The organism is Olleya sp. ITB9 (assembly GCF_001315805.1).
GTDB classification, from domain to species: Bacteria; Bacteroidota; Bacteroidia; order Flavobacteriales; family Flavobacteriaceae; genus Olleya; species Olleya sediminilitoris.
The window spans coordinates 1-57,671 of the sequence record NZ_BCBW01000014.1 but is presented as its reverse complement, the minus strand read 5'-3'; the positions used below and the strand labels follow the sequence as shown (position 1 = coordinate 57,671).

At 32.0% G+C, this 57,671-nt stretch carries 44 protein-coding genes (1 of these 44 running past the window's edge); 38 read left to right on the top strand and 6 right to left on the bottom strand.

Annotation, left to right across the window (positions count from 1 at the left end):
- The 7 genes from ITB9_RS02980 to ITB9_RS02950 all read left to right on the top strand — a co-directional run.
- Positions 1-398, top strand: partial view of a hypothetical protein gene (locus tag ITB9_RS02980; protein WP_054851083.1) — the end only. Its footprint begins 403 nt before the window's first position; the window shows 398 of its 801 coding nt (coding positions 404-801); its start codon lies beyond the left edge, outside the window; its stop codon occupies positions 396-398.
- A 269-nt stretch (positions 399-667) separates the two neighbouring features.
- The gene (locus ITB9_RS15545; RefSeq protein WP_054851082.1) at positions 668-2,824 is read left to right on the top strand and encodes an ATP-dependent endonuclease; all 2,157 of its coding nucleotides are present in this window, start codon (positions 668-670) and stop codon (positions 2,822-2,824) included.
- A 6-nt stretch (positions 2,825-2,830) separates the two neighbouring features.
- A complete protein-coding gene (locus ITB9_RS15540) occupies positions 2,831-4,699 on the top strand; it encodes an ATP-dependent helicase (protein WP_054851081.1) in 1,869 nt (622 codons plus the stop codon).
- Between the two features lie 375 nt (positions 4,700-5,074).
- Entirely contained in the window at positions 5,075-6,763 is a 1,689-nt protein-coding gene (locus ITB9_RS02965; RefSeq protein WP_054851080.1) for a tyrosinase family protein, read from the top strand.
- Positions 6,764-6,873: 110 nt separating this feature from the next.
- Complete coding sequence (locus ITB9_RS02960) at positions 6,874-8,487, top strand: hypothetical protein (RefSeq protein ID WP_148638349.1); 1,614 nt, start codon at positions 6,874-6,876, stop codon at positions 8,485-8,487.
- 24 nt (positions 8,488-8,511) lie between these two features.
- Complete coding sequence (locus tag ITB9_RS02955) at positions 8,512-8,976, top strand: hypothetical protein (RefSeq protein WP_054851078.1); 465 nt, start codon at positions 8,512-8,514, stop codon at positions 8,974-8,976.
- Positions 8,977-9,187: 211 nt separating this feature from the next.
- Positions 9,188-12,427 carry an AsmA-like C-terminal region-containing protein gene (locus ITB9_RS02950; RefSeq protein WP_054851077.1) on the top strand — a complete coding sequence of 1,080 codons (3,240 nt, stop codon included), beginning with the start codon at positions 9,188-9,190 and terminating at the stop codon, positions 12,425-12,427.
- Between the two features lie 123 nt (positions 12,428-12,550).
- Here the strand turns inward: ITB9_RS02950 and ITB9_RS02945 are convergent, their stop codons facing one another.
- Positions 12,551-13,816: a hypothetical protein gene (locus tag ITB9_RS02945; protein WP_054851076.1), complete on the bottom strand. Its 1,266-nt coding sequence runs from the start codon at positions 13,814-13,816 to the stop codon at positions 12,551-12,553.
- A gap of 524 nt (positions 13,817-14,340) precedes the next feature.
- Between ITB9_RS02945 and ITB9_RS02940 the strand changes: the two genes are divergently transcribed.
- From ITB9_RS02940 to ITB9_RS02825, 24 genes are all read left to right on the top strand, one after another.
- Positions 14,341-15,387, top strand: coding sequence for a hypothetical protein (locus tag ITB9_RS02940; RefSeq protein ID WP_054851075.1), 1,047 nt, complete (start codon positions 14,341-14,343; stop codon positions 15,385-15,387).
- A gap of 5 nt (positions 15,388-15,392) precedes the next feature.
- Positions 15,393-15,944, top strand: coding sequence for a tetratricopeptide repeat protein (locus ITB9_RS02935; protein WP_054851074.1), 552 nt, complete (start codon positions 15,393-15,395; stop codon positions 15,942-15,944).
- An 11-nt stretch (positions 15,945-15,955) separates the two neighbouring features.
- Complete coding sequence (locus tag ITB9_RS02930) at positions 15,956-17,530, top strand: OmpA family protein (RefSeq protein ID WP_054851073.1); 1,575 nt, start codon at positions 15,956-15,958, stop codon at positions 17,528-17,530.
- A gap of 2 nt (positions 17,531-17,532) precedes the next feature.
- Positions 17,533-17,982 carry a hypothetical protein gene (locus ITB9_RS02925; protein ID WP_028290010.1) on the top strand — a complete coding sequence of 150 codons (450 nt, stop codon included), beginning with the start codon at positions 17,533-17,535 and terminating at the stop codon, positions 17,980-17,982.
- Positions 17,983-18,026: 44 nt separating this feature from the next.
- Positions 18,027-18,797 (top strand): hypothetical protein, encoded by a 771-nt coding sequence (locus ITB9_RS02920; protein ID WP_148638347.1) that lies wholly within the window; start codon positions 18,027-18,029, stop codon positions 18,795-18,797.
- A gap of 56 nt (positions 18,798-18,853) precedes the next feature.
- A complete protein-coding gene (locus tag ITB9_RS02915) occupies positions 18,854-19,333 on the top strand; it encodes a hypothetical protein (protein WP_222829361.1) in 480 nt (159 codons plus the stop codon).
- 21 nt (positions 19,334-19,354) lie between these two features.
- Positions 19,355-20,455, top strand: a complete 1,101-nt coding sequence (locus ITB9_RS02910) for a hypothetical protein (protein WP_054851071.1) — start codon at positions 19,355-19,357, stop codon at positions 20,453-20,455.
- A gap of 2 nt (positions 20,456-20,457) precedes the next feature.
- Positions 20,458-21,192: a hypothetical protein gene (locus tag ITB9_RS02905; protein ID WP_054851070.1), complete on the top strand. Its 735-nt coding sequence runs from the start codon at positions 20,458-20,460 to the stop codon at positions 21,190-21,192.
- Between the two features lie 4 nt (positions 21,193-21,196).
- Entirely contained in the window at positions 21,197-22,804 is a 1,608-nt protein-coding gene (locus ITB9_RS02900; protein ID WP_054851069.1) for a PASTA domain-containing protein, read from the top strand.
- Positions 22,797-23,501 (top strand): hypothetical protein, encoded by a 705-nt coding sequence (locus ITB9_RS02895; RefSeq protein ID WP_054851068.1) that lies wholly within the window; start codon positions 22,797-22,799, stop codon positions 23,499-23,501. Before ITB9_RS02900 ends, ITB9_RS02895 begins: the two co-directional genes overlap by 8 nt.
- 828 nt (positions 23,502-24,329) lie before the next feature.
- Entirely contained in the window at positions 24,330-25,088 is a 759-nt protein-coding gene (locus ITB9_RS02890) for a hypothetical protein (RefSeq protein WP_054851067.1), read from the top strand.
- 437 nt (positions 25,089-25,525) lie between these two features.
- Positions 25,526-26,668: a DUF3696 domain-containing protein gene (locus ITB9_RS02885; protein WP_054851066.1), complete on the top strand. Its 1,143-nt coding sequence runs from the start codon at positions 25,526-25,528 to the stop codon at positions 26,666-26,668.
- Positions 26,669-27,649, top strand: coding sequence for a hypothetical protein (locus ITB9_RS02880; protein WP_054851065.1), 981 nt, complete (start codon positions 26,669-26,671; stop codon positions 27,647-27,649).
- Positions 27,650-27,660: 11 nt separating this feature from the next.
- Positions 27,661-29,292 carry a DUF262 domain-containing protein gene (locus ITB9_RS02875; RefSeq protein ID WP_054851064.1) on the top strand — a complete coding sequence of 544 codons (1,632 nt, stop codon included), beginning with the start codon at positions 27,661-27,663 and terminating at the stop codon, positions 29,290-29,292.
- Between the two features lie 325 nt (positions 29,293-29,617).
- Complete coding sequence (locus tag ITB9_RS02870; protein ID WP_148638345.1) at positions 29,618-30,178, top strand: hypothetical protein; 561 nt, start codon at positions 29,618-29,620, stop codon at positions 30,176-30,178.
- Positions 30,179-32,407 carry a hypothetical protein gene (locus ITB9_RS02865; protein ID WP_054851062.1) on the top strand — a complete coding sequence of 743 codons (2,229 nt, stop codon included), beginning with the start codon at positions 30,179-30,181 and terminating at the stop codon, positions 32,405-32,407.
- 362 nt (positions 32,408-32,769) lie between these two features.
- The gene (locus tag ITB9_RS02860; protein ID WP_148638342.1) at positions 32,770-34,347 is read left to right on the top strand and encodes a DUF6377 domain-containing protein; all 1,578 of its coding nucleotides are present in this window, start codon (positions 32,770-32,772) and stop codon (positions 34,345-34,347) included.
- Positions 34,348-34,599: 252 nt separating this feature from the next.
- Entirely contained in the window at positions 34,600-37,548 is a 2,949-nt protein-coding gene (locus tag ITB9_RS02855; protein WP_054851060.1) for a TonB-dependent receptor, read from the top strand.
- A gap of 11 nt (positions 37,549-37,559) precedes the next feature.
- Complete coding sequence (locus tag ITB9_RS02850; protein ID WP_054851059.1) at positions 37,560-39,035, top strand: RagB/SusD family nutrient uptake outer membrane protein; 1,476 nt, start codon at positions 37,560-37,562, stop codon at positions 39,033-39,035.
- 9 nt (positions 39,036-39,044) lie between these two features.
- The gene (locus ITB9_RS02845; protein ID WP_054851058.1) at positions 39,045-40,769 is read left to right on the top strand and encodes a SusE domain-containing protein; all 1,725 of its coding nucleotides are present in this window, start codon (positions 39,045-39,047) and stop codon (positions 40,767-40,769) included.
- Between the two features lie 37 nt (positions 40,770-40,806).
- Entirely contained in the window at positions 40,807-42,222 is a 1,416-nt protein-coding gene (locus ITB9_RS02840) for a glycoside hydrolase family 30 beta sandwich domain-containing protein (protein WP_261975545.1), read from the top strand.
- Positions 42,223-42,237: 15 nt separating this feature from the next.
- Positions 42,238-43,740, top strand: a complete 1,503-nt coding sequence (locus ITB9_RS02835) for a glycoside hydrolase family 30 beta sandwich domain-containing protein (protein WP_054851056.1) — start codon at positions 42,238-42,240, stop codon at positions 43,738-43,740.
- Between the two features lie 16 nt (positions 43,741-43,756).
- On the top strand, positions 43,757-44,737 hold the full coding sequence (locus ITB9_RS02830) for a T9SS type A sorting domain-containing protein (RefSeq protein WP_054851055.1): 981 nt from the start codon (positions 43,757-43,759) through the stop codon (positions 44,735-44,737).
- Positions 44,738-44,827: 90 nt separating this feature from the next.
- Positions 44,828-46,207: a sugar porter family MFS transporter gene (locus tag ITB9_RS02825; protein WP_054851054.1), complete on the top strand. Its 1,380-nt coding sequence runs from the start codon at positions 44,828-44,830 to the stop codon at positions 46,205-46,207.
- Between the two features lie 448 nt (positions 46,208-46,655).
- Here the strand turns inward: ITB9_RS02825 and ITB9_RS02820 are convergent, their stop codons facing one another.
- Both ITB9_RS02820 and ITB9_RS02815 read right to left on the bottom strand, forming a co-directional pair.
- Positions 46,656-47,894, bottom strand: a complete 1,239-nt coding sequence (locus tag ITB9_RS02820) for an FAD-dependent oxidoreductase (RefSeq protein WP_054851053.1) — start codon at positions 47,892-47,894, stop codon at positions 46,656-46,658.
- 5 nt (positions 47,895-47,899) lie between these two features.
- Positions 47,900-48,121, bottom strand: coding sequence for a hypothetical protein (locus ITB9_RS02815; protein ID WP_028290021.1), 222 nt, complete (start codon positions 48,119-48,121; stop codon positions 47,900-47,902).
- A 248-nt stretch (positions 48,122-48,369) separates the two neighbouring features.
- Between ITB9_RS02815 and ITB9_RS02810 the strand changes: the two genes are divergently transcribed.
- From ITB9_RS02810 to ITB9_RS02785, 6 genes are read left to right on the top strand one after another with little or no spacing between them, the layout of a single operon-like run.
- Positions 48,370-49,548: a glycosyltransferase family 4 protein gene (locus tag ITB9_RS02810; protein WP_054851052.1), complete on the top strand. Its 1,179-nt coding sequence runs from the start codon at positions 48,370-48,372 to the stop codon at positions 49,546-49,548.
- Positions 49,541-50,428, top strand: coding sequence for a hypothetical protein (locus tag ITB9_RS02805; RefSeq protein ID WP_054851051.1), 888 nt, complete (start codon positions 49,541-49,543; stop codon positions 50,426-50,428). Before ITB9_RS02810 ends, ITB9_RS02805 begins: the two co-directional genes overlap by 8 nt.
- Positions 50,429-50,437: 9 nt before the next feature.
- Entirely contained in the window at positions 50,438-50,851 is a 414-nt protein-coding gene (locus ITB9_RS02800) for a hypothetical protein (protein ID WP_054851050.1), read from the top strand.
- An 8-nt stretch (positions 50,852-50,859) separates the two neighbouring features.
- On the top strand, positions 50,860-51,975 hold the full coding sequence (locus ITB9_RS02795; protein ID WP_054851049.1) for a glycosyltransferase family 4 protein: 1,116 nt from the start codon (positions 50,860-50,862) through the stop codon (positions 51,973-51,975).
- A gap of 5 nt (positions 51,976-51,980) precedes the next feature.
- Positions 51,981-52,538 carry a hypothetical protein gene (locus ITB9_RS02790; RefSeq protein WP_054851048.1) on the top strand — a complete coding sequence of 186 codons (558 nt, stop codon included), beginning with the start codon at positions 51,981-51,983 and terminating at the stop codon, positions 52,536-52,538.
- Complete coding sequence (locus ITB9_RS02785) at positions 52,538-53,368, top strand: hypothetical protein (RefSeq protein WP_054851047.1); 831 nt, start codon at positions 52,538-52,540, stop codon at positions 53,366-53,368. Before ITB9_RS02790 ends, ITB9_RS02785 begins: the two co-directional genes overlap by 1 nt.
- A gap of 55 nt (positions 53,369-53,423) precedes the next feature.
- Here ITB9_RS02785 and ITB9_RS02780 read toward each other — a convergent pair whose 3' ends face one another.
- From ITB9_RS02780 to ITB9_RS02770, 3 genes are all read right to left on the bottom strand, one after another.
- Positions 53,424-53,852: a PepSY-like domain-containing protein gene (locus ITB9_RS02780; protein ID WP_036599892.1), complete on the bottom strand. Its 429-nt coding sequence runs from the start codon at positions 53,850-53,852 to the stop codon at positions 53,424-53,426.
- A 7-nt stretch (positions 53,853-53,859) separates the two neighbouring features.
- Positions 53,860-54,177, bottom strand: coding sequence for a hypothetical protein (locus tag ITB9_RS02775; RefSeq protein WP_054851046.1), 318 nt, complete (start codon positions 54,175-54,177; stop codon positions 53,860-53,862).
- A gap of 171 nt (positions 54,178-54,348) precedes the next feature.
- Positions 54,349-57,174: a pitrilysin family protein gene (locus tag ITB9_RS02770; RefSeq protein WP_054851045.1), complete on the bottom strand. Its 2,826-nt coding sequence runs from the start codon at positions 57,172-57,174 to the stop codon at positions 54,349-54,351.
- 124 nt (positions 57,175-57,298) lie between these two features.
- Here ITB9_RS02770 and hpf point away from each other — a divergent pair, with 124 nt between their 5' ends.
- Positions 57,299-57,601 carry a ribosome hibernation-promoting factor, HPF/YfiA family gene (gene hpf, locus ITB9_RS02765; RefSeq protein WP_054851044.1) on the top strand — a complete coding sequence of 101 codons (303 nt, stop codon included), beginning with the start codon at positions 57,299-57,301 and terminating at the stop codon, positions 57,599-57,601.
- Positions 57,602-57,671: the final 70 nt, after the last annotated feature.

The following is a 57,671-nucleotide window of genomic DNA, read 5'->3' as shown; positions in this document are numbered from 1 at the left end:
CCCCTACATTGGATGCTAATAGAAGTGTTGCCAGTTGGGTGGTTCCTGATTTTAATGTCTCTAATTATATGAATGCACCCGAAGGTGCGACCCATTTTAAATTTGTAATGGTTAGTACTGTTTTAAGCGATTATAGCTTTAACACCCCTTTAGGGAAGTATGAGGCCACAGATGAATTAGAAAATGAAACTAATGGCATTGCCTATAGTAACGAAATACCTATATCAGGCATGGTAGGCGCAGATACAAGTCTAAGTGTAGATTTAGGCTTTGCAGCAGCCTTACCAGCAACGGTAGCAGTTATTAATGCTGTTGGTGTTATATTTTACCAACAAATCAACAGTTTGTTATATGAACTTGCCAGTTATAATGCTATGAAAATAGCTAGTATTGGTTAGCGTCTGTAACAACAGATTTAACAACATAAGGTTTGTGGAAACCTATGTGTGAGAAAAGCAATCTTAATGTATTAAGGTTGCTTTTTTTGTATGATACTTAAACAACAATTACTTTTGTTTTAAATTAATTACGGAATACAGTAATTAACTTCTTGTTAATTTTTTATATATTTGAGAGACAGCTTTTTGAGTTATAAATTCTCCCTAAACACTATCTCAAACTAATACTGTTTTATAGTTCTTGTACTATAAGACACAACTATTTATATATGAAAATTAAAAAAATCAAAATTGAAAATTATCGACTTTTAAAACAATTTTCAATTGATTTGGAAGAAATAATGTCTTTAGTGATTGGAAAAAACAATACAGGAAAGACTTCACTACTAACAGTTATAAATAGTTTTTTAAATGGTTCCGATAAAAGCAGGTTTTCATTTGATGATTTCAATATCGATTTCAAAAATGAATTAAGAACTTTAATTGAAGAAGATATACCACAACAAGAGAATTATAAATCAGTCGGTATAAAGCTTAAGCTTTTTATCGAATATAATGAAGATGATAATTTAGCTAACCTTAGTAGAGTTATGATGGACTTAGATCCTGAAAATAAGTTTGTTGTTTTAGGTTTTGAATATCATTTAACATATGATTCATTAGAGAGAATTAAGCAAAAGTATGCTGAATTTCAAGCTAAAGAAGTTGTGAAACTTGGTGAAAACGAAGACTATAGACAAAGAGATATATTTTATTTTTTAAAGGTATATCAAGGAGATTTTTTTAAATCTAGTCGAAAATCTATAGAGTACAATAGAATTGATGAAATTGAAAATGATGATAATTTCATTGATTTAGATTCTCCAGAGAAAATATCTACTAAAGATATTATAAGCTTTAAATTTATTAGTGCTAAAAGAAGTGTTACCAATAAGGAGAATGATAAAGCATTGTCAGGTCAAACGTCAGAAATTTATAATGAAACAGAGAAAACTGATGAGCAAAATGAGAAAATAGAGCAATTTAAAGAAGAACTAATATCAACAGATTATACTCTATCAGAAATTTATGAAACTCTATTTGAAGATGTTATTGAACAAGTTCGATTATTTGGAGGTATAAAAAGTGATGATTCCACCATTAAAATAGAATCTTCGTTACAGCACAGGGAATTATTATCAGGAAATACAACAGTTATGTACAAACATAATGATACAACTTTACCTGAATATAATAACGGTTTGGGGTATATGAATTTGATTAGTATGATATTTCAAATTGAAATATTAATACAAGAATTTAAAAAGAGTAAAGATGAAAAGCCTGCTGATATAAACTTATTATTTATTGAAGAGCCTGAAGCACATACACATCCTCAAATGCAGTATGTTTTTATTAAAAATATTAAATCTTTGCTTAAAAGGGGAATTGTTCGTGAAGATGGAGATAATAGAGAGTTACAAGCAGCGATAACAACACATTCTTCACATATAGTTGCCGAAAGTGTTTTTGATGATATTAAGTATTTAAAAAAAGATGGAAAGAACAGTGTTATCTCTAAAAATCTAAAAAGTCTAGAGAAAGAGTATACTGATAATGGGGAAGAAGAAAACTATAGATTTTTAAAACAGTATTTAACTTTAAATAGGTCAGAACTATTTTTTGCAGATAAAGCAATATTAATAGAAGGTGATACTGAAAGATTGCTTTTACCTGCGATGATGAAGAAAATTGATCAAGATTGCACCACCAATCAATTATTATCTCAAAATATTTCAATTATAGAAGTTGGTGCACATTCTCAAATATTTGAAAAATTTATTGATTTTATTGATTTAAAAAAATGCCTTATTATAACCGATATCGATAGTAACTACGATGAAGTAAAACTTGAAGATGATGGAGTTACGGCTAAGAAGCACGCTAATGGTAACGATAAAATGAAAACCATAAAATGTACTCCCAGTAATCCAAATGCAAATTATACTTCTAATAACTCATTGATTTTCTTTCATAAAAAAACAAAGAATCTAAACTATTTTAAAAACCTCTCGTTTGATTGGAAAATATTGAGAAAAAACAGAAAAAAAGAATGGGTTTCAAATCGAAAAGGCAAGCTGTTATTAGCGTACCAAATTGAAGAAGATGGTTACCACGCAAGAAGTTTTGAGGATGCCTTTTTTAAAATCAACAGAGATTTTATCCTTGACAATACTTTTCCTTCTTTAACTTCTAAATGGGTTGAAAAATATCGAAATAACGAAATTGATGAATTTGTTCTAGCCGAAAAAGCTATTGAAAAGAAACCTCCATTTGCAATAGAAGTTTTATTAAATAGTAAAATGTCACCTGAAGGTAATCAGTTTATTAATTGGAATACTCCACTATATATTTCAGAAGGTTTATTGTGGCTACAAAAAAATTAAAAATCTATGGATGAATTTCAACAGATAATGAACCATATTGGAAATGGTAATAATTTCTTATTAAGTGGTGGAGCTGGTAGTGGAAAGACATATACTTTAGTTCAAGTTATTAAAAAATGTATTGAAGACTTTCCTACTTCAAAAGTTGCTTGTATGACATATACCAATGCAGCTGTGAAAGAAATTGAAGAAAGAGTAAATCATAAAAACTTAAATGTTACTACAATACACGACTTCTTATGGGATAATATAAAGCATTTTCAGAAAGAACTAAAACAAAGTCTTATTGTTTTGGCTAATGATGATTTAATTACCAGAATTAATATTTCAAGTGTTAACCCAGTTCCTAATGATTTTTTTGATGATTTAGAAAAAGGAATTCAATATAAAGAGTATTTACGTTTGCAAGAAGGTATAATATCTCACGATGAATTATTGATATTGGCTAATCACTTATTTAAAACATACCCAAAACTAAATGACATACTTAAAGATAGATTTAAGTTCATTTTTGTAGATGAATATCAAGATACTAGCAAATTGGTAATAGAGATTTTTTTAGAGCATTTTGAATTAAGTGATAAGAAAAATATCGTTGGCTTTTTTGGAGATGCAATGCAATGTATTTATGATAACACGGTTGGAAATTTAGATGAATATAAAGGAGAAAATGATAATAAAGTTCGAGAAGTTCAAAAACAACAAAATAGAAGAAACCCAAAACTAGTTATTGATTTGGCTAATAGACTAAGAACAGATGGCTTAGTGCAAACTGAATCGGATGATGTAAAAGCCCCAAATATGAATGAAGAAGGAGCTTTAAAAGATGGAAGTATTCAATTTTTATACTCTGACAATAATAATATTCAAGCGGTAAAAGAATATCTAGATTGGGATTTTAGTGATTCAAAAAATACAAAAGAACTTAATTTAACTCATAACCTCATTGCAGATAAAGCTGGAATTAGAAACTTAATGAATATCTATAATAGTGATGGTTTATTAAAATACAAAAATCGAGTTCGCAAATACATTAAAGATAATGGAATTGATGAAGATTTCTCTGCTATGACTTTTGGAGAAGTTTCAGATTTTTTAGTAGATGTAAACCCTACAAATAGTATGCAACGGTTTATTGATGATAATCCAGAATTATATAATGTCGCTAGGAATCAAAATTGGGATGTTTTCTCAAAGATATATGTAGATAAAGACCAATTACTTGATGATAAGAAACAAAGTGAAGATGATGAAAACAAAAAAGGTTCAAAAAGAGATGCTTTAATTAGACATTTGTTTAAAATAGAAACTAATATTTTTCTCTATTCTAACAAACGTTATAATGAATTTTTAAGAGCTACAGATTATAGATTTAGCATTCGAAGAATAGAGGACAAAAGAGTTTTAAAAGCAAGTATCGAATCATTAATTAATGTTGGACAAAAAACTATTGAAGAAGTAATAAATGAAGCTAATGAAAATGGTGTTTGTTTAATTGATGATAAATTAGAAAGGTTTAAAATTGATAAGGAGTATTTGTTTAACAGAGTTAAAAATGTAAAATATAAGGAGTTCCAAAAATTATTTATTTACTTAGAAGGTTTTACTCCTTTTTCAACTCAACATAAAACTAAAGGAGCGGAGTTTGATAATGTATTAGTGATTTTAGATAATGGAGGATGGAATAATTATAATTTTAAGAACCTCTTTTTAGTTGCAGGTTCAGAATCTGTACTAGAAAGAACTCAAAAACTATTTTACGTTTGTTGTACTAGATCTAAAGAAAAATTAGCTATCTATTTTAATTCTCCTAGCGAAGCTGTAATTACCAAAGCCAAAGAATGGTTTGGAGAAGAAAATGTAATTCCTATTTAATAAAAATTTATTGCATCCTTTTCTAATTGCATATACTATCATTTTATCTTGATGCAATCTTTCCTAAACTCAATTTTAAGCTTTCTTTGTTATCATTTTCAATCTCACTTTATAAAGCTATTATAATTGCTACGCCCGTAAGTTTCCGTTAATCGATTCTATCCAATGTATTAAAAACACTTATTTCTACCTAAACTAAAAATAGGGTATTTATACGCTGTTTTATATTTTACTTATACTCTACATTTGACTTAACCAACTATAAATCAAGTAATAAAATACTGATTTATTGTTGTTTACTTGGATTGTTTTTACTTGTTAAAAACAATCTATTAAAGACCGTTAACCCCTTATTTGTACTAAACTAACACTATTATGACCAAAGCAGAATTGAACAGCCCTAATTTTACTTCTATTATAGCTGAACCCGTTTGGGACCAAGAGATTGAATACTTTTTTGATGAACAGGATTATAATTGCATGATGCATGCCGATGGAGATAAGCAACAATCCAGAACCATAGACCTTAAAAGCTATACTGAGGTTAGTGCCTTGAGTGCTAAAATATATTATTATGTGTATTATAAATTTATGCCGATGGGTAAAACCAAATGGAATAACGATAAATTATTTTCTTTTAGGAATTGGCTTACTCATGGTTGTCCTAAGAATACAGAAGATTTAGAGACTTTTAAAACAAAGCAAGCTGCTATTTTAGAGGATACTAGTTTACGCCAAAGAAAAAACGTTAATACTTTAACAGCGCAAGAACAAAACACACTTATTAAAGCCTTTCAAGGCATTATGGATTTGCCTAAGGATGATCCTAATAGTTTTTATACTTTGGGAGGTCTGCATTGGTATCCTGGTGTGACTTATTGCGAGCATCATATCCATCCGTTTTTAGCTTGGCATAGAGCTTATATCCTTCAGTTTGAAAACGCTTTACGTACTATACCAGGTTGTGAGGCTGTGACGCTTCCTTATTGGGATATTTCTGACGATACTTATCCAGAGTTATTTTCTAAAGCTCCGTTTATTGCTTCAGATCCTAAAGTTTCGGGGTCGACCTCTTCTTACCAACTTCCGCAAGACTTTTTAGAGGCTTACCCATTTGAAGTTACTAATGGGTCTTTAAAAACCGATGGTAGTATTATCCGTAATTCTGCTGCCATTTACAATACCCAAAAATGGAAGTATTTTAGAGATGCTACACATGATCCGACTAATACTAACAAGATGTTTTTGGATAAAATCATACAATTACCCACATGGAATGCTTTTAATGGATTAGATAAAACAGGACAATTTGTGTCTGGATCTGAGACCTTAATGCATGCACATGATATGGTGCATGATATTAACGGAGCGACTACTGCTAACCAAGATGTAACTGGTTTTGAACCTGTGTTTTGGTTATTTCATGCCAATTGGGATCGCTTAATGTGGCGTTGGCAAAAACTACACCATACAACCAATGTTGCTGATTTTAAAAAGAATGTGCAAGCTTGTGGTGATAGTACCGATTGGATTGATGGTATTGGATTAAATAATATGGATCCGTTTACAACGTCTTTAGGGCTTACTGTAGACCAAACCATTGATTTAAATGCTATGGGTATTAATTATGTTGAGCCAGCTTTACCATTGACCGAACCTGAAGACTATATTGCAGAGGAGTTGTCTTTACAACGTGTCTCTAATAAAGGACAATCTAAATCCAATGCTTTTACGTTAAGTGAATTGTCCTATGTATCGCTTAGGGTTAAGGATGTGAATCGTTTAAAAATACCTGGTTCTTTTACAGTGTCTTTGTATTTGGATGGCGCTTTGCAGCAAACCCGTTTCTTTTTACAAGCTACTAATCCTGGTAATTGTGAAAACTGTGTGAAACAAGCCTTAGTGAGTTTTGATTTTGTATTTAAACATGAACAACTATTACAAGCAAAAGGTAAAGTAAAAGTTGAAATACAACTCTCTAATGGTCAAACGGATGGGCAACGACCTGTTATCCCGTTTCGTACTATAGGGCAGCCTACTATTAATATACGTCTGGTACATTAATCACCTGTTATTTAGAGCTTAATTATATGCCAAAGGATTAGCTATACACATGACATGATTACATCCTTTTTAAACTGAAACCTAAATCCAACCTTATAATATTATTACCTATGAAATCAACCATTTACTTAAAATCGCTTTTTACGATTACGACCCTTCGCTTATTTTGTCTATTGCTTATTGGATTGATTGTGTCCTCTTGTAATGAGGTACATTATGAAGGCATCCCTTCACCAGTTATTTTTACACCTAATTTACCTGTAGATGTTGATCCTGTATTACAAAACGAGTTAAAAGCAGCAGGTGATATTTACCAGTTAAATCAAGCTTATAACCTTTATAGTTGGCAGGCTTTAATTGCTATTAATTGGCCAATGACCGATGATGGCATCCCAAAACCTAAGTTTACAGACGCAGGATCACCTGCTTGGTTAGGATGGAAAGAAGCTTTTCAAGTATATAGGGAAGATGGACAACAACCGGCAGCTTGGGGTAGTCCAAGAATACAAACTGGTTTAGGATTAACTTCTAGTTTGCTTAAAGACAGCGATTCTAGAGTGATATTAAGTACTAGAACTCCGACACAACCAGCACATCATAATCTAGCAGATGAAACGGATCAGGCATTTGCAGGTAAATTATTTGATCAGAATGGAGAAGTTGTTGTTTATGAAGTATTAATGAATGAAGTGGAGTTTGATTACATTGTAGCAAACAAACTGTATAATTTAAACGGTCAATTAGAATTTACTAAGACCCAAACTGAAGCTAATTTCCCAAAGGGAAACTATGATAATGGCACACTTGGCGCTACAGAGATAAAACTAGCATGGCGCGTTTTTAAGTCTACTGATTTGCATCAAGACCGTTATTTAACAGATGAGGGTTATATTATTGATGAAGTTACAGGGCAACCTAAGCAAGTGCGTCTTGGTTTGATTGGTTTTCATATTAGTCAGAAAACACCAACCGGTAAGCAATGGGTATGGTCTACTTTTGAGCATATAGACAACTTGGATGAAAATGTTATTATAGGTGCCGATGGTAAGACTACCGTTATACATCCTACACTGACAGATCCTGATTGCGAAATTTGTCCTGTTAATGTTGATGCTACTAATGGCAACAGTACCTATAAGCACCAAAGTTCTGAGCATAGTGACTATTGGACAATAACAGGTGATACAAATAACTATTATGCTGCATCAGATACCATGAAAACGCAATCTAAGCGCATGGTGGATATTCCTGTTAGGGTTAGAGAAATTAATAGAAAGATGCAAGATTATTTTAAGGCACAAGGTAGTGTTTGGCAATATTACCAATTGATTGATACACAATATCCTTTGGACCAAAATGCAAAACCTGCTACAAGTACTGCAACAGCATACCATTTACCAGAAAGTGTGATTAATAAGTCGGGAGGAGTGCCAAATATAGCTTACCTGACTAATATTACTATGGAAACTTTTTTTCAGGATGGTAATCAAATTGCGGGACTTATGGAAAACTCGACGTCTGAAGGGACTGTTTTACCATTAAGCATCTTTGGAACCGAAAGTTGTATAGGTTGTCACTCTAGTGCTGGTATTGCTGTGTCCTATGACAGCACAACCTCAGCACCTAAATTTGGAGGGCAATTGTCTGGTGACTTTAGTTGGTTACTTAAAAGAGCCAACTGGGATATCTCGTTACCAAAACCAACTGTTAAAGCAGAAGAATAGTATCACCTTAAAACCGTACTTTATATGGCACCTTTAAAAACAACAACCTGCGCTTGTGGCTCTGCAACTGATTTAAAAGAAACACCTGGTCAAGGCAGTAAAAAGATTAGTGTTTTAAATGGTATATCCGTTGTGTTTTTATTCTTTTTTCCTAAATGTCCACTGTGTTGGGCAGGCTATGCGTCACTTTTTAGCTTTATAGGCTTAGAGCGTATTGATTATAATGCTAATTGGCGATTTGTTATTATTGGATTGTTATTGATTGGTAGTTTTTTAATATTGCGGAAGCATTATTTGAATAAATCATGGTTAAACCTTATGTTTTACGGTTTAGGGCTTTTTATTTTACTTCTTACATCTATAGCTAATTTAAGTGCGTCCTTTTGGCTTTATATTATTCTTTTTTTAATACTGTTAAGTAATTTTTCTAAGCAGACTAACCATAAGCTAATTAAGTTTTTTAGACTTCCTTCTTTTTTTTGGGGCTAGAGGAGGAGGAGGTGGTTTATAGCTTCTATTTGTTTTTAAATAAATGATTGACAAACTATTATGATTAGGCGTCTTATATATACAAGCTTTGGTTGTGAAGATGAATCACTACTAGAATATTTAAAATATAAGTCGTTATTTAGTGCGTATATTTATTATATTACTGACTTTTTGTATATACATTAGTACTAAATAGTCCCAATATAATAGTATGAGGTTAAAATTTTTAAACAAACGAAAGTTCTGGTTGCGGTTTATTGCTTTAATAATCTTAGTACCGTTACTATTTTTTAGTGCAGTTGTATTATATATTTATTCAGAACAAGATGAAATTATTCAAAATGAAATAGCTGTTTTGAATACTCAGCACCAAGGTTTGATTACTATTGGTGACACCCACTTATCGCTTTTTAACAACTTTCCGGATATTTCTTTTAAGGTCGATGATGTAAAGATTTATGAAACTAAAGACACTAAAGTAACTCCAATTCTTGAGGTTGCAGACATCTATACAGGTTTTAATATATGGGATATTATAAACGGAAACTATACCATTAGGTCGCTAATTATAGAAGACGGTTTTTTTGATATTGTGGTACATAAGGATGGTACTATTAATCTTCAAAATGCTTTAGACTCATTAGAAGACACAGAAACATCAACCAATGATGACTTTGCCAATATCCAACTAGAACGTATTAAATTACAAAATCTTGACATTCATAAAAAAGATGAAACTGAAAATACAGATTTAGAAACCTTTATATCTCAAGGAAAAGGAGGGTTTGAAATAAATAAGGACTTTATATCTGGACATATAGATACCGAGTTTGAAATGAATTTGATAGATAATGGTGATACCACTTATGTGCGTCATAAGCATTTTGAGCTTCATACCGATCTGACACTTAACCAAAATACAGGATTGCTAACCGTTAAACCTTCAGGTTTAAAAATGGAACACGGTGATTTTAATATTGAAGGCACTATAGATACTAAAAATGATGTAGATCTTGACCTTTCTATAAAAGGAACCAAGCCCAATTTTGATATGCTAATTGCTTTTGCACCAGAGGATGTTATTCCTGTTTTAGAACGCTACCGTAATGCCGGAAACATCTATTTTAATGCTATGGTTAAAGGTCCTACACTAAACCAACAAATGCCCTTTTTTGATGTGCGTTTTGGAGCTAGTGAGGCTTTTCTTGAAAATACAGATAAGGGTAAACGTGTTGATGATATGGGGTTTAGTGGTCATTTTACTAATGGAAAAGACCGACATTTACGTACCATGAAATTCTCTTTAACAGATATGACTGCCAAACTAGATAAAGGGACGTTTTTAGGTAATCTTGTTGTTGAAAATTTTGAAGCGCCAGAAATTAACATGCAATTAAATGTAGATTTTAATCTAGAGTTTATGGCTAGTTTTCTTAATCTTACAGACATAGACAACACGTCTGGTAATGTGTCGTTAGAAATGAATTTTCATGATATTATTGATATAGACCATCCAGAACTTGCGCTTAACACCCTTAATCAAGCTTATTTTACAGAGCTAAAAGTGAGCAATCTAAGTATCTCCTCTGCAGATCTTCCTGCACCATTACAACAACTTAATGCGCACCTTATCATGAAAGGTAAACAAGCCACGCTTGATCAATTTGATATGGTATTAGGTAACTCTGATGTATCCATCACAGGATATTTATCTGATTTTCCTGCTGTTGTACATCATACAGATACTCCTGTGGATGCACATTTAGACATTACCTCAAACCTCCTTGATATTGCAGAGCTTACACGATATTCTGTAATAGACAGTACAGGTGTAGATGAACAGATTAAAAATTTAAGTACTGGTTTTTCTTTTAAATCTTCGGCTAAAGCCTTTACAGAGTCTAAATACTTGCCAAAAGGCGAATTTTTTATAGATAGTCTTCATGCCCAACTTAAACACTATCCGCATGAATTGCATGATTTTCATGTAGATTTTCTTATTGGTGAAAAAGACCTGAACATTGTAGATTTTACAGGTTATATTGATGATTCAGACTTTCATTTTAATGGACAAGTTTATAATTATGGTTTTTGGATGCAAGACCAACTTAATGGAGATGTAGATTTAGATATAACGTTAACCTCAGATTTATTACGATTAGAAGATGTTTTTACTTATCAAGGCGAGAATTATGTCCCAAAAGAGTATCGTCATGAAGAGTTTGAAAAACTAGTCTTACATCTTAATTCTAGTATGCATTACAAGGATTCTGCATTACATTCTATAGATTTAGATCTTGATAAACTAGATACTAAAATGCATTTGCATCCTTTACGATTCCAAAATTTTAATGGTCGTTTTCATTATGAAGATGAACATCTTGTGATTGAAAAATTTAATGGTAAAATAGGACGTACAGTTTTTGGAATAGACCTTAATTATTATTTAGGAGATGATGAAGCTATCAAGAAACGTGACAACTATCTTGCTTTGCAAGCAAATTATATAGATTTTGATCAGCTTTTCAATTTTAATACTTCAGCTCCAACAGACACTACAATAACAACTACTAAAACAGATACTGAAACTGCAGATGTTAAAGTGCACGCAGACGCTTTTAATTTGTATGAATTACCCTTTACAGATATGACCTTTGATGTTAATGTTGGTCATTTTATATATCATCGTATTGATTTACAACATATTGATGCACAATTTAGAACGACACAAAACCATTATATCCATGTGGATACTTTTTCTATGAATGCAGCTGGAGGTAACTTTAAAATGTCAGGCTATTTTAATGGAAGTGATCCAAAACATATTTACATGAAACCAGATTTAGTAACAGAGCATGTTGATATAGATAAACTACTGTTTAAGTTTGAAAACTTTGGGCAAGATCATTTAGTGTCTGAAAATTTAAAAGGTACGGTGTCTTCACATATTACAGGAAACATTAGGGTGTATCCTGATTTAGTACCAGATTTGGATCAATCAGAAATTCATATGGATGTCGAGGTCTTTAATGGTAAATTACAAAATTATGACCCTATATCTATGTTATCGGATTATATGGGTGATAAAAACCTTAGAAACATAAAATTTGATACCCTTAGGAATCATCTAGATATTACTAATGGACGTATAACCATACCTAACATGACTATTGAATCTACACTTGGACATTTTGAGTTTTCCGGTACACAAGATAGTGATCATAATATTGAATATTATGTAAGAATCCCATGGAAAACAGTAAAACAAGCCGCACGTTATAAATTATTTGCTAGAAAAAATGATAACGGTAATACAGAAGACATGGAGGAGGAAGATATTATAGAACTTGATCCTAACAAAAAAGTACGCTACCTTAATATTAAATTACATGGCAGCATGGATGATTTTAAAGTATCCATGAAGAAGGCGAAAAAAACTGAAACGGAATGACTTTAAGTAATTAAATGTCGATAGAATGACAAACTATATTTGAAATCTTAATTGAGATACAAGTTATTAATACCTTCTCAGTATAATAATTATACTGAGAAGGTTTAAGCTTATTAATATATGTTATGCCTCAAATACACTTAGTAATTTGTTTTTAAGCTTTTCATCTGTTCCATTTTGTTCAAACAATATATCTAATGCTTTATTTGCTTGTGTTTTGTAATACGCTATATCTTCTTCGGGATTCTCTTTAATTAGTGTTGTAAAGGTATTACATGCTTTGTTTATCTCTCCATTTACTACGTAAGCGGTTGCTAAGTATTCCCAAGCATACAGTTGACTATATGAAGATAATTTGTTGTAGATAGACGTTAAATGCTCAGTGATTTTTAAAAACTCTGGATAATTTGGTTTATCATTTTTATAGACTAAACATAGATTTAGAGTTCCCGCCTGTGTAGGCAAGATTTGGTAACAACGTCTCCACCATTTCTCTGCATTGTCATAGTCCTTTAATCTGCCATACCATGAGCCTAAATGATTGCAAGCACTTTCATGTTCTTGAATTGCCTCTTTTATTTTTTTAGTTTTTCTTCCTTTAAAGGGTATAATATCTTCTAAATAGGGCTCTAAACTAGCTATAGCAGCTTTACTGCTTGCTTCTTTACTTCCGCCTTCATCTTCCACTCTAAATAGTATTTTTCGTGCTTTAAACAGTTCTTTACTAATATCACTTTGGCTTGGGTAATTGACTAAAGGCGTCAAACCAATTGCCTTAAAAAAGCTTATACCTGGTTCTGTAATTGCTTTATTCCAAAGGGATAGTAACAATTTTTTATTTTCGTCTGTCGTTACAAAATCTGCAATGACTTTTTCACGAATTGAAGTCTCTGGTATAACTCCTTTATACATTGGTATTGTGCTTTCCTCATTAAAATCACCAAAACATTTTAGATAAACAGAAGCGCCTTTCATAAAATAGGGTTTAAGGTCTGCGTCTGTTAACAGTTTTTGACCTACAGTTGCTAGAACAGTACAATGTTGAAACAGCTCGAAGTCCGTACTATATTGGTAGTTATTTTCCCATGCTTTATTGATAAGTGGAGGTCCCCAAAGGTCTTTAGCATTTTCTAAAACGTCACTAGGAGCGGATTCGTCTATTTTATTTTTTAGCACTTTTAACTGTGCTTTAGAATAGATACCTAGTGTGTAATCAACAACTACAAAATCATCACCATCATCATCATAATCTAAGTATTGGTTTCTTAAAAGTGCTATTTTTTTTATAGACTCTTTTTCATAATCTACTATTTTACTTACAAACAACGTTTTATATTCCTTAAAAAGTATTTGGGTCATTTCTTCAAACCATTTCATGTCTTCTTTCATCTTAGGAATTTATTAATGTTTTGGTTAATCTTTATTTAGAGTGTAAATATAATTTAAAATGCACATCCATTTTATCCCTGAAAACCGTGTGATTTAGAACTGTTTTATTTATTGTTATTCCGTTAACTAGTTAAAAGTCAAGTATAATTATAAATATACTTTCCAGTTTTTTATCTATTTAATTATCTGTTTAACATCTTACTGTTATCCATTTATTACGACTGAATTATTATATACACCCTATTACATAGCCAGTAATTTGGTCCTCTTTTATTACACCTGAATGATAGTAATAGGCACAGATATAGGGTGTGTCACTACCTATTATAAAATCACACATAAACCGCTAGAAAATAAAAAGGGTTAATTAACCTAATTAGAAAAGGTTAGACACCTAATGGTTTTTAACTAATTAAAAATGAACTTTATAATCTGTAAATCAAGATGGTTTTAGATGAAGATAAGTATCCCTTTTTGACATACTAAAACTTATAAAACAAATGATTAAAATATAACTCTATTCTATGAAAACAATCCTTATTCAATCTATTGGAACAGCTAAACCCGGAATTACTAAAATCTTAGCAGATGCATTTGAAGTCAATCATCAATTATTAACACAAATGATTTATAACGCACCTAGTGTGTTTTTACATAAAGTAGATGAAGCCACTGCTGATAAAGTAAACGGTATGCTTACTGAGTTAGGCTTAGAAGTATTGGTTCAGAACGCTGATGTTGCTATTCCTGGTCCTGCTGAAAAACTTGACTTAGCCCTTTATATAGATGATCCACTTAACATTCAGAATATAGCACAACAATTGTCTGAGTTTATGGGCATCAATAACAAAGAAGCATTTGAATTGTTAATTCAGGATCCCTCTGTAGTACTTGGAGGTGTTAGTAAAAATACCGCTATAGCACTAGAAAATAGAGTAGATGCAGAAGTTATAGTAAGTACCCCTTTAAAGGCTACTTATACTATATTAGTTAAAGACTACACACCAACTTTTATTAATGAGTTTAAGTTATTATGTCAAAACGCTGGATATACATTAGACCAGAATAAAATAACGGGACTTACCCATAAAGAGGCACAAAAGCTATGGACTAAAGTACAGGACCCTCAAAAAATAAAATTAGTTAATGAAGATTTTATACGCTATAGAATCATTCTGAATGCTTTTGATGCCAACAATGAAGCCTCTGTACAATTCTTAAAAGAACAGATAGGTATGCCTACAGAGTTAATTGGCAGACTAAACGATTATTTACCCCTTGAAATTGTTGAAAGCCTTTCTAAATGGAAGGTAGAATCCTATTTAGAATTAACAACAGCAGCTGCTTTAGACTGTGAGAGTCATGTAAATTCAGTAGATAGATACCAGTTACAAATTCAAAATATCACACAGAAAGAACAAGTAGAACAAACATTGGATCTATTTTTTAAGACTGTAGACATTAAAGATACCAAATGGCAAACTCCAGAAAAGCTAGACAGTGTGCTTAATCGTTTACTATCTAAACAATTAGAAGCCTTGGGTTGTGATGTAGAACCTATTTATAGTTAAGCCCTATGGACAATACTAATTTACATTACAATATTGCAGAACAAGGTAAAGTATTTGCCACACAAGGTAATCACAAAGAAGCCTTGAGGCATTATAAAGAAGCGTTGCGCATGTCTCAACAGATTCCTCAAGCGGATATATTCTTTCAGCATTACAGTCAATGTGCAATGGAAAGCTTGGAACAGATGAAATCCTACCTAGAGGTGATTACATTTTGTGATAAATGCATTGCCTTTATGGAGTCCAAAGAGGACTTACAAGCGCATCCTGTTTTTATGAAGTATTTAGCGTCCTTATGGGAACGTAAAGGCATACAGTATTTATACCTCAACGATAAAGAAGAAGCTATAACTGCATTTGAAAAAGCAATAGCCATCCAGAAGCCTAGTAAAATCCCTTTGGCTCAAGAACTACATAATTGGTGTAAAAGAGGCTATACTATTAGTCATCAACAAATAGAAGGCCTTAATAAAAAGCATCACTATTATATTGTTAGAAAAGACACTATAAACTCTAAAATAGCAATAGAATTACCAGAAATGATCAATCCATTATAATTAAACAACATATGTCAAACGTAACAAAAATTCAAGAAGGAGCAGCAGTACTACAACAAGTAGATGTTAGTGATATTTTCACTTCCTTAGCTATGGGTATAGCAGATGCCCAAAAGAAGTTAGATGATAATTCTATCGCTCAAATCACAAAACTAGCCAATACCACATTAGGTGATAAATCGCTATTAGAACTGGGTTTTGCACCAGCATTCTATAGTTTTACCTATGCAGATATTAGCGCTAACATTCATTTAAAAATGAAAATGAAAGACGAGTTTGCGCTATCTGTACAAGTGGACGCCACTTATAACTCTGGAAAACAAGGAAAAGACAATTATAAAAACGTTGAAAAAGAGAAAGCATTTAATTCTGAAAAGAGTAGTTTTAAATCATCACGAAAGTTTTTAATGAAAAGCAGTACCAAGAATGCTGTTGTTATAAATGACAATCATTATAAACTAGATGAAAGTATAGGTATTGTTTCTAGAATAGATGAGTTTCATTCTAAAATTATCCAGTCACAAGATGTAGAACGCTTAAACTATTCGGTATTACAACAATTTGTTACTCGCTATACACCTTCTACAGATTTTACAATACTAAAGATTACAGACTATTTAGATGTTACTGTCATTAATGACGGAACAACTGTACTTACTTTAGATACTGATCTTTCTACTACATTTTCAACTTCTGGTGGAGTCTACGGTTTTTCAGGACAGCTAATTTATGGTTCTACAGTAAGTCCTAAGGATTTAGAATTCCATTTTGGATTTGATAAACGCATCCTCAATTTTAATTATGCAGAAGGTACAATAGACAATGCAGGAAAAGACGCAGAGTTTGAGGCATTGGCTTCTATTTTAAGAGAAGATGATACTGCAAGTATTGTTATTAAAGGCTATACCGATAGTAGTGGTGCAGATGCCTACAATATAAATTTATCTAAAGACAGGTGTGAAGCCATGCGTGATTATCTAGTAGCCCAAGGTGCTAGAGCCACACAAATACAGATTGAACCGAAAGGGGAAACTTTAGCTAGAGCCAATAGTGGTCCTGATGACACTAAAAATGAGGTGTTTAGAAAAGTAAGCATCGCCATTACTTCTGGAGCAGATTATATTTATTTTAGTTCTGAGTTAAATGGAGCTACTCCTGATACTGGAGCTAATTACTTTATCACAAATTCTAATAGTAGTCTTGAAATCTCATCATCAGCAGAAGATATAAGCGACTATTGGACAGAAGAAAGACATGGTATTGACTATTACCTAGATAAAGAGACTCAGATAGAGTTTTCTGCTTATTCCAAAACAAGCGAATCCATTAATATTTCAAAAGAAGAGGAAGAAGGCTCAGTAGACGAAGTGAAAATAGCACAAAGTGAAAGCACTAGTCAATTATTATCTGATAATAGTGGTAATTCTAAATCAGATCAAACTGTTGCTTTAGGATTGAATGTTGATTTACGCATGTCTAAGCAATTTGAAATGTCTGTAGAGGGTAATTCGTCTATGTCGGCACGTATGGTTGCGTTACCACCACCAGATGGATTTTTAAAGTACGTAGACTCTCTAACTGAATAATTATGGGAGCTATAGCCACTATAACAAATTCAATAACCAATGCGCCTTTACATCAAATGATAGAGCAAATGGGTATATCTGTTGCCAATGCACAAGCTGCCTTAGATGAGAACTCTATTAAAACGCTAAAGGCACTTGCAGAAAAAGGTGTTGAGATTAATGGAGAAACTACCAATTTATTATTACTAGGATTTGTACCCACTTTTTATGCCTTTACTGAAGCTAGTTTTGAAATGAAAATGGAATTTTCTATGGCAGAATCAGAAGCTTTTTCGGTAGGTGCCAGTGTGGAAGCCGATTTTGGTATAGTAGCCGCATCAGTAAGTGCGTCCTACAGTCGTAAGTTTGATCAGTCAGCCAGTGGCTCTTCTAGTATTGCAGCTAGAATGGTGTCGCTACCACCACCAGAAAACCTATTAGAAAAGTTAAAAACTATCAAACCAGAATTATAAACACAGTCATACAATACACATAAATAACAATTAAACATTAAAAGATGAATTTACGTAACAAACCAAGAATTGGACAGGAATTACTAGATGTGCCGATGGGCAGCATGATTCAGCAAATGGCTATGGCTATAGCCGAAGGACAAATGGCATTAGATGCCAACTCTATAGACGTAGCAGAAATGATGGGAGGACTTAAAACCATTACAGATGATGAGGGTAATGTGACCTTTGAAGACAGTCGTGTCTTTTTTGGCCAACAAAAGTTTACATCTACACAAGCTGTTACCTATTTAAATAGTGGAGAAGCCTCAGTCTATGAGCAAAACAAATTAGTAGAGGACTTAAAAGTAGGCGCTTCTTCTGGAGCATTAGCAACAGAAGCTGATGGTGTTTATACCCTTACAACAGCAGGAACAGGGTCATCAGTAGAGATTAATGTGCCTAGAAGACTATCTATGATGGAGTTAGGGTTTACACCAACCTTTTATCAATTTGTAGATTCTATTATAGAAGTAAAAATAGCTATTAAGTATACCCAAGAAGGTTCTTCAACGGTTGATATTAATCGATCAACCACTAATAAAAGTAGTCGCGGTGTTGGTGGTGGAGTCGCTAAGTTTTTTGGTAGTCCTAATGCAAGTAAAAGTACTGTTAGTACCTCTCAGGTTAATGCTAGCTACTCACAAAAATACAGTTACTCTGCAGAAGGAAGTAGTCTATTGAGAACCAAACTAGTTCCTATTCCGCCACCAGCAGTGTTGGAAGAAAGAATTAGAAAGATGATGGACGAAGAATTTACAGAAACACCAGCATAGTAATCAATAGATAAATTAAATACGATCTTATGAACATAGGTAAAGAATTATTAAACGTGCCATTTCCGCAGATGATTAAAAATTTGGGAGTTGGTATTGCTGAGGCACAATATGCCTTAGACAAAGTATCTATTCGTATTGCGCAAATGATGAGTGGTCACAAGCTTAATGCAGATGGTGAAATGGAGAAAGATGACACTGCCTTAATCGTATTAAAAGAAGGAGAGTCGGGTGTAAGTTTATTAGCTTTAGGCTTTACACCCACTTTTTATCAGTTTGTGGAGTCTTATATTTCTATAAAGATGGATATGCGATTTCAAGAAGACCGAGATTTAAGTCTTTCGGCAGAAGTCAAAGGACGCTATAGTACCGGTTTTACAAATGTGTCTGCCGCAGTGAACGCTAGCTATTCTCAAAAATACCAATTTGAAGCCAGTGGAAGTTCGGAGCTTAGAACTAAGCTAGTTACTGTGCCTGTTCCGGTTATATTTGAAAGTCGTTTACAAGCCTTATTAAAAGAAGACACTGGTAGTTAATCTTTTAAATTACTATACTTTATGGCTAAAAATTGGAAAACATTATTACCCAAAGCACCAGAACAAGATTCGGCTTCAGCATTGGATTTAAAGGCATCCCTTGAAGATTTAATACAGGTTGATGAGACGCTTAAAAGCTTAATTAGCGAGCGTGAAGCTTTGGAGCAACAGATGAAAACGTTGAGTGGAGAATCTGATGTTACAGACACACCAGCTAATAGCCCTTTTGAACAGCCCATTGACTCCTTTACAACCAAAAGGAAACAAGACAAAAAGCAGTTTGAAACCAAACGCCAATTAGAAGACAAAATTGCAGCCAAAAAACTAGAGTTTAAACATTGGGAAAAGCAAAGGAACGCACTTAAATTAAAAGTTATTAATGTCAAAAAGCAAGTGGCACGCACTAAGGCTTTTAAAAAGGATTTTAAGACTGATGATTTTGAAGCCAGATGGAACAAACAACGAGAGACTTTTAAAGCTAGAGCTTATAAAAAACCAAAAGATTTGTGGTCCAAACACAGAGATACACCCAAAGCTAATTGGGCAGAACAGCGAGACCAACCCAAAGCACCCATTGTAGCTAAACTAAAAGATGGGGTAGACAGAACAACGACCAAAAAAAGTAAACCAAAACCGAAATCAAAAACAATAAAAGACCGATGGGGAGAATTAAGAGATCAACAAAAAGAGGCTAAAAAACTAAAGGCCAAGTCCGAGAAAAAATGGGATGACTTTCAAAAACAATCTTTAGTCGATTCTTTTGATGTGGTACCTAAGGAGGCTAGTGATGACTTTAAGTCCTTTGAAAACGATTTTAAAGCATTAGCACAACAAGAAAAAGACGCTTTTGAGGAGAAACAACAACAGTTAAAAGATAAACTAAAAGCCAAAGCGAAGGCGACTAAAACCTCATTAGCTAATCAGAAGAAAAAAGAGGCTAAGCAGCAAGAGGCGAAAGCCCAACGCCAACAAGACAAACAAGCCGAAGCGCAACGAGAAGAGGACAGAAGACAAAGACAGATTAAATCCAGAGAGGAGAAGAAACAAGCGCAAAAGCGAGAACAACAACGTGAAGCACGAAAAGAAGCACGTCAAAAACGTAAAAAAGACAAATACGCATAATTATGAGTCAAGCAAATAATAGCTCTTTAGCATTACATGACATTTTATTATCCATAGCAGATAGTCTTAATGTGGCACAGCATCAATTAAGAAATATGTCACCTTATGACGAATATGGACGACCAAATACTTTATACCAATTGCCTTACTTGGATTTCTCTTTAGAGGTGATTAGTGAAGTTGTAAATGAAACCGAGTCTACACCATCATCTAATGCACGCCTTGCTAATCCTGAGGTTGCACAAACTGCTGCCTTTACAAAAAGCAATGTGATGACGCAACAAAGTCATCAAGCCTTAATGTATAAATTACCAACTACAACACAAAACAAAACTAGTAACGACAGTGCTTCCAATAAAATTACCAGTACCATTTCTGGTCGATTTGTTGCTGTAATGCCCAATGAAGGTGTTCCTCAGGTCTTTATTGTGATGTCTGCTGAACAAATTTCGGCAACAGCCTACACACTAAAAGTCACGTTAACCTATGCTACTAATGAGCCCGTTGTAGGACAAAAGGTAGAGATCAATTTTGATGAAGCGACCTCATTAGCCTTAAATGATACTGCAACTAGTATCACACCACCATTATTTTCGCCATCCAAAGAAGGTTTTACCAATGGAGCAGGCGTTTATGAAACCAACATAAGCATTGCCTCAGGCGATGTCAATAAAACGATAATTTTTGTAGCCAACAGCGGAACTATTTTTACCTCTGTAGCTATTAGCAACACCTAATCTTATGCCACTCAGTAAACTAAAACACATACGCATTAATTTTTCATTATTTGATGAAAAGAATAAGCCCAAAGCCAAATTACCTATATTTATTCAGTATTATGAGGTTACAAGCAATGCCTGGATTTCTATTTATGTCGCCGATATTGTTAAAGGGGTTTTAAGTATAGAAGAAACGACCAAGTCCAGAGCCAAAGCTTTATTGTCTTTTTTTAAGATATTAAAAAACAATCAGATCCCAGAACTGCGTATTATTGCCCAGAAGGATCTTTATAAATTAGAGCAATTTCAGGTTTTAACGTCCTTATATGCTTTTCATTTTGATGAAGAACAGAGTGTCTTACATTTTGATTTTGGTACTGCTTATTTGTTACCAGAGGCTATACTAAAAGAGCAACCAGGGTTTATGGATTTTATAGTTGTTACTTCGCCATACTCGTTTGCGTACGACAACCAACTGCTTGATAAATCATTACAACAATGCATCACTAAAACTAAGACGTTAGAAGGACAGTTAGCCAAATCTAAAACGCAATTAACTGCAAAGCAAAAGCAATATACTGAGGTTAGCAATACGTTAAAAACTACGACTAAAACCCATACTGATTTAAGTCAAGCGCATACTGCTTTAGAAGCTAATTATGACCTTTTAAAAAATGACGCTAACGCCTGCCAAGAGGAAAAGGAAGCACTGCAAGCTGCATTAGACGAAGCACAACAAGCACTAGAAGTATTACATCAAGCAAATACTAAATTAAAAACACAAAATGAATCCCTTACAACTTCTTTAAATGAAGCTAAACAAGACATAGAGCGTTTAGCTTCTTTTGAAGACAAGTACCTAGCGTTACAACAAGAGTTTGACGCTTTAAACGGAAATTATACCGAGAGTCTCCAAGCGCTAGAGCATTGTGCCAAAGGGTATACTGCTTTACAAGACACCAATGCACAGCTTAAAAAAGAACACCAGAGTTGTTTAGAGCAATTAGAGATTTGTAGTGCAGAAAAAGCACAATCTGACAAGGAACGCTTGGAAGCTTATGCCACGCTAGATGCGCTAAACACCAAATACAAAACTACTGTAGAACAGTTGGGCCTAAAAAATACTGAAAATGAACAGTTGCAATTAAAAATAGACGAGTTAAGTAAGGACGTCGCTTTTGATTTACGACCTATGCCAGTAAGTGGTGTGTATACCAACATTGTTAACGAGATACAATTAGCAGACAACTTAAATACTAGTGACTATAAGCTGTCTAATATACAGTTAAAAATTAAGTCCTTGGTTAATCGTGATCAAGAGGGTGTTAATTTGCAGTTTTTAAATCATGAAACTGCCAAGGAGATTAATGGAAACTCTATTAGTGAAGTGGTTTTAGACATAGAAAGTGCACCAAGACCCGTTACTACACCAGGTACGCTACCTAATTTGCTTGGGTTTACAGAAACTGCTGTAAGACGCATTTTAAACAACTTAGGCTTACGATTAAATCCTGTTTACCAAAAACAGAGTACTGTGCCATCAGGAGAGTCTTTTAAGCAGAGTCCAGCATTAAACAGCACGATACAAAACAATCAATTAATCACTGTAATATTTAGTAAAAATGAGTAATCCAATCCAACAATTTAGTGACCTATTATCGGGACCGTTAGGCGAATTAATAGCCTCTATAGGACGAGGTGTAGGCGAAGCACAATCTGCATTAGACGAGGGCTCTTTACAGCAAACCTTAGCGCTTTACAGTCTAGACAATCCGCAAGACGCTACGACACCAGATGCTGACACTGCGGATGCTGCTAGCGTTACCGTTACTGACAACCAACGCATGTTGGAATTGATTAGAAGTATTGGTTACCAACCTACGTTTTATGTGATACCAGAAACAGAGGTAGAAGCCAAAGTGTCTTTAACTATGGATCTTTCTAATACGCAAAGTGCCCCTTTACGACAAACCTACCAGAGCAGGAATTATCGCGCTAATGTGACTCCGCTTAATGCTAACAATATTAACCAGTACAGCCTGAATGCTAATGCAGCAGCCACTTTAAAGTTTAAGATTGTTCCGGTACCACCACCAAGTGGTGTTGCAGAAAAACGTATTATGCCACAGCTTATTGGTAGAGTTTATAACGATGCTACTATAGGACTTATGGCCTCTGTAGGATTAACTTACACCTTAGATGAGGACTCGCAAACCTTATTAGACGAGAACCCAACTATATCTTTAACTATAGCCAACCAAAATATTGCTACCCAAAGCATTATTGATATTGGTACAGCCATTATACTGACCTTACAACAACAGTAATTAGATAAATATACTGCACCTTACTATGGTGTGTTTGGATTAAAGTGCCACCAATACACTTGTGATGTGTTAGTTATTGCCCGATTTTTTTTAACAATTTTCGGGCTTTTTTATATGCCACATATACATTAGCGTTATATGGTATTTTCTGTTTGTTTTTGGTGATTAGTTGCTATTAGATGCATCCTTTTTTGAGGTTATTGTAGGAGGGAAGTGGAGCGTGTACTTTTTGTTTTTTAATTATTGAGGTGCACTCTGGTGCATTACCATGAACTATCTATGGCTTTACTATGGAGTATCTATGGAGTATCCATGAAGTATCTATGGAGTAACCCTTGCTTAAAATTACAGGTATTTGCGTTTTTTAACATTTTTTAGCATTTAGAGGGGTAATAAGTTGTTTAAATTATTCGTTATTAAGGTATTGCAAGTGTGCACTGGTAGTTTTTAGGATGGTGTGTAGGGGAATGGTTGGTTTGTTTCTTGAGTTTTTATCTACAATGTTGGTTAAACATTTTTTGTATGAAGCTACTATTGTAAATAAATTAACTATTTGATAAATAGCTATTTAAATAAAAAACCTTATATTTGAAATAGTTATTTGTTATTTACAAATAATTAAACTCTCCCTTTTAAGAATAATACAATAGTAATTTTTTAAATCTACCCAATATTGGGTGTATTTTGGTTACAGTCTTTTATCTAAATTGTTGTATAATTTTAAAGCTTTTACAAATGAAAACTATTTTAATTCTGTTATTGTCTATTTCATGTTCCTTTGTTTATTCTCAGAATGATGAAGATTCTGTTTATTATTTAACTCGAACCATGAGTTTAAAAGAATATGATTTCACTACAAATACACCATCATCTAAGACAATTATAGCTCAAAAAGGCTGGCGTTTTACAATTGACCAACCAGATACTAGTGGCTATGTTATTAAATTTTTGAAATGGGATGATGAGGACAACCCTAAAAATCAGACAATTTATGCGAAAGTCACAACAACGCAAGTCATAAGTAAAAAAGGGAATACTATAAGTAAAAATGAAGAGATCATAAATTATTATCATATATCAAATAGCGATTTTAGTGATTTTACTAAGGAATTTACAGAAGAAGATCCATCACTTAGTTTTGTTACTGGAGCGATTACAGTTCCTATAAAAATTAGACCTAGTGGTGATCAAATCGATGATGAAGGAAATAAAACTAGACCTTTCGATTTTACTGGTGATATTAATATTGGGGTGTCTGTTGGGTTAAGAATAAGACTTGACAAAAAAGGTGTAGGCTTTTTAATACCCTCAGCAGGAATAAACCTAACTTCTGTAAGTATTGATGAAAATACAGTTAGAAATGACATAATAACCTCTAAAACTAATGCATCATCCCTAACTCCATTTATTGGTATTATTGGTGAGTATGACAATTTCCAAGTTGCGCTTATTACAGGCTGGGATAGATTATCTGGTAAAACAGGTGAGAATTGGATTTACCAAGGAAAACCTTGGTTTGGAGTTGGCTTAGGTTATAATATTTTTAATACGAGCAATAACAATCCTAGTAATAACAAGGATGAATAATTTTTTTATTAGGATATTGAATTCATTTTTAACTATATTACTATATGTTATAAACGATAATTAAATTACTCAATATCTATAATTAAACCATTGATGTTTTAGCCGTAATCCCCTTTAAATTAATTATTTACAACAATAGACTTAAAGACATTATATCATAAATTATGTCAAATATCACTATTAAGCTAATTATTATAAAACGTACTATGATTTATTGCGTTATCTAACTTGAACTTGGGTTAAAAACGAAAGTTTATAACATCATTTCCTTTATTTTATCTTCTAAAAATTTACTCTACAATGTTAATGGAACACTTTTTTTACGAAGCGCCGATAGGAGAGTAATAATATATTTGAGGAATGCATCACATAAATAAATTTATAATTAAAAAATAGAATCTTAATATTTTAATTTATCTTACAGTTTTATATTTAATATGATAAACAAAATTTCATTTAAAGGGTATAAATCTTTTAAAGACAAAACAGAGTTAGAGATAAAACCTATAACTGTAATCTTCGGAAAAAACAGTTCTGGTAAAAGTGCTATAGTAAAGCTTCCTACATTAATAGAGGGTTCCATTTCAGGAGAATTTGATGAACCATTTATGTACATAAATAATAAAGTAGAGTTAGGAGCTGATTATAGGGATTTATTCTATAATAGAGGTATTCAAGAACAACTAGATATTGGTTTAACAGATGGGAAAATCAAAATCGAAATTGAGATTATAAATGCTCCAGATAAACCAGTTATAACAGAATGGAGAAGTTTTAATTTAGAAAATTCAGATAATAAAAATATAATTACTACAGAAGAAATTGATAAATCTAGAGGTAATTTGTTCTCTGGTTTTTTGCCTAAAGCGATATCAATCAAACTTAGAGAAGTTTTATCTTTAAAGACAGACTATATAGGTCCTTTTAGGCTATATCCTCCAAGAGTGTTTCATTTATCTGGAAGAACAAATTTTGAGAGAATTGGTAATAAAGGAGAAAATGCATATCAAATTCTAGTTAATAATGATTCATTAGCTTCTGAAGTAAGTGATTGGTTCAAAGCAAATTTTGATGGATGGGAACTTTATGTAAATAAAGTTGAACCTTATTATGAAATTAAAATAAAAAGAGAGAATTCACAAAATGAAGGTGTTAATATTGTCGATGTAGGACAAGGAATGAGTCAAGCTTTGCCTATAATTGTTAAAGCTCATATGAAGAGCTCAGAAGAAACCTTAACAATCTTAGAGCAACCAGAATTGCACTTGCATCCAGGCGCACATGCTAATTTAGCTCAACTTTTGTTTAACTCTACACAAAATTCAGGTAACAAATATTTAGTTGAGACTCACTCTAAAAATTTTATCCTAAGGTTGAGAACTCTTGTTGCAGACAAAAAAATTGATAAGCAAAATATAAATTTATATTATGTTTATTTTGATGACGAAAAGGATTCAAGTTATTTAAAAAAAATTGAATTGAATGATTTAGGTGAAGTAGATTTTTGGCCTGATAATGTTTTCGATGAAAGTTTTGATGAAGTTAAAGCATTAATAAGAGCTCAGAATAAGTTTAAATAAATGATTGTAAAATTAGCATCGCCATTATTTTTTGATCCCAATTATTTCGAGGAAATAGACGGCTTTTTGAAATTATTTATCGAAAATAGATATGAATTATTAGTTGACAATCCAGATATAACTGAGAAAGGTTGGATTGAAGGAGTAAGACCAACATCCGCAATACAAGATTTTATAAAAGAAGCTTTAGTTAATTCTGTTAATTTAGGTAAAGAAGATGTTTTGTTAAATGAAAATAATGATATTGAAAATAAAGTGTATTCCCTAAAAGATGGAATGATTTTTCTTTCGGGTTCTGTTTTAATTTTTATGGAAAATGCAAATAACGATCAAAAATTTATAAGAGGCATTTTACAAAAAATTGAAACAGGAGAAAAAGCTTTTTCATTTTACAAAAAAAGATGGCTTGAATTTAGACATTGTGGAGGGAAAGACGATATTGTAAATCAAATAAATCAAGAATTAAGAAAGTATCGAAACGAAGAATTAGATAATTGTAATTATTTAAAAGCAATTGTTATTTGTGATAGTGATAGAAAGTACCCAAATGAAACTTTAGAACTAGATAAATTAATAAATCATTGTACTGATAATAAAATTAAATTACATGTTTTAGAAAAGAGAGAAATAGAAAATTATATTCCATTAGAAATGTTAGAAACTAATGAGAATATAGATAAAAACAAAGTTAATTCATTAAAAGAATTAACTCCTGAACAACAAGATTTTTATGATTTAGAAAAAGGTTTTAATATTGATAGTCGTAAAAAACTTCACCCTTTATTTGAAGATATTTCTAATGAAAATTACCGACATTTAATTAAAGGGTTGCATACAACTAAATTTAGAACTAAGACAGAATTACCAAAAATGTTCCTAAGTGAATTTCTAACAAAAAAGATGTTATTAGATAAATGTAAACATCAAAATACCCCTAAAGAACTTGAGAATATTATTGAGAAGATAAATGATTTATTATAACTTTGTATTGTATGAATAAAATAAATGTCCGTCCTGATAAGGATCGTTTAATAAATTTAATGAACGACATAAAAAAGGGTAAAATTGTTGTGCCTAATTTTCAGCGCGATATAGTATGGAATATAAAACAGAGATTAGAATTATTTGACAGTATTAGTAAGGGCTTTCCAATTGGCAGTTTATTATTTTGGAATCCAGAACAAGATAATTTTCAATTTAATAATAAAATAGGTCCATACACTTTAGACTTAAATACTAATAAATATTCTTATATAATAGATGGATATCAAAGAATTACAACTTTATTTAGTGCCCTAAATAATCCTCACGAGTTTTCAAATAATAAAATAGATGAAGAAATTTTAGAAGAATTTATTGTTCATTATAATTTAGAAGAACAAGAATTTTTTCATTTTAGAAAAACAAGAAATAATGAGATTGATTCATCAAGTATTCCTTTATATGTATTAGTGGATACTTTCGAGTTTTTAACCTTTACCAAACGCATTCAAGAAGACTTTGATGAAAATAAAAGTAATATATACATTAATAGAGCAAAAAAATTAGCTACATCATTGTTAGATTATGAAATAGCTTTTGTTAATATTTTAGGAGGTACAATACAAGATGCAGTTGAAATGTTTTCTAGAATTAACTCGAAAGGAAGTGATATGTCACCAATGTGGATGATAAGTGCCTTAACATATGAGGATGGTAGTGAGGGATTCAAGTTTAGTGATGAAATTGAAGATTTAAAATTAGATTTAAAGCAATTTAATTTTGAAGACCTTAAAACGGAAATATTTCTGCAATGCATTGAAAGTTCAACTGGTAAAATCTATTTTGACGTTAAAACAGAATCATTACCTAAAAGGAGTGATTTCAAAGATTTATCAAGAAATACATTTGAAAACATCTACCAAGCAGTTAATTTTTTATATCATAGAGTAAATGTACTTAGTTTAAACCTTTTACCTTATAATCTTCAACTTATTTTTATAACTGAATTTTTCAGATTAGTTGACAACCCTTCAAATGATCAACTAAATGAATTAGAGAGATGGTTTTGGCAAACAACATATTCTTCATATTTCTCAATCTATTCACTTAGTAAACAACGAAAAGCTTTTAATAAATTTAAACAATTCTGTAAGGGAGAAATTGATACACCTTTATACAAAGCAAGTAAAAATGATAAGTTTGAATCCGCAGAATTTCCAAAAAAAATATATTATGGTAGTGTTCGCTCTAAAGCTTTAGCTTTATTTATGATTAAAAATGTTCTTGATAAATCATCAATCAACGATTATGATTTTGATGAGTTTTATAGCTTTAGTAAAGAAGATAAAGATTCAGTAATGCTATTCCCTAAATTCAAAGGTTTAGAATATAGTCCAAAAATAATTGATATAAATACAAGACAAAAAAAGAATAAAGATTATTCATACATTTTAAAAGGAAATATTTCAAATTTTAATTATGAAGCCAACTTTTTAAATAATGAAATGAATTTCAATAACTTTAGCATATCCAATTTTAAAGAATTGAGATATAACTTAATTTCTAATAGTGAATCTAAATTTGTTGAAAGTCTAGGATTAACATACAATGGTACTGATAAATTTGATGTATATCTATTCTAGCGACCTCATATTTTTTTTGGGCAAAATAATAGGGGAATGAACGTAAATGTTCTAGTGAATTAGTAATATAGTTTCTAAAACGTTAAAACTACACAATGAATTTCAAATAACAGCCTGTAAATAATTAGTCACTTTTACTTACCACCTAGGCTTTCTACTTCAGTTATTTAAAAACATTTATTTTAAAACGTTTACTCTGTAATTGTTATTATGCAATGTAACGATAGGCGAGTAGTGGTGTGTGGCATGCATTTAAATAACACCTATATTTCTAAACATTACATTAGAAAAGTATTATTTTAGAGGCCATATTACATTGCTATACATGAGATTAAAAAAATACTTTCTATTATTCATAAATTTTATAAGAGATTATTTATTTAGAAAAAAGACCCTTAATTACCTATTGTGGCTATTAATAGTTGCCATTTTAGCCCAGTTACATGCTATTAATAACTATGATGCTATACAGGCTATTTTTACTGAATTACAAAAAGATTATGATAGTATTTGGTTAAAGTATTTGATACTGGTTATTGAGTTTTTTGTTGGTGATGCTAGTGTTTTTGTTTTAAGTACTTTAATTGTTTTATTTTTAATTATCTGTTACCTAAAGTATAAAGAGATTAAAGCTGTTAATGGGTTAGGCAGTAGTGAGGATTTTAAAAATGAATTATTGCATAGCCTAGTTGACACGATATCTAAGGCACAGAAAATTGATAGTGAGGCTTATATTTCGGCTATACATATTATTAATAATAAGGCGCTTAAAGCTAAATTAAAGACCTATCATAACTTTGAACGCAAGCGAGGTAATGTGCATTTATTAGAAAAATTTGTAGTAGACAGTAATTTAATTGATGATTTAAAAAAACATAGCCATTAGATGAGTTATTCTGAATTAAGTAATCCTTATGATTTTGCAAATCCTGTAACTGAAGAGAAGTTATTTGCTGGACGGTCTGACGAATTGAAAGAGATCCGTTATTATTTGAATCATGGCGCCAAAACTAATAAGCCTATCAATCTTTCGTTAATTGGTGATCGCGCAGCAGGTAAGACAAGTTTGCTTAACATGATTGAAATTGAGGCTTCTAAATTAAATTTTCTTACGGTAAGAATAGATTTAGATGAAGGGGATAAGGGGTCTCAGTTGCAATTTTTTTATAAGATATTTGATTCTATTTTTAATTCGGCTATCAACGACAATTATTTTGGAGGCGTTGGAGGTGCTATTTTTGATGAATACTTGAATCAAACTTCGGCTTATACGGTCTCTAATAATATAGAGTTTAGACCTTTTTTGTTTCCTATACAATTTGCTAAGGCTATGGAAGCCGGAAGGACAGATGTATTAACTTCTGAAAGTAATTTTAAAAGGGATTTAGAAACCATCAATAAGGAAGTTAATACCTCTATAATTCTGCTTTTTGATGAATGTAATGTGCTGTCTGAAAGTCGTGTTTTACTTGAAAAAATCAGGAATATTTTTATGAATAAAACTAACTATATGTTAGTTTTTACAGGTACTAAAGAGTTGTTTCCGGTTATAGATGACATATTTTCGCCTATAATTAGACAGTTTAAAAAAATTACTGTTGACGAATATAAGGATATTGAGGATACTGAGATTTGTGTTAGTAAACCGCTTTTAGATATTGGTATAGAACCTAGTGATATTTTTGAAAATTCGACTTTTCGTGAGTTACATAACATCTCTGAAGGGAAACCTTATGAGATCCAATTGATTTGCCATACTATGTTTAAAAAAATCCAGGAAGGGATTACCGATAGTATGACATTAAATCATTCTGTCTTGGAGGATGTTAGGTTAGAATTAGAAACGTCTCAGGATTTAGCTAAACGCCCAAAACTTTATGAGATTAAGAGTTTTAATAAAGAGACTTTACAGCACTTAAATTACTTGTCTAAATCCTTAAAACGATCGACCAGCAATGAGGTTTTAAATTTAGAATATTTAATTTATGGTAATGATAGAGTGACCAAAGACGGTTTTAAAGCATCCTATAATAAGTTTATTGACAAAGGTATTTTATTTATAAATCCTGAGGGTAAATTAGATTTTTTTGGTGATGATTTTGATAAACTGTATACAAAATATTATGCCAGAGAGGCAGGCGTGCAATTTGAGTTTAATTATTATAATTTAGAGTCTAATTACTATAGAGGTATTAGAGATTTGTTAACCCCAACCAATAGCCATTTGAGCTTAAATAGGGATAATGCCCTTGTGCATAAAACCATTGGCTATTTTCTTAATAACACAGCTACTATTGATGCTGATTTAAGTACGGTAATGACCATTTATACCATTTTATTTCAGTTTAGAAAAGATGAGATCATCCATATTGAAATGCCTTTTAATTTAAATGGTACTAACTTTTTTATACATCTATTTTTTGATGATAAGGATGAGGCTAAAAAAGTGACTGATTTTCAGAAAGAATTTGAAAAGAGGGTTAAGGACAATGGTACTAATATTTTACTTAATGACATTATTATTAATGAATTACATATACCTGATAGAGTTGAACTAGTTAAAAAAATACAAGCTTTACACTCTAAAAGCATTACGAAAGAAGTTATTAAATATCATGGTGTTAGATTTCCGATTGAGCATATTGAGTATCTTTTAGAAAAGAATGAGGAAAGCAAAGACATTGTTTTAGCACATTGTAATGCTATTTGGGAATTAGACTTTAATAGTAAAAGACAATTCTGCTCTATTGAAAATTATAATGTTGTTAATATGGGTTATATCTACATGATTAACCTACTTTTGGATAAGGCTAAATGTTGTTCGGATTTTGTAACTACTAATTTAGAGTATAATAAATTTCATTTAAGTCTTAATACATTTAATCGTTCGGTTATAGAGATTATGACAGGTAACTTAAATGCTATTCAGAAAAATATGGATCTAGTTATTACATTAGCTAAAGACTATCAGGAGAGTACTAATACGGTTGATTCTACTAGTTGTTCTTGTTTATTAATACCGTCTATAACTGATGACGGTAAGATTACTTATATAGAGGTGGAGAATCCTGAATTGATACAGACTGCTTTAGATGTTAAGGCGTATTTTAAGTAGAGTTAGGTTTAGTTTTAATTATTAGGGTATTACCTGTTTATTAATTATTGAAATATGCTAAGGCGTTATTTTGGTGGTTTGCTTAGGTGAAAGAGAAAGTTGTTACTGTAGTTTATTTAAAAAAAATATTCTAAAAGTTTCTTCTGCGATGTTAATGGAAAATTCTTTTAAATTAGGGTAGAGTAATGTGGAAAATGTGTGTTGAATGGAAACTAAAGTATATCTTCTACTTAATATTTTATAAGATATTTTTTTTATCCTTATTTTAGAAGCTAAATTAGCTGTATTATTAAAATTACTTTCTATATAATTTGAAAACTACTTTAAGCATCATATTACTACTACTTTTTCAAAATAATCTTTTGTCACAGAATCTAGATTCCATTATAAGTGTATTGGAGTCTAAGATGCGTAAACATGAATTTTATGATCTTGAAAAGAAAGAAAGGATAAAATCATTAATTGAATCAAGCAATAAAACAAACAATCTTAAAGCGCAATATAGAATTACTAACGCTATTTTTGAAGAATATCAGTTTTATAGTTTCAACCAAGCGCTTGAGTACATTGAAAAAAACATACAGATAGGAGAAAAGCTTAATGATAAGCTATTATTAGATGAAGCCAAACTTAAAATGGGATTGCTTTTGGTTAATACGGGTCGGTTTAAAGAATCTATCGATGCTTTAAGTGAAATAGATCGAAATTTGTTGCCAGAATCATTAATTAGTGATTATTTTATAGCACATAAAGAAGGGTATTCTGGTTTGGCATATAATACAGCAGTAAACAGTAATAAATTAATTTATTCAGAACTCTATACAGCATATCAAGATTCTTTATACGCAAGGTTAAAACCAAACTCAGAGGAAGCCTTAAGACTTAAAGAAAAGGAATTTAGGGATAGTCGTAATTTAGATATGGCTTTTAAGATTAATTCACAAAGGCTAGAAAAAGTAAAAATAGGTTCTAGATTGTTCTCTTTAATCACTTTTGAAAGGTCATTATTGTATGAATTGAATAACGAATCAACAAAACAAAAAGAGTATTTGATTTTATCGGCTATGTCAGACATCCAAGCTTCGGTAAAGGATAATGCATCAATGGGGACTTTAGCTAAGATACTTTTTACAGAAGGTGATATTGACAGAGCGTATCAATACATTAATTTTTCTTACAATGATGCTGAATTCTATAATTCTCGATTACGTTTAGTGGATATCGCTAATAATATGCCTTTAATAACAAAAGCCTACGAACTAAAAACTGCAAAGCAAAAGCAAAAGTTAGAATACTCTTTAGTTTTTATTAGTGTTTTAGCAGCGTTTTTACTAATAGCAATTTATATGGTTTATAAGCAAGTCAAAAAAGTATCAGAAGCCAAGGATAAACTTAAAATTGCTAATAATCAACTTCTAGTTTTTAATAAAAAGCTTAATACATCTAATGAAGAACTTAAAAACCTTTATTTAGAGCTATCAGAAGTAGATAAAATTAAGGAACATTACATAGGTAATTTTTTAAATCTTTATTCAGAATACATCACCAAATTAGATGTTTACAGAAAATTGGTAAGCAAATATGTTAATGCCAATCAAATGAATGCGTTACTTAAATTATCAAAATCTAAAAGACTAATTGATGAAGAATTAGAAATTTTTAACAACAATTTTGATAGTTCATTTTTACATATCTATCCAAATTTTTTGTCAGAAGTCAATAAGTTACTAAAACCAGACCATCAAATTGAATTAACTGATATAAAGCAATTAAATACAGAATTAAGAATCTTGGCACTTATCAAATTAGGAATTGATAATAGTTCAAGAATTGCAAAAATCTTAAGGTATTCTGTAAATACCATTTATAATTACAGAGCAGCTATTAATAAATCTGCAATTGATAAAACAAATTTTGAGAAGATGATAAAATCTATCTAAAAATTAAATAATATTATCAAAAACACCCTCTATAAATTACTGATTTCGGATATGAAACTCTGAAATCATCCAATAAAATCCACTTTTCACATTCTGTTTAAACTTTTTAAGTGCCTGATTTTTATTATTTTAATAAATATTTATGCACTATAAAATCCACTTTTACAAATTTCTGTATTGTAGTTGCTGTTATTTCAGGGTAATTTGCAAAACCATTTTATTGACATTATAATTTAATACATATAGAGGCAAATGATTTATAAAAAATTAGTTTTCATTACGGTAATTTTCATTTCATTATTGTGTACAAGTAAAAGTGTAGCACAAAATGAAGTTACCGGTATAGTAACCGAGAATGATGGATTACCTATACCTGGAGTTTCAGTGATATTAAAAGGAACTTCAATTGGTGTTAGTACAGATTTTGATGGTAAATACACGTTAAGTGAAGGTGTAAATCAAAATTCAGTTATAGTATTTAGTTATATAGGATTTAAACCACAAGAGGTTTTAGTAAAAGGACAGTCTGTTATTAATGTTGATTTGCAAGAGGATACAAATTTATTGGATGAAGTTGTAATAGTAGGTTATGGTTCTCAACTTAAAAAAGACATTACAGGATCTGTTTCTACAATAGATAGTGAATCTTTTGAAACCCGAGCTAACACTCAAGTAGGTTCTTTATTACAAGGGCAATCAGCAGGTGTCCAAGTCATATCTGGATCAGGTAAACCATCAGGTGGATTTAGTGTACGTATTAGAGGAACAAACTCAATTAACGCAAGCAGCGAACCATTATATGTGGTTGATGGTGTACCTACCACAGACACAAGAGCTATAAACCCTAGTGATATAGACACTATAACAGTTTTAAAAGATGCCTCTTCGGCTGCTATCTATGGGGCTCAAGGAGCAAATGGAGTTGTTTTGATTACTACAAAACGAGGAACAACATCAAAACCAAAAGTGAGTCTAAATATGTATACTGGAATCTCTCAAGTCTGGAATACTCTACCAGTCTTAAATGGTGAACAATATAGAGATTTAATGACAGAAATGGGATTGTCAACAGATTGGGACAGCTTTACAGCACGTACTGATTGGCAAGAAGAGATATTTCAAAATGGATTTTCTCAAAATTATCAAGCCTCAGTATCTGGTAAAACTGAAGGAACTAGTTATTTTATTTCAGGAGGTCATTTAACCCAAGAAGGAGCAGTAAGAACGTCTGAAATTGAAAGAAGTAATTTTAAAATTAATATTGATCAAGACATTAATGATTGGTTAAAAGTTGGTACCAGAATATCATATACATCTTATAAGGATGTGGATATTAATGACAATAACAACGTAAATCAAGGAGGTGTCCTTTTGGGTGCATTAACCACACCATCTATAATTGGTGTATACAATGAAGCTGGAATGTTTACTAGTAACCCGTTTCAAAATTGGGAAAACCCATTGGCTAGTACAGACGGTTTGGATAGAGAATATAATAACAACCGTTTTTTAGGAAATATTTATTTAGAAGCTAAATTTCTTGAAAATTTTAAATACAAGTTTAACTATGGGATTGATAATAATAATGGCGTATTTGATTCGTTTTTAGATCCTTTTAGAACAGGTTTTGGTGCTGCAATTGGTGGTCAAGGTATTAATAATACAGATAAAAAATCTTATTATATTGTTGAAAATACACTTAGTTATAATAATTCATTTAATAAACATACTGTTGAAGCCTTAGTGGGCTCAGTCACACAAAAGTTTACATTTGAGAACAGTTCTATTCAGACTAGAAATTTTGCTAGTGCATCCGTAACAACACCAAATGGAGGCTCTGAAATTTTTGATGCTTCTGCTTGGAAATCAGAAAGAGCGAATGCTTCCTTTTTAAGTCGAGTTAATTATAGTTTTGACGATAAATATCTGTTAACTGCTAATTTTAGAGCAGATGGATCAAGTGTTTTTGGACCTAATAAAAGATGGGGTTATTTTCCATCATTCTCTTTAGGATGGCGAGTTTCAAACGAAAAATTTATTAATAAAGACGGATTAATTAATGACCTTAAACTTAGGGCAGGTTGGGGACTTGTTGGTAACGATAATATTAACGCTTATAGTTATTTAGGTCGTGTTGGATCTGGAGCAAATTACCCTTTTGGTGGTGTCACGCAACCTGGTACATTTCCGGGATCTATTGAAAACTTAACATTAAAATGGGAAGAGTCTGAACAAACAAATATAGGTTTTGACCTTTCTATGTTAAATAACAGACTATCTGTTACAGCTGATGCCTACATAAAAAAAACTAATGACTTATTGTTAAACGCACCATTGCCAACGACTTCTGGTTTTGATAATGCAATTAGAAATATTGGAGAAATACAAAACAAAGGAATAGAATTAGCTTTAAATACGGTAAACATTAATTCTGATAACTTTTCATGGAATACTGGATTTAATATATCCTTTAATCGTAATGAAGTGGTTAGTCTTGTTGGACAAGAATTATTACAAGGTGGTATAACAGGAGGTAGAGGTGAAGCTAGTCTAGTAAGAGAAGGCGAACCTTTGGGTACTTTATATGGTTATATTTTTGGTGGTGTTGATCCTGCATCTGGTAACGCTTATTATATTGATAATGAGGGTAACTCCACCTTCAATCCTACACCAGAAGACCGTACAATTATTGGTGATGCTAACCCAGATTTTTACTATGGTGTAACTAATACTTTAAATTATAAAGGCTTTGGTTTATTTGTTTTTCTTCAAGGATCTCAGGGTAACGACATGTTAAATGTCACACGAATTGAAACCGAAGGTATGATTGATCCTAAAAATCAATCTACTGCAGTTTTAGATCGTTGGAGACAACCAGGAGATATTACAGATATACCAAGAGCTAGTTTTGGTAATAGTGATAATTCTAGGGTCTCAACACGTTTTATCGAGGACGCTTCATATTTAAGATTTAAAACCATAACCTTAAGTTACGATTTACCTAAAAATCTAATTGACAAGCTAGGCATAACTGCCCTAAAAATTTACGGTACAGGAGAAAACATTTTTACAATAACAGATTATTCTGGTTTTGACCCAGAGGTTAATGCTTTTGGTGGAAGTAATACAGTACAAGGTATAGACTTTGGAACCTATCCTCAAACAAGAAACTTAATTTTTGGTATAAACGCAACATTTTAATTATTACAGTTATGAAACTATTTAAAATATTAACTTTAGGATTACTTCTAACAACAATGGTTGGTTGTGAAGACTTTTTAGACCTTCAACCTATTTCAGAGGAAACTAGTGGTAATGCCTATGAAACAGCAAGCCAAATAGAGGCAGCATTAGTAGGCGCTTATGAGTCCTTTCAATCATCAGAATATTATGTTTGGGATTATTTATTGTTTCAAGATGTACGTTCGGATAATTGTTATGCAGGTGGAGACAATCCAGAGGTTTTTCAAATAGATAATATTACAATTCCTGCTACACATTCTAGAATATTTACACATTGGTCTAATCTATACAATGCAATCTCAAAAGCTAATTTAGTAATTGAGCGTGTTAGTAATATTTCTGACCCTTTACTTACTGAAGCACGCAAAAACCAAATAAAAGGTGAAGCCATTTTTTTACGTGCTTACCATTATTTTACCTTAGTTAAATTATGGGGAGGCGTTCCATTAATTACTAATACAATAACATCAACAGATGCAGATGCTGTTAATATCCCAAGAGCAACACAAGAAACCGTTTATGCACAAATAATAGCAGATTTAGAGCTAGCAGCAACCTTATTACCTGAAATCTACAGTAATGATGCTAGTATAAATAAAGCTAGAGCGACATCTGGTGCAGCTCATGCTTTAGCAGCTAAAGCATATGCACAACAACCTAATCCAGATTATAATGCTGTTTTATCACACATACAAGCTGTAGAGACTAGTAGCGCTAACTATCAATTAATAGCATATAACGATTTGTTTAGTGGTAATAACTATAATAACGCAGAATCAATAATTGAGGTGCAATATCTTGGAGGTAATGAAGGTAATTATGGACCACAATTATTATTACCACCATCTGTAAGTGGTGATTCCTGGAGAAAATTTGTTACACCATCTGTAGACCTAATTAATGCTTTTGATAGTGAAGGTGATATTGTTAGAAAAAATGCTTCTATTTTATTTGAGTCAGTCCAATGGGTTGACGAATTTTGGGGGAATACACAAGGATCTGTAATTCCATTTAGTTATAAATGGAAAAATGCTAATGGTTTTGCAAGTTCTGATAATACCTATCTAATTCGTTATGGTGATATTGTTTTACTTAAAGCTGAAGCCTTGAATGAAATCAATCAACTTCAAGCTGCAATAACAGAAGTAAATAGAATAAGATCTAGAGCTGAATTACCTGATTTAACTAATGCACAAAGTAACTCTCAACAAGTTTTAAGAGAAACTATACTTAAAGAAAGACGATTAGAATTATTTCAAGAAGGTCAACGTTGGGATGATCTTGCTAGGTATAATGCTTTAATTTCAACAATGAATAATTTGGTAGAAATTGACTTAAGAACTGGTAATCAGGTAGATTACAACATGACTGATGCTAAAAAATTATTACCAATTCCGCAACAAGAATTAGATAGAAACCCAGCTCTAACACAAAACCCACTTTAATAATTAGCTATGAAAACAAAAAACATATGTATTGTAATATTTAGCATACTACTTAGTTTTACATATTATTCCTGTGAAACTGATGGAAACTTACAACCTGAGGGAGAATGGGACCTAAGTGCTCCTGTAGTTTTAACACCAACATCTGAACAAAGTATTATTCTAAATCAAGACACACCTTCTGAATCTGTTACTTTTAGTTGGGAAGCAGCAGAGTCATCATTAGGTTACGCTGTTACCTATAAGGTAATGTTATTACAAGAAGGTACAGTGGATTTTTCTGAACCAATTTTTATTTCAGAATCCTCAAATAACGGAATCAACACTTCATTATCCATTAGTTATGAAGCATTAGATCAGGCTTTAGCTTTTTCAGGTTTTCCTGCTAACGAAAACGCATCATTAACCTTAGCTGTGCAAGCCAGTAGTTTAAGTAAAACTAGTACAGCATTTACTAATATTAACTTGAAGCGTTTTGAAAACCAAACACTACCACAAAACTTGTATATTTCAGGTACAGCAACCGAGAATAATAACGATTTATCTCAAGCAATTGCATTAAAGCGTTTAACAAATAGTGATGGAGCTTTAACTAATATTTATGAGGTTTACACCAGTTTAATTGCTGGAGAAAGCTATAAATTTTATAGTGAGCGCTCACTTCCTGCTTTACAATTTGGTGGTAGTGAAGGTAATATAGTTCCATTTGGTGAAGCGATAGTAGCTAGCACTTCTGGACAATTTAGAATAAAAGTAGATCTTGACACAAACACTTACGAGTTGTTACAAATTAATTTTTGGAGTATGGTTGGTACACCTATTTCTGGTGGTTGGGGAGGAGACCAACCATTGGAATATCAAGGTAATAGTGTATGGAAAGCATCAATAAACCTGTTAGAATCTGGTGGATTTATATTTAGAGCTAATGGAGATTGGTCGTATTTATTAAAACAAATTGTTGGTACAACCAATACGCTTGTTTTAGAAGTAGATGCTAGTAGTCAGGGAGTAACAGTTGAAGATATGTCTAACAATCCAGTAGGGTTATATTTTGTGACGTTAGATTTATCTGCAGACAATTATAATTATTCATTTGAAATAGATGATACAATTATAGAGCCAATAATAACACCAACTCAATTGTTTTTGTTTGAAAACGGAAATATGATAGAAGAATTTTCATTAGATGGAGACACCTTTAGTTCAAACCATTACATACCCATGCAAGCTAGCAATGTTTACAGTTTAAATAGTGCAGCAGATGGCAGCGGAACTTCCTATACGATTAATCAACCTCTTGCAGATAGTACGACACCTGATGGCGATTTAGTTTCTGATACTTTAACTCTGATAGAGAGTAATAATACTTTTTCAGTCATCACTGACAGAGCTTTACAATTTAGCATAGATTTTAGTGCTCCTACTTTGACGTGGACATATTATAATATTAAATTGTTTCATTGGCAAGTTTGGGATGATCGCCAAGAGATTGCAATGACTTATAATCATCCTAATACATATACTGTAACCACAAATCTTACAGCAGGATATGATAGTAAATTTATAAGTCCTTGGGATTTAGATTTTGGTAGTGATAATCCAACAGCATTAACCGGAAACCTTATAAATGGAGGTGGATCCAATCTACTTAATATTAATACAGACGGAACTTATACGGTAACCATAATTTTAAATGATGATTACCAAACAGGAACCTACGAATTTGCACAATAAAAAGATAATACTTATGAATTTATTAAAACGATATAATTTGAAATTTTACTTTACTTTGCTTCTTCTAGTTGCCTTTCAAGCTTGCAACGAAGATGATATTAAAACGTATCCACCACCTACAATAGCAGATGTTAACGTTGATTTTTATTTAACTTCACCAGACCAAGCTAATCTACTTAAAGCAACTACAAATGGGTTGTTTCCAATGGTGGGAAACTCTAACTTTACTATTAACGTAACAGAAAGTACAAGCTATCAAGAAATGGATGGTTTTGGATATACATTAACAGGAGGAAGTGCTATGTTAATTAACAATATGTCCACTAGTTCAAGATCTGAATTATTACAAGAACTTTTTGGTACAGGAGATAATAGTATTGGTATTAGTTATTTAAGAATTAGTATTGGAGCTTCAGATTTGGATGCAACCACATTTAGTTATAATGACTTACCAAATGGGCAAACAGATGAGAATTTAGATGATTTTTCAATAAATCCAGATATGTCCAATTTAGTTCCTGTATTAAATGAGATTTTATCCATAAATCCTAATATTAAAATACTAGCAACACCTTGGTCTGCACCAACATGGATGAAAGACAACAACTCAACAATAGGAGGAGCATTATTACCACAGTATTATAATACGTATGCTAATTACTTTGTAAAATATATAGAGGCTATGGCTGCTCAAGGCATTACTATAGATGCCATTACAATACAAAACGAACCAGAAAACCCATACAATAATCCAAGTATGGTAATGAGTGCTGACCAACAAAAAGATTTTATTAAAAATAATTTAGGACCTGTATTTCAAACGGAAAACATCTCAACTAAAATTATTCTATTTGATCATAATTTAGATAATCCCGATTACCCGATTTCTATTTTAAATGATGCTTCAGCAAAAAGTTATGTTGATGGTTCAGCGTTTCATTTATATGCAGGTCAAATAAGTAATATGTCTCTTGTACACAACGCACATCCTAACAAAAATGTGTATTTCACAGAGCAGTGGATACAAGCACCTGGAAACTTTTATTCTGACATACGTTGGCATGTTAGGGAGTTAATAGTTGGAGCACCAAGACATTGGAGTAAAAACGTATTACAATGGAATTTAGCTGCAGATCCAAACAACAATCCTCATACTGATGGAGGTTGTACAGAATGTTTAGGTGCCATTACTATCGATGGGAATTTAGTACAACGTAATCCTGGATATTATATTATTGCACATGCATCAAAATTTGTACCAGCAGGTTCTGTTAGAATAGAATCTAATACGTCTTTTGAATTTCCAAATGTTGCTTATAAAACTCCTGATAATAAGATTGTTGTTATTGTACTAAATAACTCTGATGTACAAAAATCCCTTAATATAAACGTAGATGCAGAACCAATTTCTGTAACCATGCCTGCAGGTGCTGTAGCAACTTTTGTTTGGTAATTAAAAATAAATAAAATGATTAAAAACTGTTTTTATATATTATTTGTAGTTGTTACAGTATTTGCTTGCAAAAACGTAGACGCAGATAGTCAAAGTCAAAATGATAGCACGCAATCTGATAAAAATGAAGCTGTTACTAAACAGCAAAACACCTTATTAGGTAAAAACGCAAAAGTTTATACTACCGCAGAAAACACAGACAAAAGATTGTCTTTAGATAGTTTAAAGACTTTTAATAACGCACAACAACCTTTAGAAACGGAAGTTGCCATATTTGTTAATCCTAAAAAACAATTTCAAGAATTTTTAGGTATTGGTGGCGCTATTACAGATGCGTCTGCAGAAGTGTTTTCATTATTAAGTAAAGATAAACAAGATGAGCTGCTTAAGGCCTATTATTCAGAAGAAGGTATTAACTATAATATTATTAGAACTAGTATTCATAGTAGCGATTTTGGATTGGGAAGCCATACCTATATAGAAGAAGGCGATAGTGATTTGAAGACGTTCTCTATTGAAAAAGATCTAGTAAAACGTGTACCTATGATTAAAAAAGCCCAAGCAATAATTAAAGACGATCTTGTGTTTTATGCTAGTCCATGGAGTCCTCCTGCATTTATGAAATCTAATAATCACATGCTGGAAGGAGGAAAATTATTACCAGAATATTACCAAGCTTGGGCCAACTATTTTGTTAAATTTATTCAAGCCTATGAAGCAGAAGGTATACCTGTTTGGGGTGTAACAATCCAAAATGAACCCATGGCTAAACAACGCTGGGAATCTTGTATTTATACAGCAGAGGAGGAGCGTGATTTCTTAAAAAATAATTTAGGACCAACATTTGAAAAAAACAATTTAGGTGATAAAAACATTGTAGTTTGGGACCACAATAGAGATTTAATATCGCATAGAGCTAATACGATTTTTGAAGATCCAGAAGCTATAAAATACGCTTGGGGAATTGGTTTTCATTGGTATGAAACATGGACTGGTGGAGAACCTAAATACGATAATTTAAAAAATATTAAAGCCTCTTTTCCTGAAATGAATTTACTATTCACTGAAGGATGTCAAGAGAAATTTGATCCGACTCAATACAATCGTTGGTCTAATGCAGAGCGTTATGGTAACTCTATGATTAATGATTTTAATAGTGGAACAGTAGGTTGGACCGATTGGAACATCCTATTAAATGAAAAAGGAGGACCAAACCATGTTCAAAATTTTTGTTTTGCACCAATACATGCAGACACTAAAAATAACGAACTTATATATACACCAACGTATTATTACATAGGTCATTTTTCAAAATTTATAAAGTCAAAAGCAAAACGTATTAGTACAACTACTAGCAGAAGTACCATTGAAAGTACATCGTTTCAAAATCCAGATGGGCAAATTATAACTGTAGTTATGAATAAAACTGAAACCCCTATTGACTATAAATTGCTTGTCGATGATTATGAAATTAAAAACAGCATATTGCCTCATGCAATACAAACAATAATTTATTAATCAAAATTCTTTTATTATGAAAAAAAAATACTTTGTAGGATTAATAACACTAGTTATGTTAGTTTCGTTTCAAACAAATGCTCAAGTAGATGTAACATTTAAGGTAGATATGACTGGGCAACCAGTAGATGCTAATGGTGTCCATGTCGTTGGTTCAATTAATGGGTGGAATACTAGTGCCAACCAATTAACCCAAGAAGGTGTAAGCAACATATATTCTACTGTAATTCAGCTAAGTGAAGGTTGGTATGAATACAAATTTTTAAATGGGAATGCTTGGGGAACTGAAGAATCTGCAAATTATCCTTGTGCACCATCTAATGGAAATAGATTTGTTTCTATAAATAATACGTTACCTAATGTTACCCTAGAAGCTGTCCCTTTTAATGGTTGTAATGCATCTGGAACTGGCTTTGAAATCATATTTAATGTAGATATGTCTAGTGAAGGAACTGTTCCTGTAGGCAATGTAAGAATTGCCGGATGGTTTAATGGCTGGAATGATAGTAATTTAAGCTTACCAGATGTTAATGGTAACTTTCATAGTGCAACCTTAAGGCTGCCAACACCATCCAATTATCCTGTTACTCTTGAATATAAATATGTAAACAACGGTAATTGGGAAACACCTGATGCAGATTGCGCAACTGTTAATAATAGCAATAGAGTTATAACTTTAAATAATTCTAGAGATGCTGTATATGATGTATTTAATGCTTGTAATTATGTTTTAAGTACGGAAGATTTTACAGCTAATTCAATAAAAATTACATATAATAAAACAGAAAGACTATTGAATTTCTATAATGACGGATTTAACAATGATATAACACAAGTACGATTGTTTGACTTTACAGGTAAACCCATTAAAACAATTGAAGATAAAGTTTCAATTAGTGATATCGAAATCGATTTTCAAAGCCAAGCTGACGGTGTTTATTTTGTAAGAATAGAATCTAGTGGTAGGCAATTGGTTAAGAAAATATTAATTTACTAATCTCAAAAAACAATTTAAATCAGTTGATACGTTCTTTAAAGCTAGCTTTTTAGAGCGTGTTATTTTTTTTAATATAAACTAAAAGACGATATGACTAAAAAAACGTACTTATTGCTAATAACCATTATATCTGCTTTAGGTGGTCTCTTATTTGGCTATGACACAGGAGTTATCAATGGTGCTCAATTTTATTTAAGCAAATACTTTGAATTAAGCGCTGTCTTAAAAGGTTGGGTTGTTGGAAGCGCACTTTTAGGGTGTTTTATAGGTGCTTTAATTTCAGGAAGATTAAGTATTAGAATTGGAAGAAAAAAATCCTTAATTATTTCAGCAATTCTTTTTTCTGTTTCTGCATTTGGATCTGGTTTACCAAGTTTTTTTCAAGAAACAGTAACGACATTGGTTATATTTAGAATCATTGGTGGATTAGGTATAGGAATAGCATCTATGAATGCACCTATGTACATCGCTGAGATTGCACCAAGTTCTATAAGAGGCAAGATGGTAACCTATTATCAACTTGCTATAGTTATTGGTTTTTTTAGTGTGTTCTTAGTCACTTATTTTATTGGTAACAACCTAACTCAAACTGAAAACATTGAATTCGGCTGGAGACACATGTTTTGGTCAGAATTGATTCCAAGCACATTATTTTTAGTCTTATTATTTTTTGTTCCAAGAAGTCCAAGATGGTTGTGTCTTAAAGGTAAAAATGAAGAAGCTCTTGTGGTTTTAAATAAACTTCAAGATGAAGAAAGTGCACAAGCCGACTATAAAGCAATACATGCATCATTGTATAATGAAAACAAATCCGATTCTAAAGTTAATTACTTTTCAAAACTCATATTAGGTATTATTCTCATAGGAACTACAATTTCTGTGTTGCAACAATTTACAGGCATTAATGCTGTGCTTTATTATGGTGCAGATATTTTTGAAAAAGCCTTAGGATTCGGTCAAGAAGATGTCTTATTGCAACAAATTCTATTAGCATTTATAAATGTAGTATTCACTTTTGTTGCCATGTTTACAGTAGATAAACTTGGAAGAAAGCCATTGATTTACATAGGCTGTACAGGCATGATAATTGGTTTTCTATTTTTAGGAGTAACGCTACAGCAACAAAATGTTGGTATGCTATCTTTATTAGGCATCTTAATTTTTATCGCTTCATTTTCACTATCAATGGGGCCAATTGTATGGGTTTTATTATCTGAGATGTTTCCTAATAAAATTAGAAGTGTTTCCATGTCTATTGCAGTAGCTGCACAGTGGGCAGCAAATTATGTGGTTTCACAATCATTTCCAATGGTAGTAGGCAGTGAAACTAATAATAATGCGTTTTGGAACGGATCTTTACCGTACTTTATTTTTATTTCGTTTATAGCTGTAATCATTATTGTGACTTATAAATTCGTCCCAGAAACAAAAGGTAAATCTTTAGAACAACTAGAAGGCATTTGGGAATAGATTTCTATATGTGATTCGCAGTGATATTTATAAATTAGCATAATAGCGCGCTTTTTATCGATATTTGACATAATTACAGATTATTTGACATAAACGTTACTATTTAAATTTTTTTAATTGTAACTAATAACATAATTGTTAACGATATAGATCTAAAGGCACTATATCTACAATTATGTGTAAATAGCCTGAAATACGGCTATACAGAAATTACTATCGATATAAGTCTAATTAGAATTAAAGCTATCAAATAAACCTTGAATTTCACAAGCCGTAATTTCTTTTAACATAATATCTGACGATATAAGTCTAAAGACGTTATATCTGATATTATGCTAAATAGCCTAAAAAAGGCTATACAGAAATTACTATATAATCGCACTATAATTTATATTATGTAAAATAGGATTTGTATAAACCAACCTATTTATTGTAATTGATTTAAATATTAATTATTGTATAATTTTTGAATAATGTGTTTAGCGACAGATTCTCCACTTGACATTGCTGCATTAATGGATCCGTTAAGTTGTGTGTCTCCTGCTAAATATATTGTATCGGAATATTTAAATTCTGAACTGTTACTGATATGACTAACATGTTTTAAATCTGGTAAGGCTTTGTTAATTCTGTAGCGTTTTATAAATCGCTTAGTCACAATATTACAATACGTTTTTAATTCATCTTGAACGGATTGAATTAATTTGGTTTGATCCAAATTATGAGCTTTAACTATAGTTACAGACAGTACATTTCTATTATTACTGGAATTTGTTGTTATGCTTGTGGTATAAAAAATATTATTAATTAGTGCATTGCTATTTGTTACTAAACCAATAATTGGCTTTTTGATGGTGTCTTTTTCGACTTCAAAATATAATGTATCGCAAGATTTCCAGGTCATTGTTTGTTTGATTCCTAATACTTTTGAAGCTTCTGTAGCTATTATAGTGATGTCTGAATCAATTTTGGATTGATCTTCTAATACTATATGGTTATCTTTTACTGATTGGACCTTGGTATTGAATAGAAACTCAGTGTCCTTTAATTTAGATTGTAATTGATTGGGAATGGCTTGCATTCCGTTTTTAGGAATTGAAGCTAAACCCTGACCAAACATCTTGTATATGAATTGGAACATTGTACTAGAGGTTTGTAATTGAGTTTCTAGAAAGATTCCGCTAAAAAAAGGTTTGAAAAAATCTTTGATGATTCGGTTTGAGAAACCTTTATCCTTTAAGTATTGTTGTGTTGTGGTCTGTTTGGACTTAAAAATAGCGTCAATAGTTTTGTTTTTAAGTTTTATATTTAATTTAAGGATTGCTAGCTTATCCTTTAATGACCCAATATTAGATAGTATGGTAGGTATTAAAAGTGACCAATCCCTTAGAGGATCACCAATGGTTTGTGTTGTTCCGTTTTTAAAAATGACAGCTCCTGGTTTGATTTTTTGAAGTTGTAAAGCGTCATAGTCTAAGTATTGTTTAGCTTTTGGATAAGCTTCTAAAAGAACTTGAAAGCCATGATCGAGTTGAAATCCTTGAAAAACATCTGTTTTTACACGACCTCCAACTCGATCACTAGCTTCTATTATTGTAGGACTAAATCCTGCTTTTTCTAGGTTTATTGCTGCAATAAGACCACTTATTCCTGCACCTACAATAGTAATTTTTGTATTAGTACTCATTGACCTTATACTAATCTACCTTTTAAACGTACTTCAATTTTTTTCTTTTTGACCGTTAAACGTTTCATGATGTCCATTAAAGACTTGTCTTTATTTTTTTTGTAAATTTCGTTAATTGCTAAAATTAGACGTTTCGCTTCTCTTGACGCTACTACTCTATCACTTGTTGACATATGATTCATTTTAGCTTTTTCAAATTCTAATGCTTGATTTATTAAAAGTTCCATATTAAGTTTTGTTTAATTTTATATAAAAATACCTAAACAAAACTGTATTGTGTTATTTTTTGTTAAAATTTAATATAATTTTAAGATAATAGTTTTTCTAGGTTAACACACTAAACAACTAATAATGTACTGATTAGATGCTATATTTACTGCTTTTTATATTTTAACTATCCTTACCTAATGGATTAGTACTATCCATTTTAACCTTTATATTAAAAATCATTCTATATTTAGGGTTTTACTAATGCATGAGACCAAAACCAGATTATATTTATGTTGCCTTTGATGTATTTCCGTCACAAAAGGGAGCAGCAACACATATTAATCATTGTTTAAAAGCCTTGCAAGGCACATTTGATGTTGGGTTACTCATCTGTTTAGGAACAGAAGAAATGCCAAGCTTTCAGTTTGACCAAGAGCGTCAATTATATGTGTACCGTTGGAAAGACAAAGTGGTTAATTTTTTAGAACGTACAACACGGTTTCAGGAGGCTATTACAGACATTATTCAGCGTCCACTTTGTGATTCGGTTAAGTTGGTCCATTTTAGAGATATTTGGGGTGGTTTACCTCTATTACAATTGCAGGCTAGTTATAAAACAGTATTTGAGGTTAATGCATTTCAGCATATTGAATTGCCAAATCGATATCCAAACATAAGTAGTGCTGTATTAGATAAAATAAAATCTATAGAACGTTTTTGTATTGTTAACAGTGATACCATAATCACACCATCAAACGTTACACATCAGTTTATAACACATTATGTGGATACTGAAGATTTAAATATAATTGTAGTCCCAAATGGTGTGTCTATATACAAACCAAAAACCATACAAGATCAAACTGTCCACTCCACTCCTTTTATTTTATATTTTGGAGCCTTACAAAAATGGCAAGGGATTAAGACTTTATTTAAAGCTTTTAACGAGCTGTTAGATTTAGAATTACGTTTACGTATCTGCACCTCTGTACCAGAAAAACGCACCTTACATTATAAAACTTTAGCCAATACACTTGGAATTGCTCATCGTATAGATTGGTTTTATGAGCAAGACAAGCCTACATTAGCCGCACATATCCAGCAAGCCAAATTAACTGTTGCGCCATTAGTTGCCTGTGACCGCAATATTATTCAAGGCTGTCATCCTTTAAAAATTGTAGAATCTATGGCCTATGGAACACCTGTAGTTGCAAGTGATTTACCCGTTGTTACTGAAATTGTTACCGCTAACAAAACAGGCGTATTAGTACCACCAGATAGACCAGAAACTTTAGGTCGTACTATTAGAAAACTACTAGAGTCCCCTAGCCTTTTAGAAGCAATTGGCAAGGGAGCATTGCTAGATATTAAAAATAATTATCTTTGGGAAGCCCAAGAATTAAAAATGACCACTGTATATAAAAACCTATTATCTAATGTTTAATACACAATTAAAAATTGATGGTAAAACCTTTAAAAATACCGGTAAAATTAGTGGTCGACGACCTACGCGCTATTGGTTAGCCTTTTTAAAAACTTATGTCTTAACATATGAAGCAAAAAAAAATCGTATTGGCTGTTTGGCAGGACTAGTCCCTGTAGTAATACTTGGTAGTCTATATTTATCAGGTGCTGAAGATGAAAGCTATATTATTGGATTATTTTTCTCGGTATTTATAACTGTAATTGTATGGGGTATTTTATCGCATAGTATTAAATTGGCTCATGTCCCAATAGAAGCCTATCATAGTTTAGCAAGGTTTATAATTTCTGTAAAAGGTGATTTACTAAAGGACCAATTTAGCATGCGTTTGAATGCTAGTTCTATTGAAAAAAATGGTACACTTTTAAATCCAAAAGCTATTGGATTACCAGTTGTTAGAAAAACCACATTTAAACCCTATCAGCTTGAACGATATAAAGTCAGCCTTACCTTTAAAGATGGTACAGTCTGCACTATAGCTTTAAACCAAATTGCTTTACGTATAAGAAAAATTAAACGTAGCAGGAGTGGTAAAACGAAAGTGAAGATTAAACATAAGCATAAGTTTTTTCATGTCATGACGTTAAAATTTAATGCTAATGACTATAAAATTAACGCTATTGATGACTCATTGTTACATACCAATCGTTTTGATATTAGTGTTGTGACCAAAGCAGGTTTTCATATTGTAAAAGTTAAAGCTAAAATAAAAATAACCTTACTAGCTAACAAGTTAAACACTAAGGATAAGCATAATTCTTCTTTATATACAGATATGCTTACGTATATAAATACCAATGCTATTATGATTAAGGCTAACAATACTAAATTAATACAATAAATCGTGTCTATGAATTGTCAACAAAAATCTGGCGTATTTTTAAATATCGAATGTCAACGTATAAAAGAAGACTCTTGTTCTGTATGTAATAAAAATGTTTGCAAAATACATTTACACATATTGGCAAACACTTATTATTGTGAAGACTGTTATTGGGAACATTATTTGTTAACTGACGACATTAGACCCTCTAGTCAGCGTTTAGACACTACTTCAGGTGGTTTTGTTTACAGCTCTAACACCAGTTCTGGCTCTAATACAGAAGGTTTTGCTGGAGGTTTTGGAGGCGGTGAATTTGGAGGTGGTGGTGCAGCAGGCGAATGGACTGAAGGAGATATGCATAGTTTACATGCAACAACAGACCAACAAGATACTACAGCTCCTTTAGGGTTGGCAGGCGATGATACTTTTTATTATAGCTAATTAAGTCTATGAGAATTGCGTGGTTTACCGAGAATTATCCTCCAAATACAGGCGGCATGTCAAGAAGTTGTGATAGGATTGTTGCTAATTTAAGACAGCATCATACGGTTGATGTGTTTCATTTTACCAATAAGTTTCCTGCATTTAAGACGCAAACGCATGAGAAAGGCACTTATACTTCTGTTCCTATTTTTCAAGATACTTCACATACCTTAAATATGCTTTGGGCGTATATAAAGGATAATAGCTTGATTAATTCTTGTGATGCCTTTGTTAGTTTTGGTAGTCATTTATGTTTAAAAGGTATTACCCTTATGGCCAATTGGATGCAAAAACCAATACTTATATGCTTTAGAGGTAATGATTTTGACACTGCTATATTCTCTCAAAAAAAGCAAGACCTACTCTACACTATTTCCAATGCCTCTGCAATTGCTTGTGTCACCAAAGAAAAACAACAACGTATACAACGTATGGCGTTAAATAATCATGTTTACTATACACCAAACAGTATTGATTTTAATGAATGGAACATATTAAAATCTGATATTGCTTTGGCAGAAACGTTAAGCGTCCAATTACAACTTCCAAAAGATACTAAAATTATTGGGTTGATTGGATTTTTAAAACAGAAAAAAGGGGTCGATTTTTTTATTAATACTCTTAAAAAGTCACAATTGGCTTCGAGGATTCATCTTCATATTGTTGGTGAGATTGTACCACATATTGAAAGTGAATTAGAACGATTAGCATTTTCTTACTCAAAAGTCAGTCCAATATCAAAAACGGAGTTGATAGCTAATTATTTAATTTGCGATTGTATTGCTATACCTTCGATTTATGATGGTATGCCTAATGTTATATTTGAATCAGCTGCATTAAACAAACCTATACTAGCCTCTAAAGCGGGAGGTCTTCCGGATGTTTTAAATACTAACACAGCCTTTTTATTTGATGTTTTATCCGAGCAGTCTTTATTATCTGCTTTAGCTAATTTTGATAATGCGTCGGTACAATACCTACAGCAGACCAGTCAATTATTACTTGAAGAGATTAGGACTCATTTTACAACTACACAAGAAACCGATAATTATCTAAACGTATTAAACACTATAACTACTTAAATATTATGACTATAAAAACACCTTACCTAACCTTGTTAACTTTGTGTTTTACAGTATTGTTATCCTGTAATTCTTCAACAAAAACAGCACCAATACCTCAAACATCTGTTAATAGTAGTACCAATACATCGGCTGGAACTTATACTTCTAAAATGACTAAGTCAGACAAAAAGAAGTATTACACCTCTGATGGTCAAGTTGTTTATGAGATTAAATATAAAGCTGATGGATTTAAATTAAGAACAGCTGCTTCTACATTACTTTGGAAAGTGAAATTATATGATACCAAAGTAAAGATTAGTGATAATGAAGAAAACTTAAATCCCTATGAAATAAAAATAACAGACACCTATGCTGCTAAGCTGGTTAAAGATGACACTGTATTAGCGAGAACGGGATATGACTTAGAATTAAAACAACAGTCCGTTACAGCCACAACAGCATCACAACCAGACTTTATTGAGACCTCATACTCACCTAGTTTATTACTACAAACTATTTCAGAAATATCTGATGATCAAAAACAAATTTTAATACATGAATTACAATCTAAAGGGTATTAATGCACATATTTTATGTACAAGGTGGTGGTTTAGGACATTTAACCAGAACCGATAGATTAATCAAGACTTTAAACATATCAAGTGAAGATGTCTTGATTATAACTCCGTCTATCTATACACACTATTTTAAGCAATACAATTGTGTTAACTTATCCTGGTCAGACACCCCAAATGTTTGGACCAACCGAGTATTACAAGTCATTAATACAACCCTAGTTGAGGCCTTTTACGTGGATGCCTTTCCGTTTGGAATACAATCTGAATTAGTTACTGTTTTTAAAACTTTTCCAGATTTAATATATATATACGTAGCACGTTTACTTAAATGGGAAACTTATATTAATATAACAATAAAAGACTATGACTTTGTTTTTTCAAAAACGTTTGTTTTAGAGGACTTATATCCAACACATCAAGATTGGATCATTAAAAATAGCAAACAACATCTACACTTACAGTTAGATCAAGATTACTTTCCATTGGTAAAATTTAGTGATCAACCCTATGTTATGGTTGTACATTCTGGAGGACAAGCAGATGTGTTAAAACTTATAGATATTGCTATTACAAACAATTTATCAACACCAAACCTACAAATTGTAGTCTTTACTCAAGTTGCCATAACAATATCCCATACTAAAGTTATTATACTTAATGATGTTTATCCAGTAAAGCAATATTACAGAGCTGCCGAAAAAATATATACAGCAGCTGGCTTTAATAGTATAAGTGAACTTAAGGCCTATAAAAGCAAGCATATTGCGATTCCTTTAGACAAATTATATGATGATCAGTTTTTTAGGGTAAAACACCGTACTACTAATTCCTAAAAAAAGCCCAACATTTAAGTTAGGCTTCTATCATGCAAAGGATTGTATTACTTAATTAGTTAATGATATTACCATTAGCTCTAAACTCGACATCCTTGTTTTTTCCTTTACGTTTAAACTCGACGTCATAAAATGTACCTTTAGATGCGCTAGTCACATATTCGATTTCGGTTATGGTTTCGTCTTTATATTTATCTTTAATTACCGCTTTAATGGCTTTAGGCAAATCGCCTTTACTAATACTAGATTCGGTTTCTATCCATTGTCCATTAGGACTGAAATCTGCTCTGTATTTTTCGCCTTTTTGTTTGAAATGAGCTTCATAGTTTCCGTTTGAATCTTTCTCCCAATCCGGATCGTTTTCTCCTGGATATTTATTTTCAAAAGCTGATTGTACTGCTTTTGGTGCTTGAGCTTGAATAGTGTTACAGCTAAATGTTAAGGCTATGATTATAATGTATGGTATGGTTTTTAGGTATTTCATAGTTTATTTATTTTAATATGTTAATAGATACGACTTCAATTTCGCTATATATATTGTCTTGGGTTGTTTGTTTTAATTTTAAATTAAACGCTTCACCGACGTGTTTGTTTACGTCTAGATCATAGGTTTCTAAAGCTTTACTAGCCTCAATCTCTTCTATAATAATGACATTGTCCGAATGGTCTGTGAAATAGAATAAGCGTCCATCAAAACCGTCGTAAATCACTTTTTTAGTTACTTCTGCTTTATTTATAGTGTTATGTTCTGTATTTACAGCTATTGTTGACGCAAAAAACAGACTTATTATAATGCTTATTAGTTTCATAATTTATGTTTTTAAAGGGTTATACTTGTGTCTTTACAAAGATGATAACAACGTGTTGTTTTTGCATTACATAATTATGGATGTGCTTTACATGATTAACATATTAACGTTTTTTAACGCAAAAAGCACAATGATAACATTGTGCTTTTTGATAATTAAGTGTGTTGGTTGTTAGATTTTATTACCGTAAATATCTAATTCTATTACAGGTTTACCTAATTGTTTAACTTGGTCAAACTGTGTTTTTTTATCTCCCACTATTAAATATACCATTTCGGATTCGTTTAAATATTGATTTATAACGGTTTTATAATCCTCTAAAGACATATTTATTAATTCGTTTTGATCTTTATCTAAAAAGTCGTCCGCTTTTTGGTATTTACTAATCGCTCTAAGTATGCTTAGCTGAGCACCTAAACTTTCATAAGCTCTGGTGTTTCCTTTTAATATTTTATTTTTAGTAAGCTCTACTTCTTTATCTGTAAAACTATCTTTGTAATTAGTAACCATGTCTTTAATAATCTTTAAAGATTTTAAAGTCGCATTAGCACGAACGCTGGTTCTGATAGTAAATGGACTAACCGTGTGACGTGAGGTTATGCCAGAATAGGCACCATAGGTATATCCTTTACCAATTCTAAGGGTTTGAAATAAGCGTCCACTAGAACCACCACCTAAAATCTCGTTAGCAAACTCTAGTTTATTTGCATTATCGTCTGTTGCAGTTAAAGCTAATTTACCAATATACACTACTGATTGTTTAGCATCAGGTACATCTACAAAATACAAGTTTCCGGCAGTATTGGTATTATCAAGCTCTTGATTAGGAATTGTGATTTGGTCTCCAGTCCAATCTTTTAGAGGGCTTAAAGCTGCTTCGGTTTGTGATTCATTGATTGCACCTGCAATATGGAATGTAGCTTGTTTAGGCGATAGATTTTTATAATAGGCCTTTAGGTCTTCCATTGTAATAGACGCAGTACTTTGTAAGGTCCCAGATCCATTAATCCCAAAGCGATTATCTTTACCATACATTAATTGGTTATAGACATTAGATGCTATTGCATTTGGATTAGCCTCGCTACCTTTTAACCCTGTTTCTAATGCTTGTTTTAATCTAGTAAACTCTTTACTGTCCCAACGCGGTTCTGAAATAATTTCTTTAACCAGTTTAATGGTTTCGTCTAAATTTTTAGTCAAACACGATCCAGTGATATGAAAGTCCTCACTAGCACTATACATATTTATTCTAGCACCTAATAAACCAATAGCCTCTTCAAGGTCTGCAGCAGTTTTAGTTTTTGTTCCTTGCATCATTAGATCGCTAAATAAATTAGCCACTCCTTCTTTACCTTTAGGATCTAATAGTTGACCACCAGGAATGGTAATATCAAATTGGACTAAAGGAACTTCGTTATTTTCTATTCCGTAGATAGCTAAGCCATTTTCTAATTGCCCTTTCCAGATGGCAGGAGATTTAAACACTGGAAGTTTACCAAAATCAGGTTCACTTCTATCAAATTTGCTAGGTGTTTTTTGGTATACAGCTTCCTCACCTTGGCTTACTTCTTCATTAGCGACCTCTTGTTTCACCTCTTCAATCCAAACTGTTGCTTGTTGGCTATCTGCTACCGCTAAGTCTAATTGCCCTTTAGGTACAACACTAGTCATAACAAAGTTTTTACCTTTGATGTATTGGTTATACACACGCATAACATCCTCGGCAGTTACTGCATTGGTTAATTTTGCACGTTGCGTGATAAAACTTGGGTCACCATTAAACTCGTTATCCTGTACTAATTGAAATGCTTTATTTAAAACCGTACTTACGCCTTGGTATAATCCAGTTTCAAGTTCGGCTTTAATACGTTTTAAATCCGAAGTATTAACTCCGTTAGTTTCAAATTTTGTTAACCCAGCATCAATTGCTGCTTTTACTTGATCTAAATCAGTACCAGCATTAGCACGCACTCTAAATACAAACTCGCCAGCTAATTCACTACTATTTTGGTAAGTTCCAACACGAGGCGCCAATTTTTGTTCTTCAACAAGGACATTATATAAAGGAGACTTTTTACTTCCGCTTAACAATTCGCTTAAAATATCTAAAGCATAGCTATCTTCATGATAGTTTTTAACCGTTGGAAATACCATACGAACTTCAGGAAGCTTAGCAAAATTGTCTTCAAAATAAAGCGATTTAGTTTGCTCTAAAACTACTGGATCAAAATTTTGCTCTTCAACGTCAGGTCCACTAGGAATTTCTTCAAACCACTGCTCTACTAATTTTTTAGTTTCGTCTATATCAATATCTCCAGCAATTACTAAAGAAGCATTTTTAGCACCATAATATTGTTTATAAAACTCTTTAACATCATCAATGGTTGCTGCTTGTAAGTCTGGTAATGCTCCGATAACAGTCCAATTATAAGGGTGTCCTTGTGGGTATAAGTTTTTACGAATGATCTCGTCTGTATAGCCATAAGGAGCGTTATCCACACGTTGACGTTTTTCGTTTTTTACGACTTGTTTTTCACGTTCAAGCGCTGCTTCTGTCACTGTGTTGATCATATATCCAAAACGGTCAGAATCTATCCACATGATTTTTTCAAATGCATCTTTAGGGACTACTTCATAATAAACGGTATAATCGTTAGAGGTTCCACCATTACGACTTCCACCCCATTCTGGTATCATTTTACGGTTGGCTCCAACTGGTACGTTTTCAGAATCGTTAAACGACATGTGTTCAAAGAAGTGAGCAAAACCAGTTTTTCCAGGTTTTTCTCTGTTAGATCCAACGTGCATTAAGGTTGCTACAGCCACAATTGGGTCTGAATGGTCTTCGTGAAGGATTACTTCTAGTCCATTGTCTAGAGTGAATTTTTGGTACTCGATTTTAAAATCGGGTGTCTGTTCTACGGTTGTTTCAGCCGAATCTTTACAAGATATTAAGGCTAAAGCACTTAGAACGAAAAGGGATTTAATTGTTCGCATTATATTAATTTTAATAGATAGACCTTAAAGGTAATCATTAATTATTTGTCTTAAATAAATAATAAAAGATGACCATTTGACAATGATTTTAAGTATCTTTAAGTATAACTTAAAATAAAATTATATGGATATCAATTTTGAATATGATAAGGTAAAAGCTAGTGAAAGCTTAGAGCAATTTACTACTGAGAAAATCCAAAAGTTGTTTAATAAATACGAATTTATAGTACGTGCTGATGTGTTTTTTAAATTAGAAAACACTCATGACGATAAATCGGGTAAAATTGCTGGTATTAGATTAAGTGCACCAGGACCAAGATTGTACGCTGAAGAAAGTAAAGACACGTTACATAAAAGTGTTAGCGAAGTTGTGACACAATTAGAGCGTCAATTAGCTAAAAGAAAAGGAAAAATGAAAGCCCATTAATAGTATATTTATCGACAGATAATAAAAAAAGCCTATATTAGATTTAGCTTTTAGTTATATAATTATAACT

Coding starts and splice junctions, on each gene's coding strand:
- ITB9_RS02820 (WP_054851053.1), bottom strand. CDS start 47,894: ATGAGTACTAATACAAAAATTACTATTGTAGGTGCAGGAATAAGTGGT.
- ITB9_RS02835 (WP_054851056.1), top strand. CDS start 42,238: ATGATTAAAAACTGTTTTTATATATTATTTGTAGTTGTTACAGTATTT.
- hpf (WP_054851044.1), top strand. CDS start 57,299: ATGGATATCAATTTTGAATATGATAAGGTAAAAGCTAGTGAAAGCTTA.
- ITB9_RS02815 (WP_028290021.1), bottom strand. CDS start 48,121: ATGGAACTTTTAATAAATCAAGCATTAGAATTTGAAAAAGCTAAAATG.
- ITB9_RS02870 (WP_148638345.1), top strand. CDS start 29,618: ATGAGATTAAAAAAATACTTTCTATTATTCATAAATTTTATAAGAGAT.
- ITB9_RS02885 (WP_054851066.1), top strand. CDS start 25,526: ATGATAAACAAAATTTCATTTAAAGGGTATAAATCTTTTAAAGACAAA.
- ITB9_RS02965 (WP_054851080.1), top strand. CDS start 5,075: ATGACCAAAGCAGAATTGAACAGCCCTAATTTTACTTCTATTATAGCT.
- ITB9_RS15545 (WP_054851082.1), top strand. CDS start 668: ATGAAAATTAAAAAAATCAAAATTGAAAATTATCGACTTTTAAAACAA.
- ITB9_RS02930 (WP_054851073.1), top strand. CDS start 15,956: ATGTCAAACGTAACAAAAATTCAAGAAGGAGCAGCAGTACTACAACAA.
- ITB9_RS02905 (WP_054851070.1), top strand. CDS start 20,458: ATGAGTCAAGCAAATAATAGCTCTTTAGCATTACATGACATTTTATTA.
- ITB9_RS02880 (WP_054851065.1), top strand. CDS start 26,669: ATGATTGTAAAATTAGCATCGCCATTATTTTTTGATCCCAATTATTTC.
- ITB9_RS02890 (WP_054851067.1), top strand. CDS start 24,330: ATGAGTTTAAAAGAATATGATTTCACTACAAATACACCATCATCTAAG.
- ITB9_RS02805 (WP_054851051.1), top strand. CDS start 49,541: ATGTTTAATACACAATTAAAAATTGATGGTAAAACCTTTAAAAATACC.
- ITB9_RS02775 (WP_054851046.1), bottom strand. CDS start 54,177: ATGAAACTAATAAGCATTATAATAAGTCTGTTTTTTGCGTCAACAATA.
- ITB9_RS02945 (WP_054851076.1), bottom strand. CDS start 13,816: ATGAAAGAAGACATGAAATGGTTTGAAGAAATGACCCAAATACTTTTT.
- ITB9_RS02935 (WP_054851074.1), top strand. CDS start 15,393: ATGGACAATACTAATTTACATTACAATATTGCAGAACAAGGTAAAGTA.
- ITB9_RS02910 (WP_054851071.1), top strand. CDS start 19,355: ATGGCTAAAAATTGGAAAACATTATTACCCAAAGCACCAGAACAAGAT.
- ITB9_RS02940 (WP_054851075.1), top strand. CDS start 14,341: ATGAAAACAATCCTTATTCAATCTATTGGAACAGCTAAACCCGGAATT.
- ITB9_RS02950 (WP_054851077.1), top strand. CDS start 9,188: ATGAGGTTAAAATTTTTAAACAAACGAAAGTTCTGGTTGCGGTTTATT.
- ITB9_RS02770 (WP_054851045.1), bottom strand. CDS start 57,174: ATGCGAACAATTAAATCCCTTTTCGTTCTAAGTGCTTTAGCCTTAATA.
- ITB9_RS02855 (WP_054851060.1), top strand. CDS start 34,600: ATGATTTATAAAAAATTAGTTTTCATTACGGTAATTTTCATTTCATTA.
- ITB9_RS02865 (WP_054851062.1), top strand. CDS start 30,179: ATGAGTTATTCTGAATTAAGTAATCCTTATGATTTTGCAAATCCTGTA.
- ITB9_RS02825 (WP_054851054.1), top strand. CDS start 44,828: ATGACTAAAAAAACGTACTTATTGCTAATAACCATTATATCTGCTTTA.
- ITB9_RS02875 (WP_054851064.1), top strand. CDS start 27,661: ATGAATAAAATAAATGTCCGTCCTGATAAGGATCGTTTAATAAATTTA.
- ITB9_RS02785 (WP_054851047.1), top strand. CDS start 52,538: ATGCACATATTTTATGTACAAGGTGGTGGTTTAGGACATTTAACCAGA.
- ITB9_RS02960 (WP_148638349.1), top strand. CDS start 6,874: ATGAAATCAACCATTTACTTAAAATCGCTTTTTACGATTACGACCCTT.
- ITB9_RS02895 (WP_054851068.1), top strand. CDS start 22,797: ATGAGTAATCCAATCCAACAATTTAGTGACCTATTATCGGGACCGTTA.
- ITB9_RS02790 (WP_054851048.1), top strand. CDS start 51,981: ATGACTATAAAAACACCTTACCTAACCTTGTTAACTTTGTGTTTTACA.
- ITB9_RS02795 (WP_054851049.1), top strand. CDS start 50,860: ATGAGAATTGCGTGGTTTACCGAGAATTATCCTCCAAATACAGGCGGC.
- ITB9_RS02920 (WP_148638347.1), top strand. CDS start 18,027: ATGAATTTACGTAACAAACCAAGAATTGGACAGGAATTACTAGATGTG.
- ITB9_RS02850 (WP_054851059.1), top strand. CDS start 37,560: ATGAAACTATTTAAAATATTAACTTTAGGATTACTTCTAACAACAATG.
- ITB9_RS02900 (WP_054851069.1), top strand. CDS start 21,197: ATGCCACTCAGTAAACTAAAACACATACGCATTAATTTTTCATTATTT.
- ITB9_RS02800 (WP_054851050.1), top strand. CDS start 50,438: ATGAATTGTCAACAAAAATCTGGCGTATTTTTAAATATCGAATGTCAA.
- ITB9_RS02830 (WP_054851055.1), top strand. CDS start 43,757: ATGAAAAAAAAATACTTTGTAGGATTAATAACACTAGTTATGTTAGTT.
- ITB9_RS02955 (WP_054851078.1), top strand. CDS start 8,512: ATGGCACCTTTAAAAACAACAACCTGCGCTTGTGGCTCTGCAACTGAT.
- ITB9_RS02810 (WP_054851052.1), top strand. CDS start 48,370: ATGAGACCAAAACCAGATTATATTTATGTTGCCTTTGATGTATTTCCG.
- ITB9_RS15540 (WP_054851081.1), top strand. CDS start 2,831: ATGGATGAATTTCAACAGATAATGAACCATATTGGAAATGGTAATAAT.
- ITB9_RS02845 (WP_054851058.1), top strand. CDS start 39,045: ATGAAAACAAAAAACATATGTATTGTAATATTTAGCATACTACTTAGT.
- ITB9_RS02780 (WP_036599892.1), bottom strand. CDS start 53,852: ATGAAATACCTAAAAACCATACCATACATTATAATCATAGCCTTAACA.
- ITB9_RS02925 (WP_028290010.1), top strand. CDS start 17,533: ATGGGAGCTATAGCCACTATAACAAATTCAATAACCAATGCGCCTTTA.